Raw genomic sequence first — 57,671 nt, 5'->3', positions numbered from 1 at the left:
ACGACTTCCAGAAAGCTTCTAAAATCCCTTATCTGGAGTGTGCTGGCTACCGAACTCTCATTCGCCTGAAAAAGCGCCGTTTCAAGTGCAAAGACTGCGGAAAAATGGCTGTCGCTGAAACTCCTCTGGTCAAGAAGAACCACCAAATCGCAAACATCGTTCACCAGAAAATCGCTCAACTTCTCATTGAAAAACAGTCTATGACCGATATCGCTAAGCGCCTTGCCGTCTCTACCTCAACCGTCATTCGCAAGCTAAATGAGTTCCAATTTAAATCCGACTGGAATTGGTTGCCTGAGAATATGAGCTGGGATGAGTACGGCTTCAAGAAGGGAAAAATGAGTTTCATCGCTCAGGATTTCGACTCGCTAAAAGTCATCTCTATCCTCGATGGACGCACGCAAGCCACGATTAGAAACCACTTCCTACGCTATTCCAGACAGGCTAGAAACCGCGTTAAAGTTATCACTATGGACATGTTTAGTCCATACTACCAATTGGCTAAACAGCTTTTTCCGCATGCTAAAATCGTCCTTGACCGCTTTCATATCGTACAACACCTCAGCCGTGCTATGAACCGTGTCCGCATTCAAATCATGAATCAATTCGACAGAAAATCGCACGAATACCGAGCCTTGAAACGTTACTGGAAATTGATTCAACAAGATGGCCGTAAACTCAGCGATAAACGATTTTATCGCCCTATGTTTCGCATGCACTTGACTAACAAGGAAATTCTAGAAAAACTCCTATCCTACTCAGATGAACTCCGACAGCACTATGAACTCTATCAATTTCTCTTGTTCCATTTCCAAGAGAAAAACTCAGTTCATTTCTTTGACCTTATTGAACAGGAAATGGCCAATGTTAATCCTATTTTCCAGACGGTATTTAAGACATTTCTAAAGGATAAAGACAAGGTTTTAAACGCCCTGGAATTGCCTTATTCCAACGCCAAACTGGAAGCTACCAACAATCTCATCAAAGTCATTAAGAGAAATGCCTTTGGTTTTAGGAACTTTGAAAATTTTAAAAAACGCATTTTGATTGCTTTGAACATAAAGAAAGAGAGAACGAAGTTCGTCCTCTCTAGGTGTTAGCTTTTCATCTACCCACTACAGTTGACAAAGAGCCAAAAAAACAAGAGAGGAAAATCCTCTCTTGTTCATGTACACTAAGAACTACTCTTCTCTCCGAACTTTCACAACCATACCGAGTGTAGCTAGTAACAAGCTAATTCCTGCCATCAGGACAGTGTCTGAATGACTATCACCTGTATTCGGCAAAGTGCTTTGGCTTGTTTTTTCTGCTATCGGTTTACCGGACAGTCCTGATGAAGCTGGTACAGTAGGGGAAACTGGAGCCACAGGCTTCACTGGTTCCGCCGGTGGAGTTGGAAGAACTGGTGGAGTTGGTTGAGTTTGTTCTGGTACTACCGGTTTTTCTGCTACATAAGTAATCGGCACATCATTTGTTGGATCAGATGGGATAGGCGGCAACTTGTAACCCTTGCTTGGATCACTCGGATCAACTGGGGTCAACGGAGTGACACCGTCTGGTCCAACTGGGACATAGCCTGGAATATGCGGTAGAACTGGTAGGTCGGTACCTGGCTTACTTGGATCCGTTGGGTGGTTTGGATACGGAATTGGGGTCAGTGGCTGACCTGGGATGTTTGGTACCCAGTTTCCAAGTTTCTTGTAGACAACTTTCTCAGTAATATCTGCATCTTCTGCATTTACTGTTACTGCGTCTACAGTTACTGTTTCAGTATAGTAACCAGCAACAACTGGAGAATCTTGAGCTGGCAAGGTTTGAGCTGCTGTCCATTCACCGTAAGTGATTTCGCCAGTTACAAGGTTTACTTCCGCTGTACGTGTGAAGTTTACTTTCTGAACAACATCAGCCGAAACTGTTTCACCAGCCTCATTCACATAGGTGATGGTACGAACAACTTCTTGAGTTGTTACAAGACCCTTAACTGAATCTGGCCATACTGGTGAGTTTGGATCAGTTGGATCTACTGGCTCACCTAGTTTTGGTGGGTTCGTAGGATCTACTGGTTCAATGCGTTCTTTCAATGTCACCGTGTAGACTTGATCTACAGATGCATCCTTATCATAAGTCGCTCCTTCAGGGAATTCGTTGGTAACCAATTCATATCCCTTCTTGAGAAGATCTTCGATAGTTGGAGTTGTGCTGTAGTTAATTACCTCACCAGACTTACCAATCAAATCACCTGAAGTTACTAAGGCTTTGCCATCTTGATCTACATAGTTGACAATCGCTTTTTGATCGACTGCTACATAGTCAATAGGTGTATCTACACCAGGATTTGTTGGAACTGGTGGAATATAGTTTCCATTTGAATCCTTCGGCAATTCATTTCCGTCTGGTCCAACTGGTACATAACCTGGAACAACAGGTACTACTGGAGTAGTTGGAATACCTGGTTTAGATGGATCTGTTGGATGGTTTGGATACGGAATTGGTGGCACTTGTTCACCTGGAACATTTGGCACCCAGTTTCCAAGTTTCTTGTAGACAACTTTCTCAGTAATATCTGCATCTTCTGCATTTACTCTTGTAGCAGCTACTGTCACAGTTTCTGTGTAGTGACCCTTAACTACTGGAGAGGATACTGCTGACAACTCTTGAGCCGCTGTCCATTCACCGTAAGTGATTTCGCCAGTTACAAAGTTTACTTCTGCTGTTCGTGTGAAGCTTACTTTCTGAACAACATCAGCCGAAACTGTTTCACCAGCCTCATTCACATAGGTGATGGTACGTGTCACTGTTTGATTGAGGTCGCTTTCCTTCAAGCCATCTGGCCATTTCGATCCATCTGGGTTACCTGGATCAACTTCTGTACCTGGATCTTTCGGATCTTCAGGTGTGACAGTAACAGTTTTAGCTTTCACAACAACTGTGAAGGTTTGGTCTGTCGCTTTATCCATGTCGAAGACTTGTCCACCGTCTTTGGTGAAGTCATCACGAACCACTTCGTAGCCTTGGTTAATGAGGTCAGTAACGCGAGCTGTTGTGGTGTAGTTGATAGGCTCTCCTGACTTACCTGTGACTTCATCGACACTACCCAGTGTTTTTCCTTTGTCATCTTTGTATGTAATTGTCGCTTTTTGTGCGTCTTTGACATAGGTTACAACAACTTCAGTATCTGGGTCAGTTGCCGAAACATCTTGAACAGATTCAACACTTGCCTTGTCTGGTGTGTAGCCTGCGATTGCTGGTGTGTCTACCTTGTCGAAGGTCTTATCAGTTGAAGTCCATTCTCCATATGTTACTTCTTTTGTCGCTAGGTTGACTGTTGCTGTACGTTTGTAGGTTAGTGTTTCAACGACATCGTCCTTAGCCTTGCTTCCATCTTCGTATTGGTACTTGATGGTACGTGTAACAGCTTGGTTGAGGTCGCTTTCCTTCAAGCCATCTGGCCATTTCGGTCCGTCTGGGTTACCTGGGTCAACCTCAGTGCCTGGTTCTTTCGGATCTTCTGGTGTGACCGTTACAACACGTTCTTTCACAACAACGGTGAAGGCTTGGTCCGTAGCTTTATCCGTGTCGAAGACTTGACCACCGTCTTTAGTGAAGCCATCTGTTACTACTTCGTATCCTTCGTTTTTCAATTCAGTGATACGTGCTGTTGTTGTGTAGTTGATAGGCTCTCCTGACTTACCAGTCACCTCATCAATAGCTCCTAGCTGCTGACCACCTTCATCTTGGTAGGTGATGGTAGCTTTTTGAGCGTCTTTGACATATCTAACGATGACTTCGGTGTCTGGATCAGTTGCCGGAACATCCTGAACAGCTTCGACACTTGCCTTGTCTGAAGTGTAGCCTGCGATGGCTGGTGTGTCTACTTTGTCGAAGTCATCATCAGCTGAGGTCCAGTCGCCATAAGTCACTTCTTTAGTTACCAGGTTAACCGTTGCGGTACGTTTGTAGGTCAAGGTTTCTACGACATCTGGCTGAGCTTCTGAGCCATCTTCATATTGGTACTTGATGGTACGGGTCACAGTTTGATTGAGGTCACTTGCTTTCACGCCATCTGGATATTTCGGTCCGTCTGGGTTGCCTGGATCTACCTCAGTGCCTGGATCTTTCGGATCTTCTGGGGTGACTGTAACAGTTTTAGCTTTCACAACAACGGTGAAGCTTTGGTCTGTCGCTTTATCCATGTCGAAGACTTGTCCACCGTCTTTGGTGAAGTCATCACGAACCACTTCGTAGCCTTGGTTAGTGAGTTCAGTAATACGAGCTGCTGTTGTGTAGTCGATTTTTTCTCCTGACTTACCTGTTACTTCGTCTACTTTTCCTAGTGTTTGTCCTTTGTCATCTTTGTATGTAATTGTCGCTTTTTGTGCGTCTTTTACATAGGTTACGATGACTTCAGTGTCAGCTGCGGTTGCCAAGATATTTTCTTCAGCTGCCACACTTGCCTTGTCTGGAGTATAGCCTGCGATAGCTGGTGTCTCTACTTTGTCAAAGTCGTCATCTGTTGATGTCCAGTCTCCATATGTTACTTCTTTTGTCACTAGGTTGACTGTTGCTGTACGTTTGTAGGTCAGCGTTTCAACGACATCGTCCTTAGCCTGACTTCCATCTTCGTATTGGTACTTGATGGTACGTGTAACAGTTTGATTGAGGTCGCTTTCCTTCAAGCCATCTGGCCATTCTGGTCCGGCTGGATTTTTTGGATCTACTTCTGTTCCTGGATCTTTCGGATCGTCTGGTGTGACAGTAACTGTTTTTGCTCTTACTACTACTTCGAATTTTTGGTCTGTAGCTTTGTCTGTGTCGTATACTTGTCCACCGGCTTTTGTAAATCCGTCTGTTACTAATTCGTATCCTTGGTTTGTCAGTTCTGTGATACGTGCTGTTGTTGTGTAGTCGATTTTTTCTCCTGACTTACCTGTCACTTGGTCTACGTCACCCAACTGCTTACCTGCTTCATCTTGGTAGGTGATGGTTGCTTTTTGGGCGTCTTTGACATATCTTACGATGATTTCTTTGTCTGCTGCTGTTGCTGGCACGTCTAGTTCTGCTTCTACACTTGCTTTCTCTGCTGTGTATCCTGCAATAGCTGGGGTATCTACCTTATCGAAGTCGTCATCTGTTGATGTCCATTGTCCATATGTTACTTCTTTTGTCGCTAGGTTGACTGTTGCTGTACGTTTGTAGGTCAGTGTTTCAACGACATCTGGCTGGGCTTCAGAACCATCTTCGTATTGGTACTTGATGGTACGTTTTACTGTTTCGTTTAGGTCTGTAGCTTTGACGCCGTCTGGATATTTCGGTCCGGCTGGGTTACCTGGGTCAACCTCAGTGCCTGGATCTTTCGGATTGTCTGGTGTGACCGTTACAACACGTTCTTTCACAACAACGGTGAAGGCTTGGTCCGTAGCTTTATCCGTGTCGAAGACTTGTCCACCATCTTTAGTGAAGCCGTCACGAACTAATTCGTATCCTTGGTTTGTCAGTTTTGTAATTCGATCTGTTGTTCTGTAGTCGATTGGCTCGCCTGACTTACCTGTGACTTCATCGACACTACCCAGCGTTTTTCCTTTGTCATCTTTGTATGTGATGGTCGCTTTTTGAGCGTCTTTTACATATCTTACGATGACTTCTTTGTCTGCTGCAGTAGCTGGCACGTCTAGTTCAGCTTCGACACTTGCCTTGTCTGGAGTGTAACCTGCAATAGCTGGTGTGTCTACTTTGTCGAAGTCATCATCAGCTGAGGTCCATTCACCATAGGTCACTTCTTTAGTTACCAAGTTAACAGTTGCGGTACGTTTGTAGGTTAGTGTTTCTTCTACGTCTGGCTTAGCTGTTGACCCGTCTTCGTATTGGTACTTGATGGTACGTTTTACTGTTTCGTTTAGGTCACTTTCTTTGACACCGTCTGGCCACTCTGGTCCGTCTGGGTTGCCTGGATCTACCTCAGTGCCTGGATCTTTCGGATCTTCTGGTGTGACTGTTACCACTTTTTCTCTTACGACGACTTCAAATGGTTGGTCTGTAGTCTTATCTGTATCGAAGACTTGACCACCTTCTTTAGTGAAGCCATCTGTTACTACTTCGTATCCTTTGTTTTTCAATTCAGTGATACGAGCGGTTGTGCTGTAATTGATTGGCTCGCCTGACTTACCTGTGACTTCATCGACACTACCCAGCGTTTTTCCTTTGTCATCTTTGTATGTGATGGTCGCTTTTTGAGCGTCTTTTACATATCTTACGATGACTTCTTTGTCTGCTGCAGTAGCTGGCACGTCTAGTTCAGCTTCGACACTTGCCTTGTCTGGAGTGTAACCTGCAATAGCTGGTGTGTCTACTTTGTCGAAGTCATCATCAGCTGAGGTCCATTCACCATAGGTCACTTCTTTAGTTACCAAGTTAACAGTTGCGGTACGTTTGTAGGTTAGTGTTTCTTCTACGTCTGGCTTAGCTGTTGACCCGTCTTCGTATTGGTACTTGATGGTACGTTTTACTGTTTCGTTTAGGTCACTTTCTTTGACACCGTCTGGCCACTCTGGTCCGTCTGGGTTGCCTGGATCTACCTCAGTGCCTGGATCTTTCGGATCTTCTGGTGTGACTGTTACCACTTTTTCTCTTACGACGACTTCAAATGGTTGGTCTGTAGTCTTATCTGTATCGAAGACTTGACCACCTTCTTTAGTGAAGCCATCTGTTACTACTTCGTATCCTTTGTTTTTCAATTCAGTGATACGAGCGGTTGTGCTGTAATTGATTGGCTCGCCTGACTTACCTGTGACTTCATCGACACTACCCAGCGTTTTTCCTTTGTCATCTTTGTATGTGATGGTCGCTTTTTGAGCGTCTTTTACATATCTTACGATGACTTCTTTGTCTGCTGCAGTAGCTGGCACGTCTAGTTCAGCTTCGACACTTGCCTTGTCTGGAGTGTAACCTGCAATAGCTGGTGTGTCTACTTTGTCGAAGTCATCATCAGCTGAGGTCCATTCACCATAGGTCACTTCTTTAGTTACCAAGTTAACAGTTGCGGTACGTTTGTAGGTTAGTGTTTCTTCTACGTCTGGCTTAGCTGTTGACCCGTCTTCGTATTGGTACTTGATGGTACGTTTTACTGTTTCGTTTAGGTCACTTTCTTTGACACCGTCTGGCCACTCTGGTCCGTCTGGGTTGCCTGGATCTACCTCAGTGCCTGGATCTTTCGGATCTTCTGGTGTGACTGTTACCACTTTTTCTCTTACGACGACTTCAAATGGTTGGTCTGTAGTCTTATCTGTATCGAAGACTTGACCACCTTCTTTAGTGAAGCCATCTGTTACTACTTCGTATCCTTTGTTTTTCAATTCAGTGATACGAGCGGTTGTGCTGTAATTGATTGGCTCGCCTGACTTACCTGTGACTTCATCGACACTACCCAGCGTTTTTCCTTTGTCATCTTTGTATGTGATGGTCGCTTTTTGAGCGTCTTTTACATATCTTACGATGACTTCTTTGTCTGCTGCAGTAGCTGGCACGTCTAGTTCAGCTTCGACACTTGCCTTGTCTGGAGTGTAACCTGCAATAGCTGGTGTGTCTACTTTGTCGAAGTCATCATCAGCTGAGGTCCATTCACCATAGGTCACTTCTTTAGTTACCAAGTTAACAGTTGCGGTACGTTTGTAGGTTAGTGTTTCTTCTACGTCTGGCTTAGCTGTTGACCCGTCTTCGTATTGGTACTTGATGGTACGTTTTACTGTTTCGTTTAGGTCACTTTCTTTGACACCGTCTGGCCACTCTGGTCCGTCTGGGTTGCCTGGATCTACCTCAGTGCCTGGATCTTTCGGATCTTCTGGTGTGACTGTTACCACTTTTTCTCTTACGACGACTTCAAATGGTTGGTCTGTAGTCTTATCTGTATCGAAGACTTGACCACCTTCTTTAGTGAAGCCATCTGTTACTACTTCGTATCCTTTGTTTTTCAATTCAGTGATACGAGCGGTTGTGCTGTAATTGATTGGCTCGCCTGACTTACCTGTGACTTCATCGACACTACCCAGCGTTTTTCCTTTGTCATCTTTGTATGTGATGGTCGCTTTTTGAGCGTCTTTTACATATCTTACGATGACTTCTTTGTCTGCTGCAGTAGCTGGCACGTCTAGTTCAGCTTCGACACTTGCCTTGTCTGGAGTGTAACCTGCAATAGCTGGTGTGTCTACTTTGTCGAAGTCATCATCAGCTGAGGTCCATTCACCATAGGTCACTTCTTTAGTTACCAAGTTAACAGTTGCGGTACGTTTGTAGGTTAGTGTTTCTTCTACGTCTGGCTTAGCTGTTGACCCGTCTTCGTATTGGTACTTGATGGTACGTTTTACTGTTTCGTTTAGGTCACTTTCTTTGACACCGTCTGGCCACTCTGGTCCGTCTGGGTTGCCTGGATCTACCTCAGTGCCTGGATCTTTCGGATCTTCTGGTGTGACTGTTACCACTTTTTCTCTTACGACGACTTCAAATGGTTGGTCTGTAGTCTTATCTGTATCGAAGACTTGACCACCTTCTTTAGTGAAGCCATCTGTTACTACTTCGTATCCTTTGTTTTTCAATTCAGTGATACGAGCGGTTGTGCTGTAATTGATTGGCTCGCCTGACTTACCTGTGACTTCATCGACACTACCCAGCGTTTTTCCTTTGTCATCTTTGTATGTGATGGTCGCTTTTTGAGCGTCTTTTACATATCTTACGATGACTTCTTTGTCTGCTGCAGTAGCTGGCACGTCTAGTTCAGCTTCGACACTTGCCTTGTCTGGAGTGTAACCTGCAATAGCTGGTGTGTCTACTTTGTCGAAGTCATCATCAGCTGAGGTCCATTCACCATAGGTCACTTCTTTAGTTACCAAGTTAACAGTTGCGGTACGTTTGTAGGTTAGTGTTTCTTCTACGTCTGGCTTAGCTGTTGACCCGTCTTCGTATTGGTACTTGATGGTACGTTTTACTGTTTCGTTTAGGTCACTTTCTTTGACACCGTCTGGCCACTCTGGTCCGTCTGGGTTGCCTGGATCTACCTCAGTGCCTGGATCTTTCGGATCTTCTGGTGTGACTGTTACCACTTTTTCTCTTACGACGACTTCAAATGGTTGGTCTGTAGTCTTATCTGTATCGAAGACTTGACCACCTTCTTTAGTGAAGCCATCTGTTACTACTTCGTATCCTTTGTTTTTCAATTCAGTGATACGAGCGGTTGTGCTGTAATTGATTGGCTCGCCTGACTTACCTGTGACTTCATCGACACTACCCAGCGTTTTTCCTTTGTCATCTTTGTATGTGATGGTCGCTTTTTGAGCGTCTTTTACATATCTTACGATGACTTCTTTGTCTGCTGCAGTAGCTGGCACGTCTAGTTCAGCTTCGACACTTGCCTTGTCTGGAGTGTAACCTGCAATAGCTGGTGTGTCTACCTTATCGAAGTCGTCATCTGTTGATGTCCATGGGGTATAGGCAAGAGCTCCAGTAACGACATTTACCTTAGCGGTACGAGTAAATGTCAATGTTTCTTCAACTGTCGGGCTTGCCTCTGATCCGTTTTCGTATTGGTACTTGATTGTACGTTTTACTGTTTCGTTTAGGTCTGTTGCTTTTACTCCGTCTGGATATTTTGGTCCAGTTGGATTAGTTGGGTCTATCGGAGTATTTGGCTCTTTAGGAGCATCAGGAGTTACCGTCTTAATTTTTTCGCGCAAGATAATTTTATAAACTTGACTTGGTGCTACGGTTCCGACTCCATCCTCAATACTATCGAAGTAAGTCGTTTTATTAGAAAAACCATCACTAATTACTTCATACCCTTTATCTATATAGGTCTGTAGAATATCAAGCGTAATACGTTTTGAAATAATCGTTCCTTTTTCACCTTGTTCCCTTATAGTATGAGACAACTTATCAGGACCGGCTACATTCCCCGTTTCAACATCCACTGGTCTTAAATAGATCTCCATTAATGCTTTTGCTGCTTTTTCGTAGACATAAGTCAATTCTTTTAAAGTATCTCTTTCGACAACACCTGTTTCAGCATCAATTTTTACGATTCTTCTAAGCTCATTAGGATCTTCGGTAACTGGCCTTAGAGTAGAAGTTGATGGATCAATACGCCTTAAATAATATTGATCTATCGCATCACCTTCTCCTGTAAACACACTAAAATGCTTATAATTTTTTGTATCGTACTCTTCACCAGTTGCCCCATGTCCAACAAGGGTAGCACTACGCTTGATCGTTTCTCCTTTATCATTCACATAGTGAATGATAACACTACCTTTTTCGGCATAATAATAGGTCACATGTTGCTCATTTTTTACATTGTCATTGACCATCTTCATTTGAACGCCGCCGAACCCAAAAGGTTTACCATCTTTACCTTTCAAGCTGACAGCTTTGTGTTCTGGAATAAAGAAATTACCTTCAGGGAAGTTTTCATTATTTCTAGGAAAATTATTCGTTTCCCCTGTTATCACATTTGTAACAGTTTTAGGCTTAGTTTTATAACTCTCAAACTGATGTTTAGAAGTATAACTATGACTACCTTCTAAGGTATTTACTGCCCCAGGAACAATATCTTCTGACGTAAAGAATTTGATAAAGTTATCCGAAGTAAGATCTGCTTCAGTAATATCTCCCTTTCTATCAAGGGTTAACATCTTTGTTCCATCAGGATTCAAGAGGTAAATATGCACCTTGTGAGTACCATCTTTTTGGGTCACTTCCGATACACGCACCAAATTGTGCGTCATGATACTTTGAATCGTTTTAGCACCCACCTTGTAATCTGCCGCTAAATCTCCCTTAAGAACTGTCGGAACATCTTCGGCAATTAGCTCATATTTATCAAAATCTAGTGCACCAGCAATCGTGTAGCTATCACCGGTCAATGCTCCTTTTTGAATAAAGGTAGCAAGCGTTTCTTCCGGTCTCTTTTCTGTAGCTTTTACGACATATTTCGTTTCTTGTGTCGTACGAACCGGAACCAAAACATCATGAATATTTAATTCTGTCCCAACAGATTTTGGGCTTACCTTATCATAGATGACTGTATTGACATTGCCACCGTTAGGGTTATTGATTTTTAAGTTTTTACTTGTAGAATTACTTGGATCTGGAGTAAATTCGAAACGATAGTTAAAATTGTTGCCCGAAGTTCCTTCATATTGGGCTAGGCTAGCAAATTTCCCTGTAGAACCTTGAGCAATCTCTATAGATTCTAAAATTTTATTGTTTTGACGCTTATCAACTAGATCAGCATATACTTTATTTATTTCTCCTTCTTTAGCTGTAGAAAATTGGAAGAAATAGTCTTTGTTATATTTTTTATTAAAAGTCGTTGCCTTATTCGGATCTGTTTGTGAATCTAGGCTTAAGACCATAAAGACCTCTCGTCCTTCGGGTACAGTCGTCTTATAGGCAGTAGGAACAACTGTTGTCGTCGCAGTCACACTTGCATCGCCAGCTGCCTTGTCAAAATTTGCACCAACTGTTTTAGCCTCATCAGGAACAATCCACTCTGTCGTTACATAAGATACAGTATTTGCACTTCTTGTAGCATTTTCGATAGCCCTAAAACCACTTGTCCCATCCGCATCGCCACTAGCTGCAACGGTCGTTTCTGTCAGCGGATTATCCTTCTCATCTTTTTTCCGAGTTACAGCAAAGGAAAGTATGTTGGTTTCGTTTTCAGCAACAACCTTAGTTATGACATTCGCCTGCCCATCTGCTAGACGATAACCTGAACGAAGCTTATCAGCAGTGACAGTTACTTCCGTCTTTGCTACTTCATCAGTAGTCGTAACAGAAACATAGCCTACTTGACCAAGCTTTTTCTCTTCACCTGTTTCCACATCCGTTTGAACAACCTTATAAGGAATATTGACTGTACGTTCTATGACTGACTTAGCTTGAACTTCAGGAGCTTCTGCAAATGGTTGAGTATCTGAGATAGCGTTTTCATTTTCTGCCGCTGGAGAAGTACTTGAATCTTTTACGACTTCCTGACTAGAAGCCGATTCTGCATTTGGCTTAGCCTCATCACTTTCTATTTTCTCAATGCGGAAGGTTATAAGATTATCCACACCTTCAAGGATATTCACAGTCTGTTGAGCATCCTGGTCTACTACCAGACGATAGCCCTCTGGTACTGTAGATGCTACTACCAGACTGTAGCTAGCTTGCTGATCAACAGTTGTCAGCTCTATGGATAAGGTTTCTGATGAAATTACCTCATTCATCGGGTCAATATAGCGGACAGTATAAGTAAGCACAGCTTGTCTAGACAAAACCTCTTCTTCCACAAGGGGATCTGGTTCCGACTGGACTTCTTCACTTTGCAAAACGTCAGCTGGTTGAACTGGTTCTGTGACCACTTCTTCCTTTACATCTTCACTAACAGGCAAAAGTGTTGATGTTTCAGACGAAACTTCTTCTGAAAGTGGCAAACCATCTGCTCTTTCTTCACTAACAACAACTTCTTGCACAGGTGGAGAAACCGGTATTTCCTCGGTAGCACTTACCTTACTCCCCACACTCAAGACTAGCGATACTCCTAAAAGTACACTGGCAGCACCAAAATGAAATTTTCTGATTGAAAACCGCTGTCTTGCAGCGTACCAATCGAAACCTTTCTTGCCTTTTTTCATAAAAGGCCTCCTTTCTATATATCAATATCCGCCTTTAATAAACATATATATACTATCATTTTGTAAGGATTTTTTCAAGGGAATATGCGTAACTATAAGTAAGTCTAATAGACCATAAGCTGAGCTTATAGGATATATATATATATATATATATGCATAGGTATATTTTTTTATTTATTTACAGATGTTCAGATTTCTGTTTATTTCAATAAAAAACAATCACTAGAGCATTTTAATATTTGCTTATATTTTATACATTTTTAAAAAATCATGTTTTCAACAAATAAAAAAGGCTCTATAATATCTGTAGTGGGTAAATCCTCTATGGATATTATGGAGTCTTTTTGATTGTAGAAAAAAAGTCCCATATGGCCTATAATGAAAAGCAACCAAACTCACATTAGAAAGACTCATATGGAACAACTAAATCTTATCACAAATCTTCTCAGAATTAAAGACAAAAATATCACTATCTCTAATGAATATGATATGGGAACTCACTTAGAACTTCATGGTCATTTGGATTATACAGCCCCTAAATGTCCCTCCTGCAAGGGACAAATGGCAAAATACGACTTCCAAAAACCCTCCAAAATTCCCTACCTAGAAACTGCTGGTTATCCCTTGCTTATCCGACTTAGAAAGCGTCGCTTCAAGTGTAAAGATTGCAGAAAAATAGCGGTCGCTGAAACTCCTCTTGTCAAGAAGAACCACCAAATCTCCGTCGCTGTTAACCAGAAGATTGCTCAATTACTCATCGAAAATCAAGCAATGACACATATTGCACACAGGCTATCTATCTCAACCTCATCAGTTATGAGAAAGCTTAATGAGTTCAAGTTTGAAACAGATTGGAATACCTTACCTGAGGTGATGAGCTGGGATGAGTATGCCTTCAAAAAGGGGAAAATGAGCTTTATCGCTCAAGATTTCAACTCCCTAAATGTCATAACTATTCTAGACGGAAGAACACAAGCAACCATCCGAAACCACTTTCTACGCTATCCTAGAAAGGTTAGAAATCAAGTCAAAGTCATTACCATGGATATGTTTAGTCCTTACTACAAATTGGCTAGACAGCTATTTCCAAACACCAAGATTGTTCTGGACCGCTTTCACATTGTGCAGCACCTTAGCCGTGCTATGAACCGCGTTCGTATTCTAATTATGAATCAATTCGACAGAAAATCGCAGGAATACCGGTCCTTGAAACGCTACTGGAAATTGATACAACAAGATAGCCGTAAACTCAGCGATAAACGATTTTATCGCCCTATGTTTCGCATGCACTTGACTAACAAGGAAATCCTAGAAAAACTACTGTCTTTTTCAGAGGAACTACGACAGCACTATGAACTCTATCAGCTTCTCTTGTTCCATTTCCAAGAGAAAAACTCAGATCATTTCTTTGACCTTATCGAACAGGAAATAGCCAATGTTAATCCTATTTTCCAGACGGTATTTAAGACATTTCTAAAGGATAAAGAAAAGGTTTTAAACGCCATGGAATTGCCTTATTCGAACGCCAAACTGGAAGCTACCAACAATCTCATCAAAGTCATTAAAAGAAATGCCTTTGGTTTCAGGAACTTTGAAAATTTTAAAAAACGTATTTTGATTGCTTTGAACATAAAGAAAGAGAGAACGAACTTCGTCCTCTCTAGGTGTTAGCTTTTCATCTACCCACTACAGTTGACAAAGAGCCATAAAAAAGAGTATCCCCTTGAGGAAATACTCCTTGTATAAATATACTTTTTATCTCTCACCCTTATTGCGAATTACAAAGCCTGTTTTCTTTTCACTTGAGGTGCGTTGGTGTGGTTTTTTATTATCTTGACGGCGGTTGTCACGTTTGAACTTGTCATCGCGACGGTTGCGGTCATTGCGGTCACCACGACGTCCTCCACGATCTCGATTGCGGTCACCATCACGACGACCTCCACGATCACGGTCGCGACCAGCACGTCCACCCTTGCCCTTGGCTTGACCAGGCGCAAACTTGAATGGCAATGGTTTTTCACGCGCAATTTCTACCTCTGGCAAGCTATCTGGATCTTGTACAGTTAGGCTGAGTACGTAGAGAGCAAGCTCTTCAGGGGTAAATTCAGCTGCCAATTTAACAGCATCCTTCTTAAACTTATCAAAATTGCTACGGATAGTTTCATCAACCATATCACGCTCAATCTTCTTCAAAGCAACTTTTTTCTTGGCTTCAAAGGCCTCTTCAGCAGTTGCCGGCTTCAGTCCCTTCATACGTTTCTTGGTCAAATCTTCGATGATAGCCAAGTAGCCCATCTCATTTGGAGATACAAAGGTAATAGACTGACCGGATTGACCAGCACGACCTGTACGACCGATACGGTGCACATAGCTTTCTGGGTCTTGTGGAATATCGTAGTTGTAGACGTGTGTCACACCTGAGATATCCAAACCACGTGCTGCTACGTCTGTCGCAACCAAGACATCAATCTGGTCATTTTTAAAGTCACGGATGACACGAAGGCGCTTGTTTTGGTCCAAATCTCCATGGATACCTTCTGCACGGAAACCACGCAATTTCAAACCACGCGTCAATTCGTCAACACGGCGCTTAGTACGACCGAAGACGATAGACAATTCTGGCTGGTCAACGTCCATAAGGCGTGTCATGGTGTCAAATTTCTCATTTTCTTTGACACGGATATAGTATTGGTCCACGTTGACGTTGGTCAATTCCTTGGCCGCAATCTTAACGTGCTCAGGTTCTTTCATGAACTTAACACCGATACGCTTGATTGGATCAGGCATGGTCGCAGAAAATAGAAGAGTTTGACGGCTTTCTGGCACACGTTCGATGATGGCTTCAATATCATCCAAGAAGCCCATGTTAAGCATTTCATCCGCTTCATCAAGAATAAGGGTTTCAACACCGTCAAGCTTGAGAGCCTTGCGTTTAATCAAGTCCAAGAGACGACCAGGTGTACCAACTACGATGTGGGCACCCGAGCGAAGAGCCTTGATTTGTTTTTCAATGCTAGAACCGCCGTAAACAGAGCGAACTTTTACACCCTTTTCACGACCAAATTTGAAAAGCTCCTCTTGACTTTGCACCGCCAACTCACGCGTTGGGGCAATAATCAAGGCTTGAACAGCTTGATTGTCGATGTCAATCTTGTTGAGGGTTGGCAGACCAAAAGCTGCGGTTTTCCCTGTCCCCGTCTGGGCCTGACCAATCACATCCTTGCCTTCAAGAGCAAGCGGAATGGTCTGCTCCTGGATTGGTGACGGCGTTTCAAAACCAGCCTTCTCAACGGCAAGCAAAATGTCTTCTGACAACTGTAAATCTGTAAATTTCAATTATGATACCAAGTGCGTTAAGAAAACAAGGTGAAAATAGGAGACTGACGCAGTGTGGGCACACACTAGGAAGTCTATCTTTTTCACGAAGTTTTTAGCACGGGTTCGAATACTCTTCCCGAACTAGTTTCCTAACGCATTTCCTTTCTTTTACAAGGCAGTGCGAAGCTACCTTATCTCACTTTTTTTGTAACAATTATTTCCACTGGCAGCGAACTACTACTCAATGAAAATCAAAATTAGCCTAGCTCCAACAGTCTAGGAATAGACTGTTGGAGGTGGGAAATCCTACGAACATTGTTCGTGTCACAACAGTCTAGGAATAGACTGTTGGAGGTGGGAAATCCTACGAACATTGTTCGTGTCACAACAGTCAGAGTAGTGACTGTTGGAGGTGGGAAATCCTACGAACATTGTTCGTGTCACAACAGTCAGAGTAGTGACTGTTGGTGGTGGGAAATCCCACGAACATTGTTCGTGACAATTAGTCGAAGGTAGAACACTGTTACTTCCTTGTTTGTAGGTAACAGGCTGAAAAGTTCCACTGGAGCTTTTCACTCACCAAGACGAGTTGACAACGGATGGCTTTGATTTTCGCAGAGTAAACCAGTATCAGACTTGCAACTTACCTAGTATAACACATTCTCAGCATTAAGGTGAGGATTTACCTTGGAAATCAAAATAATACGTTTTCACAAAAAGCAACCTCTCTCGAGATTGCCTATTCTTACTTCAATTCCTTTTTTGAAAATAGCAGAGCACCGCAGATGAAGTAGCCCAAACTAAAGACCCGCGCCAAGATTGATGGCCAAGAAAGCAAGTTCTCCAAGTCAGCTGCCACAGATACTTGTGAAAACATCATAAAGTCCGCAAAAAAATCCGTTTTAAGAAGAATGCCTGTCGCCATCATGAACAACTGATCAAACAAGAAGGCAATCAATATATACACCATATATGCTTGATAGATTTTTGGAAAAATGACAAACAAGATTGTACAAAAACTAGCAATCACAATATAAAAGGGCAACTGATAAACAAAACCTTCTACAAGAACCCAATAATCTGCTGCCCCATTCATCATCTGACGAGCAAAACCAGTCAGCATATAAGCAAACAAGACATAGAATAAGCAAAGTCCGACACTAGACAACCACTTGTGAGTAAAAATCTTCAAACGGTTCTGGGTACGCACCAGACTATTATTGACTGTCCGAAACTGGAAATCATCCCCAAAGAAAATCTTGGCTGGCGCCACAAAAAAGAGAGGCAACAAGTTTGTCCAGTTAGACAGAATATCCTCAGCCCCTACAGAAGTCAACTCCTTACTACTGCTATAGGCCAAAATCAGACTGAGGACAATCAAGATTGCCAGACTAACCAAGGACAATCTTTCCTTACGAATACGATACCAATCTGCTTTCACCAAATTCATTTTCCACTTCCTCCTAGTTCAACAAACTCAAATAATACTCTTCCAAATGCTGGCCCTGACGGTAAATCTCCAGAATTTCAATCCCTGATTGACCCACCAAATCAATAAGAGATTGAACATGTTCATCCGCATCCAAGACCAAACCAGCCTCTTCCAAACTAACTTCCAGCCCCTTTTCTTCCAAATAAGCCTTCACAGCTGCATTGTCTGCCGTATCCAGATAGAGCTTTCTCGCCACGACCGCTGCCAAATCAGACCTGGTCAGATCACGAATGACCTTGCCCTTGTGCATGATGACAAAACGATCTGCCAACAACTCCAACTCCGACAAGATATGACTAGAAATCAAGACCGTCATTCCGTACTCATCCCGCAAGCGCAAGATAATGTCCCGCACCTCCTTGATCCCAGACGGATCCAAACCATTGATCGGCTCATCCAAAATCAAAAACTCTGGAAAATCAATAATCGCCAAGGCAATGGACATCCGCTGCCGCATCCCAAGCGAAAAATTTTTGACCTTCTTCTTCCGATCCACATCCCCCAGACCAACCAAGTCCAGCACCTGCTGGATACGCTCCTTGGGATTTTCCAGGGATAATTGCAGAGCCGCATACATGAGATTGTCCCAGGCAGACATGTTGGGATACAGAGTAGGCGACTCAATAATAGCCCCCATCTTCACTGGTTTTGGATAGACCAGTTGACCAGCCGAGGGAAAAATCAGCCCTGACAAGATTCGGATCAGAGTTGTTTTCCCCGCGCCATTTTGCCCAACCAAGCCACAAATCTCTCCACGCTGGATGGCGAAGGATATCTGATCTACCGCAGCCTGCTGACCATAGACCTTACTCATCCCCTCAATCCGCAACAAGACATTCTCTCTATTCATACAAGTCTCCTTTTTGTATCTTTGTTTTGATGTCTTAATTGTATCACACAAACAATACAGCGTCAAGCCAAAAAATAAAAAAGTTTGGAAAGAAGCCAATTCAAAAAATAAAACCTATACTCACCGTCCAGTACTGACTGGTGAATACAGGTTCTATCCTATTTCCATTTGGTCAAACACAAGTCTAAGGATTTACTGATAAGAAAGACCATAACCAGGGTCCAAAACGTTTTGGTCCAACCAATTTTAAAAGCCAAGGGTGTCACCACCAAAATATCAAAAATCAAAATAACCCTTGTAATCTTCCAATTGAAATATTTGTTACATAATAGGGCAACAATGTCACTGCCTGCTGTTGAGCCGTTTCCTTTAAGAACCAGGGCCATGGACAAACCAGTCGCTAGACCAGCTAAAATAGCAGAGGGAATAAGCGGAAGCCATTGGGCTTGTAGAAATCTTGTCACATACATGGTCACCGACATAGAACCCACTGCCAAAAAAGTATAGAAGACCCTTACTCTACTCAAAAAACGGTAGGCCAAAACAAGGAGAACGCCATTGAATATGAAACTTGTTACCCCTGCTTCCATGCCCATAGTGTAGTAAAAAAGCAAGGCAAGCCCTGTGACCCCACCTTCTCCAAACTCATGGGGAATGACCAACATATTCAAAACTAGGGCATACAAAATCCCACCCATAACAATCAGTAAACAATCTTTTAAACCTATCTTTGACATAAAAACACCTACTGGATTTGTCTATATTTAGTATATCAAAAAAAGTAGAAAGCGGATACACTTTCTACTCATTCTACACCGAGATTGTTAGGATTATTTCCCCAAAACAGCGGATGCCAAGGCTTTTTGGATAGCAATAACACTCTTATCACTCTTGAACTGAAGAGTTTCTGCTGGTTCTGCCGCAGAAGAAATCCAAATCTTCAATTCAGCATCCAAGTCAAAATGACCGGAGGTTTCGACCGTAAATCGTGAAATCGAACGATAGGGAATAGACTTGTAGGAAACCTTCTTACCTGACATTCCTTGTTTGTCCACCAAAATCAAACGGTGTTCTGTGAAAACAATCAAATCGCGAACCAAACTAAAGGCCATCTCCACCTGTTCCGCATCCAGAAGGATGTCTGCCAACTCTTGCTCTACCTTATCATTATTCATCTGCGAGGCATTGCCCATCAAACCTGAAAACAAACCCATTTGTTTACTCCTTTTTTACTTTTCCTTATTTTACCGAAAAATTTGGAATAAAAAAAGCAAAAACCCCAGAAGAGTTTTTGCTGCTGTCAAACTGATAGATGAACCTGCTCATCAAAGAGGGCTAAAAAACTTTCCTCCTGAGAGTGTGTCACAACAATCACCAGTTTGTCCCTTATTTTCTCGAGACTATCTGCAATCAATTGTTCGCTTTGAGAATCTAAGCCTGTTGTAGGTTCATCAAATAAAAAGACCTCTGCATCACGGTAAAGGGCACGCGCCAAATCAAACCGTCTCTCTTCCCCACCTGATAATTGCTGAGAAGAGGTCAAGAGAGTAGCAAATCCATCTCCCTGCCGATAGAACCAGTCCTCTAAACCAACTTGCCGCAAGCAACCCATTGCTTTATTCTCATCTAAAGGTGCAAACAAGGTCAAATTATCCCCGATGCTAGCTGTAAATAGATTGGTTTTCTGCGGTAGGTAGTAAATTTTCCGAAAGAGGGCAAGCTGATCCAGTTCTGCCAGATTCCTCTGGTTGACCAGGACTCTTCCAGCCTCTGGTTTCTGAATCCCCAGCAAGAGGCGGAGCAAGGTCGTCTTCCCACTCCCGCTCTTGCCCAAGATAGCATATTTTTTATTGGCCTGAAAAAGATAAGAAAAATTCTCCACAATCAGATGGTCTTGATAGCGACAATCAATCCCTTCCAGAGCAAGGCTCGTAATGGATTCCTTCAAAACTGGCTTGGCAGCTTGACCTTCTTCCTTCCTATTTAAGAGACCTGTCAACTCCTCCACAACCGTCCGACTAGAAAGATAATCCGTCAGCAAGCCTGACATGGTTTGGATAGGACCTGCTACAGTTCCCATCAGGGTTGTCATAGCAATCAAATCCGAAATGTTCAGCAGACCTTGGAAGACAAATATCCCTCCAATAATCCAGGAACCTGAATAGACTACGCTGCTCAAACTGTAGGAAACCGCATAGGTCTGGGATTGTTTTTGGGCAAAACGGTTAGCACGCCTAGTGTATTCCTGACTAGATACCGCCAGCTTTTCTTGAAAAACTGGCGTGATGGTGCTGATGCGGATAAAAGAGAGAGCTTCTACAAACTCACTAAACAAGGCGAGATAGGCATTCTTCTCCTCCTGACTGTCCTTTGTCACACGAGCTAAAATCCCCTTATTAATCACCGGAGCCAAAAATGGAATAAAGCAGAGCGCCAACATGATCATAGCCATGGTTCCTTGAAGGTAGAGAGCCCCTATCAAGGAAAAACTAAAGACTAATATGCTTGTCACCATGGATAGAAGCGGCGTTAGATAGGTAGTTTCTAAGATGTTCAGATGATGAACCAAGACATGGACCTTATCTGCCTGACTGTCTTTTGCTGCCTCTCCTAAGTCCTCACGCGCATAGACAGTCACTAATTGATTGCGCGTCTCTTCCATAATCTGATTGATTACCTTAAACTTGAAATAGCGCGGCAGGTAATCAAAATAGCCGTCACATAAAAAGAATACCACTGCAATCACCGAACTAGTCATAAATGCCTTTTGGTCACCAGATATGGCCGCTTCCGAAACTTGCGCATAAATAAAACCCGTTGCCGCTAAAATCAGAGCATAGACCACCGACACAGCAATATAAGCAACTATTGCCAACTTGCATTTTCTAAGGTAGTAAAACAAAGTTCAGACCTCCAATCCATTTCCGTTTATACTACTATAGCATATTATAATAATACTTTTTTTGCAATGATAACAAAATTAAAATAAGCCAGGGCTTGCCTGACTTATTATAGAGTTAATTGGGTTAGATGAAGATTGAACTAGAGGTTCATCGAAGCAACTTAACGAAGTTTTAGCTTGATTTTCAAAGCTGAATACTGACTTTAATACGCAAAGAAAATCAAGAATAAAACTAGGCAAGGAGCTGAAGATTGAACTTAAGGTTCATCGAAGCGACTTAACGAAGTTTTAACTTGATTTTCAAAGCGTATTACATCTTCTCTTCCAACTCCACATCCGGATATTTGTCCGCAAACCAGCGGAGGGCGAAGTCATTTTCAAAAAGGAAAACTGGTTGGTCAAAGCGGTCTTTAGCAAGAATATTACGGCTTGAAGACATGCGTTCATCCAGGTCTTCTGGCTTGATCCAACGGACTGTCTTTTTACCCATTGGTGTCATGACCACTTCTGCATTGTACTCGCCTTCCATGCGGTGTTTGAAAACTTCAAACTGGAGCTGACCAACAGCACCCAGCATATACTCGCCTGTCTGGTAGTTCTTGTAGAGCTGGATAGCTCCTTCTTGCACCAGTTGCTCAATTCCCTTGTGGAAGGATTTTTGTTTCATGACGTTTTTAGCAGACACTTTCATGAAAATTTCCGGAGTAAAGGTTGGTAGCGGTTCGAATTCAAACTTGTTCTTGCCTACGGTCAGGGTATCTCCTACCTGATAGGTTCCTGTATCGTAAACCCCGATAATGTCCCCCGCCACTGCATTTTCCACATTCTCACGGGACTCGGCCATGAACTGGGTCACGTTGGACAACTTAGCCCCCTTGCCTGTACGAGGCAGGTTGACCGCCATACCGCGTTCAAATTCACCCGAAACCACACGAACAAAGGCAATGCGGTCGCGGTGACGAGGATCCATGTTGGCTTGGATTTTGAAAACAAAGCCTGAAAAATCTTTATTGAGCGGGTCAATGACATCCCCTGTCGTTGTCTTGTGACCATGTGGCTCTGGAGCAAATTCCAAGAAGGTATCAAGGAAGGTCTGCACACCAAAGTTGGTCAGGGCTGAACCGAAGAAAACAGGGGTCAAATCGCCGTCCAAAATCGCCTGCTCTGAAAATTCATTTCCAGCTTCCGCCAAAAGTTCAATATCATCCAGAACTTGTGCATAAAATGGGTTGGAGCCAAATAACTTATCACCCTCATCCAAGCTTGCAAAACGCTCCTCGCTACGGTAGAGTTCCAAGCGTTTGTTATGGAGGTCATAGAGTCCCTCGAAGGATTTCCCCATACCAATCGGCCAGTTCATCGGATAGCTGGCAATGCCCAAGACTTCTTCCAACTCCTGCAATAAATCAAGCGGCTCACGACCATCACGGTCCAACTTGTTGATGAAGGTAAAGACTGGGATGTTGCGGTGCTTCACAACCTCAAAGAGTTTTTTAGTCTGGGCCTCGATACCCTTGGCAGAGTCCACCACCATGACAGCCGCATCCACCGCCATCAAGGTCCGATAGGTATCCTCAGAGAAGTCCTCGTGTCCTGGCGTATCCAAAATGTTAACCCGCTTGCCCGCATAGTCAAACTGCATAACAGATGAGGTAACAGAGATACCACGCTGTTTCTCGATATCCATCCAGTCAGACTTGGCAAAGTTACCAGTCTTTTTCCCCTTGACCGTACCTGCCTCACGAATTTCACCCCCAAAGTAGAGCAACTGCTCGGTAATAGTGGTCTTACCCGCGTCCGGGTGAGAGATGATCGCAAAAGTGCGTCGTTTCTTGATTTCTTCTTGTAGTGACATGATCGTTATTCCTTTTTCTTTGGTCCATAGCAGAGCTGACTTCTTCTTTTGCCTATCAAATCAAAAGAGTACAAAAAAAGAGAGCAACTACTGCAACTCTCTTATTATATCGGAAATAATGGAATTTTTCAAACACTTGGAAAATCAATCTTGGAGTAGATAGACTAATTTCTTTTTCCAATATAATTGGAACCCTACCTGAACAGAACTAATTAAACATGATATTATTAGTGAAAGTAGGACAAAATTGAACCAAGTCCCTTGGCTATTGACTATGGGTAAGCGAGTCAAATAACCATAATTACCTTTTGTCAACCAATTAACAAAAAGCATGACCAGATGAAGCATGACTGTCAGTGACAAACGCTCCCGTCTTGAAAGACTGAATTGATGTCCCTCTGTCAAAATATAAGACAAACACAACACTGCTAAAGCATAATGACCAACCACAAAGGTAAAGAAGGTCAGATGTGGAAAAGGAAAGGGATCGAAGACCGGGTAAATAAAAGCCACCAAGGAACCAATGAGACCAAGATAGGAAAAGTAGAGTTTCAAATCTCCCTTCCTAGCAAACAGTAAAAATAATATGGCTAGTCGACAATGATAAAAGGGTAAACTTTCAGAAAGGGACCAATCGGACCAAATATACCAAGTATATAGACTAACCACTTGAAAAAGTAAAATTGTCCAAAACAAACGATTAAACCAAGTTTTAGTATAATATCGCGTGGTCAAGTAAAGCAAGATAAAAAGCGGTAGCAACAAGCCAAGGTGAGTAAATAACCCTAGATGCGGGCCATGCGAAACTTGATTAGTAAAAAAATCATTCATACTTTCTCCCCCTAAATCCTTTCTAACCATTCAAATCAAATATAGTATATCAAATTGTATAAATGTTTACAAGGTTAACCAAGAAAATTGAATATCACTCAATTTAAAACTTGCAACAACAGACTACACATTTTAAAAACCACTTTTCTTCATCAATTTCAGAAATCGTTGCAACCAATCACGCTGCTCTTGCAAACCATCCAAACTATCCACAAATTCAATACATTTCTTAGCTCGTTCAGTATAGGGATAATATTTTTTCACCTGTCTTCTCAATTCTAAAACAACACATAACAACTCATCTTGTTGTCGTTGTTCCATCCGACGATGATGTACATAGTCTGAATGCCACTTTTCAAGCATGAACAGTTGATTATCGAGGCTTTCAATAGTCTGAACTGTTTTCAGGTCATCCAGTCGATTCTGCGAATGGAGCCAATCACACAAACTCTTCACACGAGCCTGTTTTCGCTCGAGTTCCGCGATAGCCAATCTTTCCTGTGCTTCTTTTCGTTCAAGAAATTTTTGATGGTCTTCTATTTTATGACAGATTTCTCTATCTTCCGTTTGGGAATCAAGCGAGTTCTTCAAAGCAATTGACTCTTCATCGAATTGTCCATCTAGCCAGGCTAGTAAATCCTGCTTTTTCTGAGCCCATCTCTTCAAGTCAAGTTGTCTTTGTCGCTCACGCTCTGCCTCTCTTTCCCTCTTAGCTAGCAATTTCTCTCGTTCAAGGGCATTTTTACGCAATGCAGCAGCAACTCGCTCGTGCAGTTTCCACCTTCTAAGCTTTTTTAAATAGACTTCTACATCAAAAACTTGATTCAATTCAGGTCGTAAATAATCATTAACCACATAGAGGATACGCTCCATCTTATGAAAGGCAAGCTGTCGTTCCGATTGTTTTCCACTCAAGGCCAGTTTAAATAGCTGGTAATCATTCCAAGGATTATAGCGATTGCCCCTATCTGCCTTAAAATAGCCCTTCTGATAGTATTCATCTAAACTATCCAAGTCCATTATTTCTTTGAGGCTTGAAAAGTCAGAGTTGGACCGCAAACGATATTCTCGCTCTGCCTTCTTCAAACTCTTTGTCAGTTCCTTATTTTGAAATTTTTTGATACAAGAGGATCCAATTGGTGATAGCTTTATATTACTAAGATCTGTACGAGAAACAGAATAGACTTTCTGCAAGTGAGCCTTACCACATAAACACTTGCTTTCCATGGCCTTATCAATTTTTTCTAGCTTTACCCTTGTCCATTCCTGCCTAGCTTCTTCCCAATTATTAGCTAGACTCAAGGAAATGACTATCGTTTGTAAATTTGAATCCTTCATCTCAACCTCTTTTTGTATATTGTTATTATATATTTTATAAAATATATACATACTTTTCAAGGTCTTGAACAAATAAAAATGATTGAACTTCTCCGCATTTTTGCAAAAGAAATTCAATCCTATTCTTACTATTTTGCTAATTCTTCCACCACTTTTCCAAGTTTCATGGAGTTGGAGCCTTTGAAGAGGATTTGGTCGTCTTTTCCTAGACACTCCCTAACCTGTTTAACCAGTTCTTCAAATTGGTCCTGCTCCGCATTTTTCCTAAAGAAATAGACTTTTCCAATCGGGAACATCTGACTAGCTAGCTGGGACAAGCCTTCAATGTCCTGACCGTAGAAAATGACGGTATCTAGCACATCTGGTGACAGGCTCAAAATCATCTGATTATGAAGCTCAACCGACTGACTGCCAAGTTCTTTCATGTCTGCTAACACAGCAATTTTCTTACCGCCTTCATTGGCTGGAATACTAGAGAAGGTTTCTAAAATCAAGCGCATGGCTGTTGGATTAGCATTGTAAACGTCGCTGAGAATATCTGCTCCATTTGCCGCCTTCTTCCACTCCGTACGGTTGCGGGTCAAGTTCAGACTGGCAAGGGCTGACTTGATTGCTTCATCAGGCACACCCAAGGTCTTGCCCACATAGCTCGCTACCATGGCATTGGTGGCATTGTACTTGCCCGTTACTGGTAGGAAAATGTCACCGTCCATAAAGTTGACGGTAAAAGTCAAGCTATCCTTGCTCTCGACCAGACTAGTCACCTGCAAGTCTGCCTGCTCGCCGAAGCGAACGAGCTCTACATGACTAGGTAAGAAGCTATCCGCAATCGGATCTGCAGGAATTAGAAGTTTACTACCATCTATCATACCGTCTGCAATCTGCAATTTGCCTTTGGCAATCTCTTCTCGTGAACCGAAAAATTCCAAATGCGCTTCCCCAAAAAGAGTAATAACTGACAGGCTTGGTTTGGCAATTTCAGACAAGAGATGAATATCTCCCAAGTGGTCTTGTCCCATTTCCAAAACCAGTTTTTCCGTATCATCTGGCATATGGAGAACTGTGTAAGGAAGTCCGATTTCGTTATTATAGTTCCCCTGAGTTTTGTAGGTCTTGTAGGTGGTTGCTAGGATATCGTGGATCATATCCTTGGTAGTCGTTTTACCATTTGAACCAGTTACCGCAATGACTTCTACTCCCGTTTTTTCTAGGTAGTAGGTCGCTAATTTTTGTAGGGCAGCCAGGCAGTCGTCCACTAGAATGTGGGGAAGATCAAGGCTGACTTCAGACAGGGTTACCGCGCAGCCATTTTCAAAAGCTACAGGGATAAAGTCATGACCGTCACGCGCTCCCTTGAGGGGAACAAAAAGATCCCCTTCTGTAATCAGGCGACTGTCGAACTCCACCTTGTTAAGGGCTCTATCGGGATAAAGACTAATATTATTTTTTGCACCCAAGACCTGAGCGACTTCGTGTAGGGTTAATTTCATTATTTTCTCCAATATAGTCTTTTAGTTTACTTTTAGTACTAGGCAACGAGCCGCAGGCATAACTGAAGTTAGGCAAGGTGAGTTAACGACGTAATAAAAGATAAACTAAATGACGATAAACTAAAAAAGAGCTTTCGCTCTCTCTATTATATCATTTTTTAGCTCATGTGAAAAAAAGTTCATCCTAGTCTAACAAATCAAACTCGACATGATAGCTGATATCTTCACGCAAGAGGGCTTTAACCCGACACTTTTGGTCAACATAGGCCAAGATTGCTGCCTGCTTTTCGGCTGAAACCTGCTCAGCCAAGGCAATTTTCAGATCAAATTTTCTGTCTTCCAACTGGCAAGCCACTTGAACAGGCATAGTTTTATTGCCCTCTTGGCTGGCATAATAGCCCTGCACACACATGGTCACACAGGCAGCCAAGCCGATATTGACTAGACTAACAGGCGTTTCTCCCTTATCAGTCACACCAAAAGTACGAACGGGGTCCCCGTAGCCTTGAGAAAGGGCCTGAAATAGACCTTCTCCTTTTACTGTCGTTTGATACATAAACACCTCCAGATACTTGTCCCCATTCTATTCCTATTTGACCCCCTTTGCAAGAAAAAGATTGGATTTTCTCCAACCTTTTTCAAACGAATTAAATCAAATGGCTTTCGCGTTTTTCAAACATTTCCTTAGCCAAGCTGACTAACTCTTCAATCAGGTCTGAATAAGCCAATCCCATGTTGTCCCAAAGAAGTGGGTACATAGACCACTGGGTAAAACCTGGCATAGTATTGAGCTCGTTGAGGAAGATGTCACCCTCTTCTGTCAGGAAGAAATCACAGCGAGAAAGACCGCAACCACCGATAGCACGGAAGGCCTTGGCAGCATTGTCACGCATGATATCCATAATCGCCTCGTCAATCTTAGCTGGGATTTCCATAGTAATCTTGTTGTCGATGTATTTGGCATCGTAGTCATAAAAAGCAACGTCTTTGACTACTTCGCCAGGGAGTGTCGTTTTCACGTCAGCATTTCCCAATAAACCAACCTCAATCTCACGCGCATTGACACCCTGCTCAACAAGAACACGACTGTCATACTTGAAGGCCAAGTCAAGCGCCGCTTGCAAACCTGCTAGGTCCTCCGCCTTAGAGATACCAACACTTGAGCCCATATTGGCCGGCTTAACAAAGACTGGGTAGGTCAATTTGTTTTCAATTTCAGCAATTTTTGCCTCAATATTCTCGCCCTCAATAACCGCCACATAAGGCACCTGGGCAATACCAGCAGATTCCAACACACGCTTGGTTGTAATCTTATCCATGGCAACGCTCGAAGACAAGATATTGGTACCAACGTAAGGCATACGAAGCACTTCCAAAAAGCCTTGGATAGAGCCATCTTCTCCCATAGGTCCATGGAGAACAGGGAAAACAACGGCATTTTCTTCGTAAATATCGCTTGGACGCACTTGCTGGTCTGCAAGGATAGTCGCATTGGTCATGAGTTTTTCATCAGCAGCTGGTGTTTGGCTAAATTCTTGTGTTTTGATGAAATCACCAGTCTGAGTGATGAAGTAAGTTTTTACAAAAAATTTATCATAATTGATGGCACGCATGACACTTTCTGCAGACAATACAGATACTTCACGCTCTGCCGAACGGCCACCATAAAGTAAAACAAGGGTTTCTTTTGACATAAACATTCCTCTTCTAACTTAGATAATCTACACTTAGTATAGCATATTTTTGAATTTGAAGCCTTTTCTGATGGATAAAAACTACAATTCTGTTCTATTTTGAATGGCTCTTAGCAGAGTCACTTCATCTGCATACTCAATATCGCTTCCGACAGCCAGACCACGTGCCAGGCGAGTAACCTTGATCCCTGCTGGTTTAAGCACACGGGAAATATACATGGCAGTCGCTTCTCCATCCGCTGTTGCATTGGTGGCCACAATCACCTCTGTCACCTCGTTATCCATCAAACGAGTAAGAAGGGTTTTGAGGTTAATATCGTCTGGTCCAATACCATTCATCGGGGAAATCAAGCCATGCAAGACATGGTAAAGACCGTGGTATTCTTGGATATTTTCCAAGGCTGTCACATCTCGACTGTCTTCTACAATTAAAATAGTCGACTGGTCACGACTGCTATCTTGACAAATACCGCAAGGGTCCTGGTCTGTCAGATTGCCACAAACCGAACAATAGGTCAAATCCCTCTTGGCAGCCAAGAGATTTTTTGCAAATTCATTGACCACATCATCTTCCATACCAATGGTATAGAAGGCCAGCCGCGTAGCTGTCTTAATACCGATTCCTGGTAATTTGGAGTAACTGTCAATCAACTTGGCAATGGGTGTAGGATATAGCATAATTCTCCTTAGTTCATTGGGTAAAGTGAATTGTATAAATTAATGATTTCTGTTGTAATTGCTTTTGTTGTAGAATTTTCGTTAGTCAAGTTTGGAAGTACGACTGCAACTGCGATTTGTGGATTATCACTAGGTGCATAGGCAACAACGTTGGTATTTACTGCAGTTACTACTTCACCTGAAGGAGTTGTAGTATAAGTTTCGGCAGTACCAGTCTTGGCACTGATGGTCACGGCCGCACCACGACCGATAGCACTACCTGTATTAAATCGTCCTCCACCATTTACAAGTTGATAAAATCCTTGACGAAGGAGAGCCATTTCATCAGCTGAAATATTGACTTGATTCATCTCTTTACCAGAAACTGTTTCAATCAAATCTCCCAATCCACCTTGGGGATTATTTCCATAGATACCTTCTACAAGATGAGGAGAAATCCTTTTTCCATTATTTGCTACTGTCGCTACATATTGAGCCATCTGCATCGGTGTATAGTTATCAAACTGTCCAAATGCATTCATAATAAAGTTTGCGGTGGAATATTCTTCTGGTAAGAAACCTGTTGATTCAAGTGGTAAGTCAATTCCTGTTGACGCACCTAAACCATACTCTGCAAAAGTCGAACGAAGCTTAGTCATGGCATTTGTCAATGTATCGCCATCATTCAAATACATGTTAGCTGAGTAGGTCTGACCAAGTAGTCCCAAAGCAATCTTAACCATGTAGACGTTAGAAGAATATTCCAGAGCCTCTGTCGCATCAATATTAAAACTACCATAGGCCCACCAAGATGTAATTGGTGCTGAACCTGCAAAATAAATCGGTTCATCTAATAATACCTGATTTCCTGAGATAATGCCATTCTCCCAACCAGATGAAATAGTTGCACCCTTGACAATAGAACCTGGTGTAAAGACGCTTGTGATGGTGCCAAGAGCATCTTCAGTAATCGTAGTCGTCCCTTTTTCATGACTATATCCTGACATAGCAAGCACTGCACCTGTAGAAGGATTTAATGCAACTGCATAAACACCTTCTGAATAAAGTGCACTTCCTGTTGACAACTCACTCTCAAAATATTTTTTTAGAATCGCATTGACACCATCTTGAAAGGCCAAATCAATGGTTAGTTTAATATTGTTTCCTTGCTGACCCTCTTGGATGGTCTTAATACTCTCCACATTACCATTTCGGTCCAGATTGATTTCCTTTTTCTCACGTTGTCCTTGTAGGACTTCTTCATACTGCTTTTCGAGGTAGGCAGTTCCCACTCGGTCATTTGGCGAATAGCCTTTAGACAAATAATACTCTGCATCTTCGGCTGGCAAACCTGCCTGTTCACTTGTTACCGTTCCAATAACCGAACTCAAGGAGGTCGGTAGGATATTCCGCTGCCAGTTATTGGTCGTAGAAATACCAGGCAGTTGAGATTCGTTGGCAACAATATGAGCCACCTGCTCTGCGGACAAGGAGTCTGTTACCAGGTTTACTGTTGCGAAGTAAGCAGCACCATTCATTTGCTTAAATAGTTCTATGGCCTGATTTTCCTGTTCCGAATAATTCAACACATCTTCAGACAAACTTTCAACAGCATTGGCATAGATAGTTGCTTCTTCCAGATAATTGCCATCCGAATCATAGAGTTTATCTTTTGGCAGCTTCTCTACAACCTGCTTATAGACCTCTGTATCTGCCAAATAATAATCTGCCTTGTCCCGTTCCGTTACCGAAACATCAGACACCTTGACCCATTGCAAGAGCTTATTTGCTACTTCCTTCATTTCCTGGGCTGACATCTTATTGGAACGGGTAAAGGAAACGACCTGTTGAATCTGATTTTCCACAAGCGGCTTACCTTGCGCATCATAAATCTGCCCACGAACCGATCCATTGCTGATAATCTTTTGGCTAGCAGTTGATAACTTATTGCTATAAAAATCATGATTGACAATCTGCATGTCTGCCAAACGCAAAATCAAGACCAAAAATAAGAAAATAACGATAGAAAATAAAATATTCAAGCGGATGGAAATAAAATTCCCATTATTCTCCACCAAATGTTCCTGTCTTTTTTTCAATTCACCGACCTCATTCTAGAAATATCCTTCTTATTATACCACAGGAAAAAAATATTTTTTAGACCTAGCTTCCTTTTGAGAAATTTTTTCTAGTCTATTAAGCTACCATCCTTTATCCACCACTTACTTGTTGCGACCTTATCCACAAAGTCTTGGTCATGAGAGATCACCAAGATACTTCCCTGGTATTCCTTCAAAAATCTTTCCAGGGCTTCAATAGCTGTCAGATCTAAAAAATTAGTCGGCTCATCTAAAATCAAGAGATTAGCATCAGTCAATAGTACTTTGGCCAAGGAAAGCCGAACACGTTCACCACCAGATAAATTTGCCACCTTCTGCTGGACCTTATCATAAGAAAGTCCCAACATGCCTAATAAATTGAGAACCGTTATCCTATCTTGAAGCGACGTCGAGCTAGCATTCACAAAGGCTGTTTCCTCTTCATTGAGACTGGTCAAATCCTGGGAGAAATAGGCAATTTTTAATTTTGGATTGTAATAGCCTTCTAATTCTTTTGAAATCAATTTCCGAACAAAACTGGTTTTCCCAGTACCATTTGACCCAACCAAAGCTAGTTTATCCCCAAAAGTCATGCCAAGTTGAGGAAAATCAAATAAATAGGTTTCCTCAATCCAGAGCTGACCAGCCTGCAAGCGAAAGAGACTGTGAAGACCCGTATCCAAGGCACCTTTCGCTTCCATCTTTACCCACCTTTCCTTTCTCGGTTGTTCAACCTTGTCCAAACGCTCTATCCGTTTTTCCAAATGCTTGGCAGTCTTGGCCATAGACTTGGCTTGACTATCATAGGAACCCATCATAGCATTAACCTTCCACTCAGACGATGAAACACCTTTCTTTTTCTTCCCCATCTTCTGAGCCTTGGCTTGACGTTCATGTTGAGCTTTTTTCAGTTGGGCAACTTTTTTCTGATAGGCTTCATAGGCCTCCTGCTGTCCTTCTCGTCTAGCCCGGCGACTTTCTACAAATGCCTCGTAATTCCCAGGATAAACCTGAACCTTTCCTTCTTCTAAATGCCAGATATGACTGGCTATTTGATTGAGAAAATACCGATCATGACTGACAAGCAGTAAACTGCCACGAAAACGTTTGATTTGCTTGATCAGCTTTTCCTGGTGTTCTTGATCCAGATTGGCTGTCGGTTCATCCATGATTAACAACTGTGGTCTTTGGGCAAATGCCTCTTGAATAGACTTCCAAACCTGTTCCCCACCTGAAAGCGAGCTCCTATCCTGTAACTGGGGTACATAGGCCCAGTCTGCTTTTACCTCAATCTGACCAGCAAAATCCCTATCCAGTCCTAGTAAGATTTTCAAAAAAGTAGACTTGCCAACACCATTATTTCCAACCAAACCAACCTTTTGACCAGCTTGAAGGCTTAACTGCTTGATTGTGAACAATCTACGTCCCGCAAATTCCTTCTCTAATTGAATACATTTTATCATTTCCATATAGACCTCTTTTCTTCACAAAAAGGGCTTCTATTCTTCAAAAAGTGCATACAAAAAAGCCATGCAAAACATGACCCTTTCCAATGGAAAAAGTCACACGAATACTAAGCCCTTATGAGCAGTCTTATCCCTTGTGTAGTCATTTAGTTTATCTTTTATTACTTCGACGTAAAAGGAAACATCGTTTCCTTATTTCCAACTTCAAACATTCCACTGGATTGTTTGAACTCGCTTTGCCGTACTATGTAGAAGTAACTTGCTTCGCAAGTGCTATCTCCAACCTTGTACAGTCACTCGACTGTACAAGCAGCCTGCAGCTTTTGGTGCGAACATCATTCGCTCTATTTACGACCTCCAACAGTCTATTCCTAGACTGTTGGAGCAAGTACTAAAAGACTAAATTATCAAATAATTGATTTTCAACAAGTTTTAAGAACGACTAATAAGCAGCTTAATTATTCATGCAACTTCACCTCACGTATTTTATATATTTATTCTAAATAAATTCTATGAATTTGTCAAATCTTGGTCAAGGGTGTCGCTGTATCTGGCGAGGTATCATAGACCTGAAAATCCACTCCAACTCCTAAATCAGCCTGCGCCAACTGATTAACCATGGTCATGTGAGCCAATTCCTTGATATTGTTTTCCTTTGATAAATGCCCAAGGTAAATCTTTTTAGTCCGATTTCCCAGCGAGCGAATCATGGCATCTGCACCATCCTCGTTACAAAGGTGGCCCTTATCCGACAAAATCCGTTGCTTGAGGTTCCAAGAGTAAGAACCCGCACGCAAGATTTCAACATCATGATTAGACTCAATCAAATAGGCATCTGCATTCGCCACAATCCCAGCCATTCGATCGCTGACATAGCCTGTATCCGTTAACATGACAAAGGACTTATCATCCTTCATAAAGCGGTAAAATTGAGGACAAGCCGCATCATGGCTAACACCAAACGACTCAATATCTAGGTCACCAAAGGTCTTCATAGCCCCCAATTCAAAGATATGTTTTTGAACCTGGTCAATCTTCCCCAATTTGCTTTCCATTGCCTGCCAGGTCAACTCATTGGCATAAATGTCCATGCCATATTTACGCGCCAGAACACCGATACCATGGATATGGTCACTATGTTCATGCGTTACTAAGATAGCATCAATATCTTCTGGCTTGCGGTCAATTTCTGCCAAAAGGCTGGTAATCTTTTTTCCTGATAAACCAGCATCTACCAAGATCTTCTTCTTATCCGTTTCCAAATAAAAGCAATTCCCACTTGATCCTGAAGCTAAAATACTGTAATTAAATCCTTTTCCGATCATATTCCCCTATTCTTCTCCATCTGAATCATCCCATTCATCCATTGTAATATCCTTACTGTATGGCAAGACGATGGTAAAGGTTGAGCCATGTCCATATTCACTCTTGGCCCAAATGAAGCCCTTGTGTTGCTTGACGATTTCCTTGGCAATGGCCAAACCTAGACCGGTACCACCCTGGGCACGCGAACGAGCCTTATCCACACGATAAAATCGGTCAAAGATCTTAGGTAGGTCAGCCTTTGGAATGCCTAACCCTTCATCAGAAATGGATACAATCAACTGACTATCCGTCGTTTTCATACCGAAGGTAATAGTACCACCATCAGGCGAATACTTGATAGCATTGTTCAATATATTGTCTAGCACCTGGGTCATCTTATCCGTATCTAGCTCCACCCAAATAGGACTGATTTGATAGTCACGCACAATGGTATAAACCTTATCTGACTCAGCATTTTTCATCTGGTCAAAACGGTTAAGGATAAAGGTCACAAAGGCTGTAAAGTTGATTAGTTCGACATCTATTTGACCAACCTGGTTATCAATCCTTGATAGACTGAGCAAGTCCGTGATCATCCGCATCATGCGATTGGTTTCATCAAGGGAGACCTTGACAAAACTAGGTGCAACTGATTCCGTCAAGGCTCCCTCATCTAGGGCTTCTAAATAGGATTTGACGGATGTCAAAGGTGTACGGAGTTCGTGACTGACATTAGATACAAATAGACGGCGTTCCCGTTCCTCCTTAGCCTGCTCGGTCATATCATGCAAGACAACAACAAGACCAGAAATCAAGCCACTCTCACTCCGGATAGTCGCAAAATTGGCTCGAAGTGTTAAAAACTCCTGGTTCTCATTGGCATGGTCCAAAACAATCTCAGGTGTCTGTGCCAACAAATCACGCAGACTATAGCGGTCCTTAATATCCAACACATCTAAAATCTGCAAGGTTTCTTGTTTCTTTCCAGCTAGCCCCAGTTGCTTTTGTGCCATATCATTGATCATGATAATCCGACCAACTCGGTCCGTCGCAATGACCCCATCACTCATATAAGAAAGGATAGAACTCAGACGGGTTTTCTCCTGTTCTAAGCTATCATGAGTTAGACGGATGACTTCCGACAGATCATTGAGCGAGTTGGCCATGTCCGTAATTTCCGGACTTCCCCTCATGTCCAAGACTTCTGAATAATCACCATCCATCAAGGCTTTCACACGCTGATTGAGCTGTTTGATTTGCTTATTATCCCTATGGTTTTCAATCAACAAGACCGTCAATGCAATCAAAAAACCAATGAGAATAACAACAAACCAAAACTCTGCTGTTGTCATTAAATAACGTAATTGATTAATCATTTCCCTTGATAAAGTATCCTACACCACGACGGGTCAAAATATATTCCGGTCGGCTTGGTGTATCTTCAATCTTTTCACGCAAGCGGCGAATAGTCACGTCCACCGTACGCACATCTCCAAAATAGTCATAGCCCCAAACCGTTTCTAGCAAATGCTCCCGGGTCATAACTTGCCCCAAATGCTTAGCTAAATGATGCAACAATTCAAACTCACGGTGGGTTAATTCCAATTCTTTGCCATGCTTCTTAGCAACAAAGGCATCTGGCAAAATGACCAAGTCCCCGATGACCAATTCAGGACTACCAGTATTCTCAACGGACATCTGTGTTTCTGACAATTCGCTTCTACGCAAGAGAGCCTTGACACGCGCCTGCAATTCACGATTAGAGAAAGGCTTGGTCACATAGTCATCTGCCCCAATCTCAAGTCCAATCACCTTGTCAAACTCACTATCCTTGGCAGACAGCATAATAATGGGAACATTGCTGGTCTTACGGATGGTCCGAGCAACTTCTAAACCATCCAACTCTGGTAGCATCAAATCCAAAATCACAATATCTGGAAATTCAGCTTCAAAAACCGCCAAGGCTTCCCGACCATCAAAAGCCGTCACGACTTCATAGCCCTCACGGGTCATATTAAATTTAATAATGTCTGAGATGGGTTTCTCATCATCTACAATCAAAATTTTTCTCATAATTTCTTACCTTAATTATCTTTATTTCTTCTATTATATCAAACTTACTTAAAAAATTCATAACCAGAGTTAACTAACACAGTTATGTTACATTTTCTTACACGTTCTATATTAAATTGTCTGAATTTGCTTGACTTTTAATATAGGGAGTGATATCATGCTATTATCTTACACCAAAAGGAGATTACTATGGCTTTAGTAGAATTTAAAGATGTAAACAAATACTATGGCGACTACCACGCCCTTCGCAATATTAACTTGGAATTCGAACCTGGACAGGTTGTTGTTCTCCTTGGACCATCCGGTTCTGGTAAATCAACTCTTATTCGGACTATCAATGGACTAGAAACTGTCGATCAAGGTAGCCTTGTTGTCAATGGGCATACCGTATCCGGCTCATCTGTCAAAGAATTGTTAGCTCTTCGCAAGGAAGTCGGCATGGTTTTCCAACACTTCAATCTCTATCCACATAAAACTGTGTTAGAAAATGTTACCTTGGCGCCGATTAAGGTTTTAGGCATTGATAAGGCTACTGCTGAGAAGACCGCCAAGAAATACCTTGAATTCGTAAACCTCTGGGACCGTAAAGATTCCTACCCTGCCATGCTATCGGGTGGTCAAAAGCAACGTGTTGCCATCGCCCGCGGACTAGCTATGCACCCAGAATTGCTCCTATTTGACGAACCAACTTCTGCCCTTGACCCAGAAACAATCGGCGATGTTCTTGCAGTTATGCAAAAATTGGCTCGCGATGGAATGAATATGATTGTCGTAACCCACGAAATGGGCTTTGCTCGTGAAGTTGCTGACCGAATCATCTTCATGGCTGAGGGGGAAGTATTGGTTGATACAACCGATGTCAATGGCTTCTTTGACAATCCTACTGAACCTCGTGCTAAACAGTTCCTCAGCAAGATTATCAACCACGAATCAGACAAGGTCAAACTCTAGGAGGTTGCTTATGACAGATAAAAAAGTCAATCTATTTTTAGCCGTCAGGCTTGCTATCATCAGCATCTTAACGCTGTTCTTTATCCATATCAATCAAACCGTTGTCCAAACAGAAACACCTGCCCCTATTACTAATAGCGATCAGGTTCAAGCCATCATTGACAGAGGCGTGCTCCGTGTCGGAGTGAAACAGGACGTCCCTAACTTTGGCTTTAAAAATCCGGATACTTATGAATTTGAGGGTATGGAAATCGACATCGCTCGTAAAATTGCTGATGAGTTGGGAGTGGATATTGAATTCACCCCTGTAACAGCCCAAACTCGAGGACCGCTCTTGGATAATGGTCAAGTAGACATGGTCATCGCAACCTTCACTATTACCGATGAGCGGAAGTTGCTTTACAACTTTACAAACCCTTACTACACAGATGCTGTAGGTTTATTAGTCAACAAAGATAGCGGCATTGAAACCTTCACCGACTTAGACGGAAAGACTGTTGGGGTTGCACAAGGCTCTATCACCCGTAAATTGATTACTGACTTAGCTGATAAATATGGTATCTCTGTTTCATTTGCGGAATTAGGTTCCTATCCTGAACTTTCTGTATCGCTTCGTGCCCATCGTATTGATAGCTTCTCCGTAGACCAATCCATCCTATCAGGCTACATTGGTTCTAAGTCTAAATTACTGGACTTCAGCTTCTCTGCATCTGACTATGGTATCGCCACTAAACTGTCAAACAAAGATTTGAATGCCTATCTAAATTCTCTTATTGAAACTTGGCATAATGATGGCAGTTTACAGGCTATCTATGATGCCAATGGCTTGAAGCCTGTAACAGAAACCGACGAATAGAAAGGGAAAATTTTATGACTATCTTGACTACAAGTCCCTATGCTTGGGAAAACTGGGTTAGTTATTTCAATGACTTCCCTCTCTTCTTCCAAGGCTTCCTCTTCACCCTAGCCATTGCTATTGGGGCTTTTATCACAGCCATGTTACTAGGCATACTTTTTGGCAGCCTATCTTCTAGCAAGAACAAGCTTTTAAAGGTGCTAGCTCGTGTCTATGTAGAATACTTCCAAAACACTCCGCTCTTGGTTCAGTTCATGATTGTTTATTATGGCTTGCCCTTGATTTCTAACTACATCCTCATGCCATCCATCTACTGGACAGCTGTTATCTGTGTGGGACTTTACCACGGTGCCTATATCGCAGAGGTCATCCGTGCAGGGATTGAGGCTGTGCCGACTGGCCAGACTGAAGCCGCACTCTCACAAGGTTTTACCCAGTCTGAAACCATGCGAATCATCATCTTGCCACAGGCTATTCCAACAATCCTACCTCCATTAACTAACCAAGTGGTAAACTTGATTAAGAATACGGCAACAGTTGCTATTATATCTGGTGCTGACATCATGTTTATGACAAAATCATGGTCTGCCATGAATGCCAACTACATCCCAGCCTTTGCAGGAGCTGCTTTCCTCTATTTCTGTATGTGTTTCCCAGTTGCAAGCTGGGGCCGCCATATCGAAGAGAAAAACAAGGCTACCTTTTCACACTAAGGAGGTTGAACAATGAATTATGTTTTAGAATTACTCAAGCCTTCAACCTTCCAACTCTTGTGGAGTGGTTTGAAGTTAACCCTTTATATCTCTAGTATTTCGGTGGTTCTTTCAGTTCTCTTCGGAATGATTTTAGCCATCATGCGAAATGGAAAAAATCCACTCTTCAAGTGGATTGCAACGATTTATATTGAATTTGTGCGAAATGTACCCAACTTGCTCTGGATTTTCACAGTCTTCTTGGTCTTCCAAATGAAGTCAACGCCTGCCGGTATTACTGCCTTTACTATTTTTACCACGGCAGCTATGGCCGAGATTATCCGTGGTGGTCTAAACGCCATCGGACCGGGCCAGACTGAAGCTGGTTTGTCACAGGGTTTTACCCCAGTACAAATCATGGTCTATATCATCATGCCTCAGGCCATTCGTAAGATGCTACCAGCTATCATCTCGCAGATTGTGACGGTTATCAAGGATACCAGTTTCCTCTACTCCGTTATCGCTTTGCAAGAGCTTTTCGGTGCTAGCCAAATCCTCATGGGACGCCATTTTGAAGCTGAACAAGTCTTTGCCCTCTATCTCATGGTTGCTCTCATCTACTTTGTCATCAACTTTGCTATCTCAAGCCTGTCACGTTATGTGGCCAAGTCTTGGGCGAGCAGTATTGAATAATACTCTTCGAAAATCAAACTCAGTCGTTGTTGACTTGATTTTGATTTTCATTGAGTACTACCAAAACTCCCAGCCACTTGGTTGGGAGTTTTTGTGTTTGTAACAACTATTTTAAGAATGAATGACGATGATCTTTTACCTTGATTGTTACGAAAAAACTTGTCGACTGCACTCCAGGTCTACGAAAACCAATTCTGTAGGTTCCGTCTTCCACATTAGAATAGTCAAATGTTTCGACTTTCTGTTTTAAATCAGCTAGTAATTTATCTTCCTCCAGTAAGTCATTTTCTAAACCAAGGTCCTTCTTATTAAAAAATTCAACTTCAATTACCGCCATTTCTTCCTCCATGAGCCAGTCCAAATTTATATCATAAAAACCTGCAAAAGCCCGACCATTATAGCGATTTTCCTCTACCTTTTTATAAAACTTTATCAGTTTTTCATCCTGAGTTTCAAGCCTACCATCCACTTCAAACAAAGTGAAATCTTTTTCTTCCATCAATTTAAATATCTGCTGTGCCTGATTCAGCAAATATTTACCTCTCGGCTGATGCCACATAGCTTGGTCAACGATACCATCAAATTGATACAACATTCCGCTTGGACTATCATTAAAATAGACTGTCATATTTAGTAATCCATTTAACGCCTCCTGTCCTTCAATTCGGTTATTGACCAAAGTATCAGAGGATTGAAGTGTAATTGACTGACCATCTATAACCTCAGTATAATCATACTCTAGAACATCCCATGGGTTACCAATGGTTATAGGACGAAATTTTGTCAACTCCACCTTACCAGTGAAACCATATGACTCCATACCCTGTTCAAGCATCGTCTGATACGATATCAATTCCTCTCGAGTAGCCACTTTGGGACTAAAGAGCAACAATAGACAAAGCAACAAAATGCCAAAGAAACCAATAATTCCTAATATAAGACCTACAATAAACTTCATTATCCTTTTCATTTAAGCACCTCTTTCCTTGACTATTATACCAAAAAAGAAGCCCTTTCGGACTTCTCCTTATAATTATTATGGCTCTATAATTTCTGTAGTGGGTAAATCCACCATGGAAATTATGGAGCTTTTTTGAGTATAGAAAAAAAGTCCCATATGACCTATAATGAAAAGCGACTAAACAACTCATTAGAAAGACTCATATGGAACAACTAAATCTTATCACAAATTTTCTCGGAATAAAAGACAAAAATATTATTATCACTGATGAATACAATATGGGAACGCACAAAGAACTTCATGGTTACTTGGATTACGAGCCTCCTAAATGTCCTGCCTGCAAGGGACAGATGGACAAATACGACTTCCAGAAAGCTTCTAAAATCCCTTATCTGGAGTGTGCTGGCTACCGAACTCTCATTCGCCTGAAAAAGCGCCGTTTCAAGTGCAAAGACTGCGGAAAAATGGCTGTCGCTGAAACTCCTCTGGTCAAGAAGAACCACCAAATCGCAAACATCGTTCACCAGAAAATCGCTCAACTTCTCATTGAAAAACAGTCTATGACCGATATCGCTAAGCGCCTTGCCGTCTCTACCTCAACCGTCATTCGCAAGCTAAATGAGTTCCAATTTAAATCCGACTGGAATTGGTTGCCTGAGAATATGAGCTGGGATGAGTACGGCTTCAAGAAGGGAAAAATGAGTTTCATCGCTCAGGATTTCGACTCGCTAAAAGTCATCTCTATCCTCGATGGACGCACGCAAGCCACGATTAGAAACCACTTCCTACGCTATTCCAGACAGGCTAGAAACCGCGTTAAAGTTATCACTATGGACATGTTTAGTCCATACTACCAATTGGCTAAACAGCTTTTTCCGCATGCTAAAATCGTCCTTGACCGCTTTCATATCGTACAACACCTCAGCCGTGCTATGAACCGTGTCCGCATTCAAATCATGAATCAATTCGACAGAAAATCGCACGAATACCGAGCCTTGAAACGTTACTGGAAATTGATTCAACAAGATGGCCGTAAACTCAGCGATAAACGATTTTATCGCCCTATGTTTCGCATGCACTTGACTAACAAGGAAATTCTAGAAAAACTCCTATCCTACTCAGATGAACTCCGACAGCACTATGAACTCTATCAATTTCTCTTGTTCCATTTCCAAGAGAAAAACTCAGTTCATTTCTTTGACCTTATTGAACAGGAAATGGCCAATGTTAATCCTATTTTCCAGACGGTATTTAAGACATTTCTAAAGGATAAAGACAAGGTTTTAAACGCCCTGGAATTGCCTTATTCCAACGCCAAACTGGAAGCTACCAACAATCTCATCAAAGTCATTAAGAGAAATGCCTTTGGTTTTAGGAACTTTGAAAATTTTAAAAAACGCATTTTGATTGCTTTGAACATAAAGAAAGAGAGAACGAAGTTCGTCCTCTCTAGGTGTTAGCTTTTCATCTACCCACTACAGTTGACAAAGAGCCATTATTATTCAGCTGCTTCAGCAGGTCTTGACTTACGGGCAATATCTGCTAGGATATGGTCCACAAATTCTGCCACAGACTGGGTCTGTGTTGCCTTGCTTCCGTAGCGACGAACGTTGACAGCATTGTCTTCCATTTCCTTGTCACCGACGATGAGCTGGTATGGAATCTTGCTGGTCTGGCTCTGACGGATCTTGTACTGCATCTTCTCGTTCCGCTCATCTACGTGTACGCGAACGCCACGGTCTTGCAATTCTTTAGCAACCTTCCAAGCGTAATCCAAATGAGCTTCCACAGAGATTGGAATCATGGTCACTTGGGTTGGGGCCAACCAGGTTGGGAAGGCACCTTTGTAGGTTTCAATCAAGATAGCTGTGAAGCGTTCCATAGTTGAAATCACACCACGGTGAATCATGACTGGGCGGTGCTCCTCACCATCAGCACCGATATAAGTCAAACCAAAGCGTTCTGGCAAGAGGAAGTCTAACTGAATAGTTGACAGGGTTTCTTCGTTACCAAGGGCAGTTTTCACCTGGATATCCAATTTCGGACCGTAGAAGGCTGCTTCACCCTCTGCTTCAAAGTAATCCACACCCATTTCATCCATGGCACCTTTCAGCATACGCTGGGCATTTTCCCACATCTCATCGTTATCGTAGTACTTCTCTTTGTCCTCTGGATCACGATAAGACAGGCGGAAACGGTAGTCGTTTAGGTTGAAATCTGCGTACACATCAATAATCAACTGGAGAGCTTTTTTAAACTCTTCTTGGATTTGCTCAGGTGTCACGAAAATATGACCGTCGTTAAGAGTCATCTCACGCACCCGTTGCAAGCCAGTCAATGCACCAGATTTTTCATAGCGGTGCATCATACCAAGCTCAGCGATACGTACTGGCAACTCACGGTATGAACGCACATGGTTTTTGTAAACTTGAATGTGGTGCGGACAGTTCATCGGACGAAGCACGAACTCTTCACCGTCACCCATGTCCATAGTTGGGAACATATCTTCTGAGTAATGCTCCCAGTGACCTGAAGTCTTATAGAGTTCAACAGAAGCCAATGGTGGCGTATAAACGTGCTGGTAACCTGAAGCCAACTCTTTATCTGTAATGTAACGCTCCAAGGTACGACGGATAGTCGCTCCGTTTGGCAACCAGAATGGTAAACCTTGGCCAACTTCTTGGCTGATCATGAAGAGATCCAATTCCTTACCAAGTTTACGGTGGTCACGCTCTTTGGCTTCCTCACGCATTTGAAGGTAAGCCTTGAGGTCTTTCTTATCAAACCAAGCCGTACCATAGACCCGTTGCATCATTGGATTTTCGCTCTTACCACGCCAGTAAGCACCAGCCACGTTGAGCAATTCAAAAATCTGGATACGGCCTGTTGACGGAACGTGTGGGCCACGGCAGAGGTCCACGTATTCGCCTTGGGTATAGATGGTCAAACCGCCTTCATCATCAGAATGTTCTTGAATGAGTTCCAGCTTGTATGGATCATTTTTGAAAATTTCAAGAGCTTCTTCCTTAGTCACCTCACGGCGTTCAGAAGGGAAGTTTTCCTTGACAATTTTAGCCATTTCTTCCTGAATACGTGGCAGGTCTTCATTTGAAATCTGACCAGCAGCATTGTCCGTATCATAGTAGAAACCGTCCTGAATGGCTGGACCAACCCCCAACTTGATGTCTGGGAAAAGGCGACGAGCCGCTTGGGCAAACAAGTGGGCTGCTGAATGACGCAAGATAGGCAAAGCATCCTCATGATCAGGCGTTACGATTTCAAGCGTACCGTCCTCTTCAATAGCACGAGTGGTGTCAATCAATTTACCATTGAACTTACCAGCAAGCGCCTTTTTCGCCAAAGACTTGCTGATACTCTCCGCAATTTCAAAAGTTGTCACACCAGCTTGGTACTCACGAACAGCACCATCTGGGAAAGTAATTTTAATCATAATATAAGATATAAAGGGCGTTAAGCGGACACAGACAAAATAGGAAACAGAACGACGACGCAAGCGTCTAGTTCTCGTTTATCTTTTTGGCCTAGTCCGTAGCCCGTATTCAGTTCAACCAAATACGGATGCCCTAGTCCTTTCTATTTTTTTATTTATTTTTTAATCCCCAATAACTCTTCTTTCTGAGTTAAAAAGGTTTCCATTTCTTTTTGAATATCAATATCCAGGCGGTCGGCCAATTCAATCAACCACCAGATATTTTCAGCCAATTTATGCTCCAAAGTATAGGGCGTTTCGTCATAGTAACGACCCTGCTTGGTCATAATGAGACGGTTCATGTTGCCAATATCATTGGTCAGAGCCAAGAGGTCCTCCTCGACGGACCACTCTTTCTCATGGTGCTTGACTTCCAACTCTCTGTAAGCACGACGCACATCTTGACACCGTCTTAATAAATCATCAGGTAGCATCAGTCCTCCTCCAACAGAAAATACGACGCCCTCGCAAAAGGACGTCGTAACGTGGTTCCACCTTCATTCGCAGTCACACCGAAAAGCCTGACTACCTCAGATTGGCGATAAGGGAACCACCCTTTTATGTTTGCATAAAATCATACCGAGTAGTGTCAATCCTATCCTCTATGTGCTTGCACCCACCGCACACTCTCTCAAAGATTTCCTAGAATTGATAAGTCTCTAAGTGGTATTATACCACCTTTTTCCATTTTTTCAAAGACTTTTATTTTTTATGTGGCATAGCAGAGCGCCTAACAACCATCCGACCACCGCACACAGACTATAGATGACCTGATAGTACCAGATCCACTCTCCAAAATTAAAAATAGTAAGAGGAAAGAGGAGAAAGGCTAGGACAGGAACCCTTACGGAAAAACCATAACCATGACCATCAATCAGGCCTAAGATGAATAAGCCTAGTGGAGTATAAAAAAGAATATTGTTGACAATCAAGGCCTTGGCAAGATAAGTATCTAAAAAAGAAGCAAGACCATAGATACCAACATAAAAGAATAAAATAATCAAAGTATAAAGCAAGCCTATTTTCATCTTTTTATTCATAAGAAACCTCTTTTTGACTAGCAAATGAAGGATGGAACTACCCAAGTAATATCTTTAGAATAAACTATTCCAAGCATCCACTCAGTCAAAGAAATTCCGAATGGATTTGACCTGCTCAACAGATTTTTTCAAAATCTTCACAGTCGTATCCGTTGACTTGACAACAATTTTTTGGGGTAAGTAAATGGTTTCCTTCAAAATTGCTTCTGCTACCGTATCCTGATTGGTGTGTTCCCTACGGAAATCATAGGAAATTTTCAAATCTAAGTAATATTCGTAGACACGACGACCAAAATTTGTTGAAGAAATTTCATATAACTTCTTATTCAAAACATGCGCATTCATTGGCGGTGTTGCAACAATGGCTTCTACTACTGCATCAGCCAATTCCTGCTCACGAATAAAGAGGGTTCCAAACATCTTATCCGTTACCACATTCTTCAAATAGGGATTGACATGGGCTAAAATCGGAGTTCCTGAAGCCAGGCTTTCTAAGAAGGTCAAGCCCTGTGTTTCACTAGTCGAGGCGGAGATAAAGAAATCTGCAGCCTTGTAGTAAAGGGCAGTATCACTTGGCGCAATCATCCCTGTTAACTGAACATGTTCTTCCAAAGCCAGTTCAGCAATCAAGTCCTCCAAAGCAGCTGCATAGGGCCCACCACCAACAATGACCAATTTGACCTTGGGATTTTCCGAAAGAATTTTCGGCATGGCCTTAATAATGGCCTGAATATTTTTTTCATGGGAAATCCGTGACAGACTGAGCAACATAGTTTCATCGGTTTCAATTCCCAGTTGTGACCGCAATTCAGCCGTATCCTCTCCCGAAATCTCTGGTCGTTCAAACTTAGCCAAATCAATGCCAGTAGGAATGACCCGTTTGGAAATCGGAATATCGTAGCCGGTCAACAAATCTTCCACAATTTCGCTAGGACAGATAACCCCATCTAAATCACGCAAATAGGCCCGAACAAAATACTTAATCATGCCTGGACGAATAATCCGCCCCTTAGCAATATAATGCACATAATCTTCATACTGGGTATGGTAGGTATGGACAACTGGAATGCCTAGTTCTCTAGCCACCATCTTACCCAAAATCCCCAAGGCGAACTCTGTATGGGTATGAATAATATCTAGCTTGTACCGGCTAGCAATCTTCAAGGCGTCTGTAAAGCCTGCATAGGCCACTCGCCTATCTTTAAAGGCAAAAAATGGAACACTGGGAATACGAATAATATCCCAATCTTCATAGCGATTGACATCCTCATCTGTTGTTGTAAAAATAAATACCGTATGACCTAGCTTCTCCAACTCTGTTTTTAAGGTACGAATAGAGGTCGCAACCCCTGAAACCTGTGGAAAATAGGTATCCGTAAACAGTCCAATCCTCATCTACATCTCCAATACTTGACGATAGGCCTCTACCAATTGATGACCAACTTGATCAATTGATCGACTAACGGCGACTTGATAGCCCGCTTCTCGTTTATCTACTTGCTTATCTAAAATCTTTTGAATAGAGGCAACGAAATCATCCACCGTTTGCCCCAACTCTGCACTGGTTTCATCAATCCAGCCTTCATAGACAGGAATATCTCGCAGTACGACATGCTGGCGGCTGGCAAGAGCTTCCAGAACTACAATCCCTTCCGTTTCTTCGTGAGAAGGAAAGAAAAAGGCATCCGCTCCGCTCATTGCACCCTGAAAAACTGCCCCCTTAAAATAACCAGGAAACTCAACATTAGCCGGATGGTCACCTTCTACAATCTTGCGAATATAGGACGGAATCATCCATTTATTGATAGAACCCAGCCAAATAAAGCGGACATGAGGCATCTTCTCTGCAACCTTGACAAAGTCCTCAATTCCTTTCCGGCGGAAGTAAAGACCTGCGCAGACAACAACTGGCTGACCTTCCTCAATGCCAAAATGCTCCCTAAACACAGCTTCCTTATGGGGATCTTTCTTATACTTATCCAAATCAATTCCATTTGATACTGCAACAATCGGAGTAGTCACTCCATAAGACTGGATTAGCTTTTTTGAATAGGCGGAGGGAGTAATAATAAAGTCAGCTTTCTGGTACATACTGGTCAAATACTTCCCAACCAAGGGAGCTAGAAAATTGGAGCCAATAAAGGAATTTTGGAAATCTTCCTTGGTCGAATGTCCGTGTAAAATGACCTTTTTCCCACGACGCTTGGCTGCATGAAGCAAGAACCAGGAGCGAGGACCGTAGGTATTGATATGAACCACATCATAGTCCCCCAATAAATCGGTCGTATAGGGAATACCAGCCATATCCAAGGCTTCCATCTGATGATGAAGAGCCCGACCGATACCCGATTTTTCTAAAACTGTTTTTCCTTCAAGATACAATAAAACCTTCATACTCTATATTATATCCCTTTTTGACCATTTTTCCTATCCAAAACCAAGGATTTATAAAAAGACCATCAGCTTAGATGCCTTGGACTTGGCCTCAACATCAAGCATGATGGTCTCTCTTTGTAGCTATTACTTGGTAGACTTACGGATTTTAAGACCGTGGTTAAGAATAACTTCGCGGTTATCCAAGTCTTCCTTGTGCATGATTTTGGTCAACATCCGCATAGCAATGGCACCAATATCATAGAGTGGCTGGTTGATAGAGGTTAGATTTGGACTGGTGAATTTTGTAACCAAAGAATCATCACTAGTCACAATTTCAAATTCCTCTGGTACCTTAATTCCCTTGTCGCTAATACCATTTAACAAACCTGCTGCAATCTCATCTTCAGCAACATAGGCTGCTGTTGCTCCTGCATTTAGAATACGTTCTGCCAGGGCGTAGCCTTCTTCATACTTGTACTTAGACTCGAAAACAAGACCTTCGTTGAAGTCAATACCATTGTCCTTCAATCCTTGCTTGTAGCCTGCTAGACGAACCTTACCATTGATGTCGTCCACAAGCGGACCTGATACAAAGGCAATTTTCTTGTTGTTTTTAGCAAGGAGATGGACAGCATCCGCACTCGCCGCTGCATAGTCAATGTTGACACTTGGCAACTGGTGTTCTAAATCCACTGTACCTGCTAAAACGATCGGTGTCCGAGAACGTGAAAACTCAGCACGAATCTTGTCTGTCAAATGATAGCCCATGAAAATGATACCATCCACCTGTTTAGAGAAGAGGGTATTGACTACGTTAATCTCCTTCTCATCATTTTCATCGCTATTGGCAAGGACAATATTGTACTTATACATATCCGCAATATCATCAATCCCTTTAGCCAAGGTCGCAAAATAAGCATTAGCAATATTTGGAATGACAACCCCCACTGTTGTCGTTTTCTTACTTGCTAATCCCCTAGCTACCGCATTTGGACGATAGTCCAAGCGGTCAATCACTTCCAATACTTTCTTACGAGTATTTTCCTTGACATTTTTATTCCCATTCACAACACGCGATACTGTTGCCATGGATACGCCTGCTTCACGGGCCACGTCATAAATCGTTACCGTATCATCAGTATTCATCATCGACGTTACTTCCTTTCTTTTTCTTTTCTATTTTATGAAAATTACGCTTTCACCCAATTCTAGTGTATCACTTTTTGAAACCACTTTCAAGAGAAAAAGGGGATTTTTTTGATAATACTTGCAATTTTTTTCATTTTTTGAAACAATAGTCTATATAATAAACGAAAATTTCAACACAATTTCCCAAAAATAGAAAGGTGCCCACATGTCAAAACTTAATCATGTAACATCCTACCTTGAAACCAACAAATTGGACCTGGCTATCTTTTCAGATCCAGTCAGTATCTACTACCTGACTGGCTACCACAGTGATCCACACGAACGCCACATGATGCTCTTTGTCATGCCCGACCACGACCCCCTCCTCTTCCTTCCAGCCTTGGATGTGGAGCGTGCAGTAGCGACCGTTGACTTCCCTGTGGCTGGCTATATGGATTCTGAAAATCCGTGGCAGGTTATCAAGAGCAAGCTACCGCAGAAAACATTCTCTGCCATCGGTGCTGAGTTTGACAATTTGAACCTGACCCGTTACCACGGTTTGCAGTCCATTTTCAATCAAGCCTTTACGGACATTACTCCGCTTATCAATACCATGAAATTGATCAAGTCCCGTGATGAGATTGAAAAAATGTTGGTGGCTGGTGAGTTTGCGGACAAGGCTATGCAGGTTGGTTTTGACAATATCTCCCTCGATGTGACGGAAACAGACATCATTGCTCAGATTGAATTTGAGATGAAAAAACAGGGCATTTCCAAGATGAGTTTTGATACCATGGTCTTGACAGGTAACAATGCTGCAAACCCACACGGTATTCCATCGACAAATAAAATCGAAAATAACGCTCTGCTATTGTTCGACCTAGGTGTCGAAACCCTGGGCTATACCTCTGATATGACACGGACAGTAGCTGTCGGCAAGCCAGACCAGTTCAAAAAAGACATCTATAACCTGACCCTTGAGGCCCACATGGCTGCGGTGGAGATGATCAAGCCGGGCGTGACTGCTGGGGAGATTGACTACGCTGCTCGCTCTGTCATTGAAAAAGCAGGTTATGGTGACTACTTCAACCACCGTCTTGGACATGGTTTGGGCATGAGTGTCCACGAGTTCCCATCTATTATGGAAGGAAATGACTTGGTTATCGAAGAAGGCATGTGCTTCTCTGTTGAGCCTGGTATCTACATTCCTGGAAAAGTCGGTGTACGCATTGAAGACTGTGGCTATGTGACTAAAAACGGCTTTGAAGTCTTTACCAAGACGCCGAAAGAACTCTTGTATTTTGATGTATAAAAAGAGAACCTCCCACTATTTTGTAGGAGGTCATTTTTATTTAAAAGTTTCTACCATTCTTGCCATAACCATATTTTTCCATAAAGTCTTGACGGAACTCCAACAGGTTATCATCCATAATGGCCTGACGGACATTTTTCATCAGGTTGATTAGGAAGAAGAGGTTGTGGTAGCTGGTCAAGCGGATACCAAAGGTTTCATCTGCCTTGAGCAAGTGACGAAGGTAGGCACGGGTATAGTTTTTACATGTGTAGCAATCACAATCTGGATCAAGCGGGGTGAAATCTTCAGCAAACTGGGCATTTTTTACCACCAAGCGACCTTGGCTGGTCATACAGGTACCGTTACGAGCGATACGGGTTGGCAACACGCAGTCAAACATATCGACACCACGGATGACCGCATCAATCAAACTGTCTGGTGCTCCAACTCCCATGAGGTAGCGTGGCTTGTTCTCAGGTAACAATGGCGTCGTGAAGTCCAATACCGCATTCATTTCGTCATGGGTTTCACCAACAGCTAGACCGCCGATTGAATAACCTGGGAAATCCATGCTGACCAGATCCTGAGCAGACTGACGACGGAGGTCTTCAAATCCAGCCCCTTGCACGATTCCAAATAATCCCTGGTCATGCGGACGTCGGTGGGCCTTGAGGCCACGTTCTGCCCAACGGCTGGTTCTTTCAATAGATTTTTTTACATAATCATAAGGCTGGTAAAACTGCGGACACTCATCAAAGCTCATCATGATGTCTGAGCCAAGATTGTTTTGAATGGAAATAGCCTTTTCAGGTGACAGGAACATCTTGCTGCCGTTGAGGTGGTTCTTGAAGGTCACCCCTTCTTCTGAGATATTGCGGCTATCGGCCAAAGAATAGACCTGAAACCCACCTGAGTCAGTCAGGATAGGCTGGTCCCAGTTCATAAACTTATGCAAGCCACCTGCCTGAGCAATCAGCTCGTCACCTGGACGGAGCCAGAGGTGATAGGTGTTGGACAGGATAATGCCTGAGCCCATTTCCTTCAATTCTTCAGGCGACATAGTTTTAACCGTTGCCTGTGTCCCTACGGGCATAAACATAGGGGTCGGAAAGGTCCCGTGGGGGGTGATAATCTCCCCTAAACGAGCACCTGTGTGCTTTTCTTTCTTAATCAAGCGGTACTTGATTGGTAGATCTGTCATGCTTACCTCCAACTAGGAAAAACAGTCCTAGGAATTTAATCTTGTATGGTCAATTAGTCAATTTTACAAAAAACAACCAATTTCCACAGCATATTCCAGTCTATCAAAAAAATACTTTCTTGTCACTTAGAATTATGTTACAATGTTGAGTAAGGAGGTTATGTAGATGTTTACAATTTTTGAGATTAGGGAAAAAGCTCGCCAGACCATTCATCATACAGATGGTATCTATCAAGTAGCAGCTATTCCCGTTATTCTATCTGTTATCGTTCAATTATTCTCTGCTTCTCGCAATAGTCTTGTTGGCCTGACACCCGAAGACATTGCTAGTCCGGGCTACCTCTTTTCTACCTCCTTGTTTCCATTTTTCTACGGCTTGCTTTTAGGCTTGCTTCAGCTATCTGTCCTTTGGACCTTATTTCAAGTCACAAAGAATATCAAACAGGCCACCTCATTTAAGGACTGCATCAGCATTTTTTCACATAAGGATTTTGGAAAGGTGTTCAAGACCTATATTTTGAAGAGTTTCCTTCTCTTCCTGTGGGGCTTGATCTTCTATCTTGGGCTTGGTTTAATTATTGGTAGCACCACCGTCACCGCTACAATCATTCTATCAACAGGTTCGACCGACCCAAATCTCCTTCCTCAAGATCTTCTAGCCTTACTGGGGATTTTACTTATTAGCGGTATCTTCCTGACCATCATTGGACTTGCTATCTATATTCCGCAAATTTATGCCTACTCTCAAGTTGAATTTATCCTATTCGAACAGTTGGAGCGGGAGGAATACACTGGAGCCTTTTCCATTATCAAGGCCAGTAGAAAATTGATGAAAGGATACAAATTCAAGCGTTTTGTATTGGATTTGTCCTTTATCGGTTGGTTTGCGCTTATCGTCATCACCTTTGGCCTAGCCGGTCTATATGTCTGGCCTTACCACTATTTAGCCCAATCTTACTTCCACGAAGGAATTTTAGATGATCAGGCCCAAAAAATGAACTACGTTTATGAATAATCTAACGATAACACAACCTATTTTTTATAAAATATGCATTTCTTTTGTAGGGATACAAGTATAAAGTTCCCTAAAGAAATAGTTTATAAACAGGGATAGAAAAGAAGTTGACCACCATCAACTTCTTTTCTATTATTCAAAATATGCATAAAATAGGCTTTTCATGAATTTGTGTCGATAATTAAAAAAAAAAGGGGGTAAAAATATTGGAATTCTATATAGTTTTATGTTATACTATCAACTGAGGAATGGTAAGTGTATATTCTTACATCTTTAGAATTGAAATAGGTTTCTTCCTTTCTATTTTTTACGCCATGTGTAGTAGCTTATTCCAATTCTAACATTCCTCTTTCATAGAATTTCCTAGGTCCAGCCTCTCAGGCAGGGCTTTTTTCTACCATTTGTCAAGCCTATCAAGGTATTTGATGAAAAATATTTTGAGTTCAATAGTCAAAATAAGGAAATTGTTTTCTTTTGGACTAAAGTTTCGTGTAAAAAAGAGTACACGAAATTAACACCTTATGTTGAAAATTTTTGATAAGGTGTTACAATAATATTGCATAAACAATCTTACTGATTTTGAGTTAAAGTGTAATCGTAAAGTTTGTTATGCGTTATGAGGTAATACATTGTCCGAATGAGACGATGTATGGAGGCAATCGTGTGCGGCTTTGTAGAAGTCGTTTGCGATTGTCTTTTTCGTTTCTCATAAAAGTCGGCGATATGGCAAGGATTGGTGTGACTAGCTGAAGCGATATTGTGAATACATTTGAACAGAATCTTTCTAGCGTAGGGATTGCCACGCTTGGTAATGTGTTCCTTAGCTAAAAAGTTACCCGATTCATAGTGTCTCAGGTCAATACCGATAAAGGCATTGATTTGATTGGCAGACTGAAAACGGCGAATATCTCCCAGTTCACCAATAATACTTGTTGCAGTAGTCTCAGCTATTCCAGGAATAGAGAGCAGAATGTCATATTCAGGTAATGGCTGAGCTAGTTCCACCATTTGGTCTAGGACAGCTTGTCTCTGTTCAGAAAGCCGAAGCAATTCTTTTGCATAGTAACGCACCTCTTCTAGTATTGGAGAGGTTTTCTTGACGGCACAGTAAGATTGATTAGCTAGTGCTATCAACTTCTCAGCTAAATACGCCACACGCTTGTCCGAAATCCGTTTTGAGGTGGACTGACGAATGATTTCTGAGAGTTTATCCTTGCTTAACTCAAGAACGAAGTCCTTGCAAGGAAAAGCTATGACCAGGTTCCAGTATTGCTCGCCAGATGGTGTTGATAAGATAGTTTCCAATTCAGGAAAAGTGACTTGTAAGACCTTGTGCAGACGGTTTTTAGCTCGAACAATATCCTCGGTCAGATTCTGATAGAAACGGCTGAGATCCCGCAAGTTTTGGTAGACTTCTTCTTGGACATAAGTGGGTTTACGATTCAGTACAAATTGAGATTGAGCCAGTTTTTCGGCGTCAATTTGATCTGTTTTCCGCACACGCAAGCTATCCAGTTGCTTCTTAGCTTCTAAGGGATTAAGCCGTGTATAAGCGTAGCTATGTTCATCCAGAAAAGCTTGAAGACGACGAGAGTAGACACCTGTTGCTTCAAAGATGATTTCTGGCTTATGGACGGTTTTCAAATCGCCAAGTAGCCGAGCAAAGCCGATGGCGTCATTGGACATGGTATAGCCATGAACTTTCTCACCATTGACTAGAATGGTCACTTCTGAACTTGCCTTACTCACATCAATCCCAAAAACTGCACGCATGATATTACCTCTTTGTCTTGAATGATTCCTTGTTTTAGTGATGTCATTTTCAATACTCGACGTCTGGCGTCCCACATACTTTGATAACATTCTTTCTAAAACAGGTGTCTTGCCAGTTTTTGTTGCGACGTCTAGCGTCAAAAAGCCCTACGACTTAACAAGACACCTCTACTTTATCATAAAGAAAAAGTAGTGAGTACTTTCTCCCGTCGGAGATTTCCTCACTACTAATCTTAGTATGTTTGTGTGCATTAAAAAAGTCAGTTCCCTTGAGAAACCGACTTTACAATATATAAGACTTTCTAATGAGAAGGCAAGATAAACTTACCAACCAAATTCCTCATAGAAAATTTGAGTTTTAGGGACCCCATTTTTTGCCAAGGTCTTGATCCAGTAACGAGCCATAACAGGAGGTCCTGAAACCAAGACTGTCAATTCATCAAAGTCATGAGGCAATGCGGACAAAACTTCTGCTTCTTCAAAGGCACCGATTTTTCGGACTGCCTTGAAATTCTCTCTCTCAGCTTCCCAAGATTTGAATTTTTCTTCGTAAATCAGGGCTGCCTCAGTAGTTGCACCATGAAAGACTGTTGTATCAATTGTTGGGAACTTATCAATTAGCGACAACAAAGGTGTAATACCAATACCACCTGAAATCATGATGATATTTTTTGGCTGCTGATCTTCAACTACCGTTTGGAACATACCGTAGCCACCGTCCACTCGAATACGAGCTGGAGCTGCAACAGTTTGTAAGGTACGGGTAAAGTCCCCATCTCCACGAATAGCCAGTGTAATCTGATCATTTGCATCAGGGGCATTTACAAGGGAGAAGGGATGGGGCTCAGCCAAGCCCTTAAGACCTGGGAAGGAGATAAAGACGAAGTCACCCGCTCTCAATTTAGTAGCCTTGCCTTTAGGTAATTGAATTTGTAATTCGTGAATATTGTCAGCAATTTCACGATTTTCGACTAATTTAGCCGTGTAGCCTTTTGCATTTGGCTTGAATTTGGCCCAGAGATATGACAGGAATACAAAGCCAGAAGCTAAGTAGAAGACTGCCATAAAGCTGGTATTTGCACGGATATAATCAATTAACTGGACATGGACAAAAATCAAAAAGGTTGCCAACAAGTTCAAGCGATGGAGCCATACAGAAACTTCGTGTTTGAAGGTAGTTTCCAGTTTGCGTTTTAGGTTAGCAAGGAAACGAATTCTAGATGTTAACCATCCTGCCATGAAGACCATTGAATAAATGGCTAAGGACAGGAAGATGAGAAAGGCGATATTACCAGTCTGCTCAATCAAGCCATAAGATGGTAAGAGGTTCTTATGCATAAAGGAGAAGTAAATGGCCACCAGGCTGAGAATGCCGTGAATCATATAGGCTGCTGGCAGGCCAATCAACCGATCCAGCCACTTAGGTTTGGTTCCAATGTAAAGCGCTAAGAGCATCCAGACATAAGCCACGATACCCAAGGCGATGCTGACCTTCATTTGACCAAAACCTGCCGGTAGACCACTTACAAAGGTATAGATAAAGGGAAAGGGCAGGATGAATAAAGCCACCATCCAGGCCAATCCTAAAGCATAGTTATTTTTCTTAATCACGCACTAATTCTCCTTTTTGAAAAAATTGTAATTGCTGGGACTTGATATACAAGCCACTAAGTTGGTGGCGGGCGATGGCTTGGACCAATTTGTTTTCTGGCATACTTAATCCAGCTGTGGCCCAGACATCTGCTCTTGTCAGACTGGTATCCATAAAGGTTATTTGTTGGATATCATTTTGAGATGGGATATGCTGTCCTCGCTTGCTGTAGCCAGATGTGGCAATGGCTCCATTCTTGGCTGTAAATACAGCAAGGATTTCCTGTAGATTATCAGGATTTTCAATGCCAATCTTCCAGACGAAACTACTTACTTCCTTGGTAGAGAACTGCATATCTCCTCCTCCATTTAAGCAAACTGCTTCAACATCGGGGTGTTGGAGGTAGGGTAGGAGTTTATTTTGAAAGATTTTTTCAACCACCCAGCCCTTGACCAGACCAGTTGGATCATAGCTCCCTTTATAGTAGGTGTCAAAGGCACCGTCTGTTTCTTGATGAGCCATTTCTGCTAGGGAAAAGACTTCCTGAAATTCCTGGTCTAACAAAACTGACCTATCTCCGTCTTGAAAACGACATACCAAGGAACTTGGACGAAAGGCTGAAAATTTTTCTTCCAAACGTTCTAGCTCAGCCAGTATTTCCAAACTTAGTCTGTCCAACTCCTCTTCTAGTTGGCTTTCCTGTACAGTTGCCAGACTAATGGTAAAGGGCAGGGTCATCGCCTCAACTGTCTTGTTGATGATTTTTATCATGAGGCTTGGTTAATGGCATCTTGCAAGGAGCCTGTAAAACCATTATAGGCTTCAGTTGCTCCTGAAATCTGATTGACTTGAGCTGATTGATTGGAAATAGCTTCTGCAATATAGGTCGGTAGGGCACCGTCATTGATTTCTTGCGATTCAGGGTTATCATTTGGATACTGCAAGATAGTTACGTCGCTGATATTTCCGCCTGAAACAGTTAATTGCACCTGGTAGTCACCGCGGTTGGTTGATGTTACTGCACCTGTATAGGTACCATCTGTCAAGCCTGTGGATTGGCTAGAGCTTGCTTCACTTGTCCCTGCTGCTTGACTGCTTGAGCTGACTTGACTAGAGCTACTTGCAACCTGACTGGAGCTGCTGGTAGTGGTTTCTGTTGCTGTATCCGTCTGGAAAAAGAGCAAGAAAGCGTTATAGGTTGCTGCGGCTAAGGCTAGAAGGGCGATAAGAGCTGCTGTTAATTTTTTCTTCATGATTTCCTCAATTCTATGTAAGAATACTATTTTCAATAAATTTTCAAATAGTGATTTCCAATTATAGCATGCTAAAAGTTGGAAAGGCAAGAAAAAAATCTCCAATTATGGCTATTTTAAAAATGTTTTAAGAAAGCTTTAAGAAAAGGCCCAGAAAATTCTGGAGCCTGATTTTATTATTGTAACAATTGCCAAGTCAAAACATCTTGAATAGCCCTACTTCTTTCTGGCAAAAATTCTGGTCCATCAGAAGTAACTTGACCCGTATGAGCATTTAAGCGAAAAGTGCCAACAGTATAGACCTGACTGCCATCAGTAGCCAAGCGATAGATTGTTCCGTTGCTTTCTGGTCGATAGCCGTCTAAAAAGAAGCTACTGATTAGACCATTATCAAAAATATCTACATATACTCGAACATTTTCGGAAGAAACCAAGCGAGTTGGGTAGGTTTCATTTCCCCAGATAGAAAAGACAAACATCTGCTCTCCACCAGTCGCAAGTAAGAGTTCTAACTGACCATTTCCATCAATATCGTGTAAGGCATAATAAAATGCAACATTGGGGTCGATATTTTTTAGGTAGCCCTCTTCCACCGTCGGATCATCAAAGGTCCCACCACTTCTCAACACTCTTATCCACTTGCTATAGGTATTTAAGATTGCTTGATAATTGGGGTGAAGAGTGGATTGGCTAGGAGGAGCTACTTGACTACTGTCCTCAGATTGACTGGTTTGGGTTTGACTAGAACTTTCAGTAACTAAGCTGCTACTAGGACTGGTGCTTGTCGCTGAACTTGTAGTTGATGAGCTGGTCGAGTTCGTTGAAGTGCTGGTTGAAGAACTGATTTTAGTAGAACTGCCAGTAGTTGAAGAGGTAGTATCTACAGACCTAGTCTGGCTAGAACAGGCTAGTAAGCTGACCAACATGAAGGTAGATAATCCCAAACATCTTACAAATTTCATAAGCGATTTCATCACAGAACCTCCAACTTTCTTCTCTTACACTTCTTGCATCTCCAGATATTCAATCTTGATACACTTGTTCATGACAATGTCATTGCGACCTGCTTGACGGAGAAAGTCTTCTGCTTCTTGGCTTTCTAAACCGAGTTGAGCCCAAAAGATTTTCGCATCTGTTTGAACAAATTCACGCGCCACATCTGCCAGAAACTCACTCCGACGAAAAACATTGACAATATCTACCGGCTGGTCAATTTCCAAGAGGCTAGCATAGACCTGCTCTCCTAGGATGGTTTCGCCTACTGCCCTTGGATTGACAGGAATAATCTTGTATCCTGCTTCTTGCATAAGCTTGGATACCCGATA

42 protein-coding genes (2 of these 42 running past the window's edge) are annotated in these 57,671 nt (G+C 42.3%); 9 read left to right on the top strand and 33 right to left on the bottom strand.

Going from position 1 to position 57,671, the window contains the following annotated elements; translation table 11 throughout:
- Positions 1-1,100, top strand: the 3' portion of a protein-coding gene (locus PW252_RS04075) for an ISL3 family transposase (protein WP_248043812.1). It extends 157 nt beyond the left edge of the window; 1,100 of the gene's 1,257 nt are visible here — the last part of the coding sequence; its start codon lies beyond the left edge, outside the window; the stop codon is at positions 1,098-1,100.
- An 81-nt stretch (positions 1,101-1,181) separates the two neighbouring features.
- Here the strand turns inward: PW252_RS04075 and PW252_RS04070 are convergent, their stop codons facing one another.
- Positions 1,182-12,662, bottom strand: coding sequence for a mucin-binding protein (locus PW252_RS04070; RefSeq protein ID WP_316716845.1), 11,481 nt, complete (start codon positions 12,660-12,662; stop codon positions 1,182-1,184).
- 414 nt (positions 12,663-13,076) lie between these two features.
- Between PW252_RS04070 and PW252_RS04065 the strand changes: the two genes are divergently transcribed.
- The gene (locus tag PW252_RS04065; RefSeq protein WP_316716633.1) at positions 13,077-14,333 is read left to right on the top strand and encodes an ISL3 family transposase; all 1,257 of its coding nucleotides are present in this window, start codon (positions 13,077-13,079) and stop codon (positions 14,331-14,333) included.
- An 84-nt stretch (positions 14,334-14,417) separates the two neighbouring features.
- Here the strand turns inward: PW252_RS04065 and PW252_RS04060 are convergent, their stop codons facing one another.
- The 18 genes from PW252_RS04060 to yycF all read right to left on the bottom strand — a co-directional run bounded on the left by PW252_RS04060 (position 14,418) and on the right by yycF (position 36,032).
- A complete protein-coding gene (locus PW252_RS04060; RefSeq protein ID WP_248051412.1) occupies positions 14,418-15,998 on the bottom strand; it encodes a DEAD/DEAH box helicase in 1,581 nt (526 codons plus the stop codon).
- Between the two features lie 727 nt (positions 15,999-16,725).
- Complete coding sequence (locus PW252_RS04055; RefSeq protein ID WP_248051410.1) at positions 16,726-17,430, bottom strand: hypothetical protein; 705 nt, start codon at positions 17,428-17,430, stop codon at positions 16,726-16,728.
- Positions 17,431-17,443: 13 nt separating this feature from the next.
- Positions 17,444-18,322 (bottom strand): ATP-binding cassette domain-containing protein, encoded by an 879-nt coding sequence (locus PW252_RS04050; RefSeq protein ID WP_248051407.1) that lies wholly within the window; start codon positions 18,320-18,322, stop codon positions 17,444-17,446.
- 158 nt (positions 18,323-18,480) lie between these two features.
- Positions 18,481-19,059, bottom strand: coding sequence for a YitT family protein (locus PW252_RS04045; RefSeq protein ID WP_248051405.1), 579 nt, complete (start codon positions 19,057-19,059; stop codon positions 18,481-18,483).
- A 93-nt stretch (positions 19,060-19,152) separates the two neighbouring features.
- Positions 19,153-19,536 (bottom strand): PH domain-containing protein, encoded by a 384-nt coding sequence (locus PW252_RS04040; protein WP_105118781.1) that lies wholly within the window; start codon positions 19,534-19,536, stop codon positions 19,153-19,155.
- A gap of 86 nt (positions 19,537-19,622) precedes the next feature.
- Positions 19,623-21,224: an ATP-binding cassette domain-containing protein gene (locus PW252_RS04035; protein ID WP_248051403.1), complete on the bottom strand. Its 1,602-nt coding sequence runs from the start codon at positions 21,222-21,224 to the stop codon at positions 19,623-19,625.
- Between the two features lie 310 nt (positions 21,225-21,534).
- Entirely contained in the window at positions 21,535-23,079 is a 1,545-nt protein-coding gene (locus PW252_RS04030) for a peptide chain release factor 3 (protein WP_029186246.1), read from the bottom strand.
- A 144-nt stretch (positions 23,080-23,223) separates the two neighbouring features.
- Positions 23,224-23,910, bottom strand: coding sequence for a YwaF family protein (locus PW252_RS04025; protein ID WP_172091630.1), 687 nt, complete (start codon positions 23,908-23,910; stop codon positions 23,224-23,226).
- Between the two features lie 132 nt (positions 23,911-24,042).
- Positions 24,043-25,248: a hypothetical protein gene (locus tag PW252_RS04020; protein WP_248051401.1), complete on the bottom strand. Its 1,206-nt coding sequence runs from the start codon at positions 25,246-25,248 to the stop codon at positions 24,043-24,045.
- Positions 25,249-25,376: 128 nt separating this feature from the next.
- The gene (locus PW252_RS04015; RefSeq protein WP_248051399.1) at positions 25,377-26,738 is read right to left on the bottom strand and encodes a UDP-N-acetylmuramoyl-tripeptide--D-alanyl-D-alanine ligase; all 1,362 of its coding nucleotides are present in this window, start codon (positions 26,736-26,738) and stop codon (positions 25,377-25,379) included.
- Positions 26,739-26,922: 184 nt separating this feature from the next.
- The gene (locus PW252_RS04010; RefSeq protein WP_248045021.1) at positions 26,923-27,294 is read right to left on the bottom strand and encodes an OsmC family protein; all 372 of its coding nucleotides are present in this window, start codon (positions 27,292-27,294) and stop codon (positions 26,923-26,925) included.
- Positions 27,295-27,385: 91 nt separating this feature from the next.
- A complete protein-coding gene (locus tag PW252_RS04005; protein ID WP_248051396.1) occupies positions 27,386-28,432 on the bottom strand; it encodes a D-alanine--D-alanine ligase in 1,047 nt (348 codons plus the stop codon).
- Positions 28,433-28,513: 81 nt separating this feature from the next.
- Positions 28,514-29,110, bottom strand: a complete 597-nt coding sequence (recR, locus tag PW252_RS04000) for a recombination mediator RecR (protein WP_248051394.1) — start codon at positions 29,108-29,110, stop codon at positions 28,514-28,516.
- Between the two features lie 8 nt (positions 29,111-29,118).
- Complete coding sequence (gene pbp2b / locus PW252_RS03995) at positions 29,119-31,164, bottom strand: penicillin-binding protein PBP2B (protein WP_398582953.1); 2,046 nt, start codon at positions 31,162-31,164, stop codon at positions 29,119-29,121.
- A 113-nt stretch (positions 31,165-31,277) separates the two neighbouring features.
- On the bottom strand, positions 31,278-32,657 hold the full coding sequence (gene vga(F) / locus PW252_RS03990) for an ABC-F type ribosomal protection protein Vga(F) (RefSeq protein WP_248051391.1): 1,380 nt from the start codon (positions 32,655-32,657) through the stop codon (positions 31,278-31,280).
- Positions 32,658-33,175: 518 nt separating this feature from the next.
- On the bottom strand, positions 33,176-33,979 hold the full coding sequence (locus PW252_RS03985) for an MBL fold metallo-hydrolase (RefSeq protein WP_248045053.1): 804 nt from the start codon (positions 33,977-33,979) through the stop codon (positions 33,176-33,178).
- A gap of 6 nt (positions 33,980-33,985) precedes the next feature.
- Positions 33,986-35,335: a cell wall metabolism sensor histidine kinase VicK gene (gene vicK, locus PW252_RS03980; RefSeq protein ID WP_172049898.1), complete on the bottom strand. Its 1,350-nt coding sequence runs from the start codon at positions 35,333-35,335 to the stop codon at positions 33,986-33,988.
- Positions 35,328-36,032, bottom strand: coding sequence for a response regulator YycF (yycF, locus tag PW252_RS03975; protein WP_105114647.1), 705 nt, complete (start codon positions 36,030-36,032; stop codon positions 35,328-35,330). The genes vicK and yycF overlap by 8 nt, the downstream gene beginning before the upstream one ends.
- A 189-nt stretch (positions 36,033-36,221) precedes the next feature.
- On the opposite strand from yycF, the gene PW252_RS03970 reads away from it, so the two are divergent.
- From PW252_RS03970 to PW252_RS03955, 4 genes are read left to right on the top strand one after another with little or no spacing between them, the layout of a single operon-like run.
- Positions 36,222-36,983 (top strand): amino acid ABC transporter ATP-binding protein, encoded by a 762-nt coding sequence (locus PW252_RS03970; RefSeq protein WP_248051388.1) that lies wholly within the window; start codon positions 36,222-36,224, stop codon positions 36,981-36,983.
- Positions 36,984-36,993: 10 nt separating this feature from the next.
- Positions 36,994-37,839, top strand: a complete 846-nt coding sequence (locus PW252_RS03965; protein WP_248051386.1) for a transporter substrate-binding domain-containing protein — start codon at positions 36,994-36,996, stop codon at positions 37,837-37,839.
- Between the two features lie 14 nt (positions 37,840-37,853).
- Positions 37,854-38,552 carry an amino acid ABC transporter permease gene (locus tag PW252_RS03960; protein ID WP_248051384.1) on the top strand — a complete coding sequence of 233 codons (699 nt, stop codon included), beginning with the start codon at positions 37,854-37,856 and terminating at the stop codon, positions 38,550-38,552.
- Positions 38,553-38,564: 12 nt separating this feature from the next.
- Entirely contained in the window at positions 38,565-39,224 is a 660-nt protein-coding gene (locus PW252_RS03955; protein ID WP_105125585.1) for an amino acid ABC transporter permease, read from the top strand.
- Between the two features lie 106 nt (positions 39,225-39,330).
- Here the strand turns inward: PW252_RS03955 and PW252_RS03950 are convergent, their stop codons facing one another.
- Entirely contained in the window at positions 39,331-40,194 is an 864-nt protein-coding gene (locus PW252_RS03950; protein WP_248051382.1) for a hypothetical protein, read from the bottom strand.
- Between the two features lie 194 nt (positions 40,195-40,388).
- Between PW252_RS03950 and PW252_RS03945 the strand changes: the two genes are divergently transcribed.
- Entirely contained in the window at positions 40,389-41,645 is a 1,257-nt protein-coding gene (locus PW252_RS03945) for an ISL3 family transposase (RefSeq protein ID WP_248043812.1), read from the top strand.
- A 38-nt stretch (positions 41,646-41,683) separates the two neighbouring features.
- Here PW252_RS03945 and thrS read toward each other — a convergent pair whose 3' ends face one another.
- The 6 genes from thrS to ccpA form a co-directional block, all read right to left on the bottom strand.
- Entirely contained in the window at positions 41,684-43,636 is a 1,953-nt protein-coding gene (gene thrS / locus PW252_RS03940; protein ID WP_248051557.1) for a threonine--tRNA ligase, read from the bottom strand.
- Between the two features lie 155 nt (positions 43,637-43,791).
- Positions 43,792-44,109 carry a nucleoside triphosphate pyrophosphohydrolase family protein gene (locus PW252_RS03935; RefSeq protein WP_248051555.1) on the bottom strand — a complete coding sequence of 106 codons (318 nt, stop codon included), beginning with the start codon at positions 44,107-44,109 and terminating at the stop codon, positions 43,792-43,794.
- 258 nt (positions 44,110-44,367) lie between these two features.
- Positions 44,368-44,715, bottom strand: a complete 348-nt coding sequence (locus PW252_RS03930; RefSeq protein WP_248051553.1) for a hypothetical protein — start codon at positions 44,713-44,715, stop codon at positions 44,368-44,370.
- An 81-nt stretch (positions 44,716-44,796) separates the two neighbouring features.
- On the bottom strand, positions 44,797-46,110 hold the full coding sequence (locus PW252_RS03925) for a glycosyltransferase family 4 protein (RefSeq protein ID WP_248051551.1): 1,314 nt from the start codon (positions 46,108-46,110) through the stop codon (positions 44,797-44,799).
- The gene (locus PW252_RS03920; protein WP_248051548.1) at positions 46,111-47,109 is read right to left on the bottom strand and encodes an LTA glycolipid anchor biosynthesis glycosyltransferase, IagA/BgsA family; all 999 of its coding nucleotides are present in this window, start codon (positions 47,107-47,109) and stop codon (positions 46,111-46,113) included. It lies immediately after the preceding gene.
- Between the two features lie 126 nt (positions 47,110-47,235).
- On the bottom strand, positions 47,236-48,237 hold the full coding sequence (ccpA, locus tag PW252_RS03915) for a catabolite control protein A (protein WP_248051560.1): 1,002 nt from the start codon (positions 48,235-48,237) through the stop codon (positions 47,236-47,238).
- 208 nt (positions 48,238-48,445) lie between these two features.
- Between ccpA and PW252_RS03910 the strand changes: the two genes are divergently transcribed.
- The gene (locus PW252_RS03910) at positions 48,446-49,531 is read left to right on the top strand and encodes a M24 family metallopeptidase (RefSeq protein WP_248051546.1); all 1,086 of its coding nucleotides are present in this window, start codon (positions 48,446-48,448) and stop codon (positions 49,529-49,531) included.
- A gap of 40 nt (positions 49,532-49,571) precedes the next feature.
- Here the strand turns inward: PW252_RS03910 and tgt are convergent, their stop codons facing one another.
- Positions 49,572-50,714 (bottom strand): tRNA guanosine(34) transglycosylase Tgt, encoded by a 1,143-nt coding sequence (gene tgt / locus PW252_RS03905; protein ID WP_172028712.1) that lies wholly within the window; start codon positions 50,712-50,714, stop codon positions 49,572-49,574.
- A 166-nt stretch (positions 50,715-50,880) separates the two neighbouring features.
- Between tgt and PW252_RS03900 the strand changes: the two genes are divergently transcribed.
- The gene (locus PW252_RS03900) at positions 50,881-51,729 is read left to right on the top strand and encodes a DUF975 family protein (RefSeq protein WP_248051544.1); all 849 of its coding nucleotides are present in this window, start codon (positions 50,881-50,883) and stop codon (positions 51,727-51,729) included.
- Positions 51,730-52,299: 570 nt separating this feature from the next.
- On the opposite strand, the gene PW252_RS03895 is transcribed toward PW252_RS03900, so the two are convergent.
- The 6 genes from PW252_RS03895 to PW252_RS03870 all read right to left on the bottom strand — a co-directional run.
- A complete protein-coding gene (locus PW252_RS03895) occupies positions 52,300-53,502 on the bottom strand; it encodes an IS110 family RNA-guided transposase (protein ID WP_316716844.1) in 1,203 nt (400 codons plus the stop codon).
- Positions 53,503-53,826: 324 nt separating this feature from the next.
- Positions 53,827-55,113, bottom strand: a complete 1,287-nt coding sequence (locus tag PW252_RS03890; RefSeq protein ID WP_248050814.1) for an FAD-binding oxidoreductase — start codon at positions 55,111-55,113, stop codon at positions 53,827-53,829.
- Positions 55,106-55,864: an FAD:protein FMN transferase gene (locus PW252_RS03885; RefSeq protein ID WP_248050812.1), complete on the bottom strand. Its 759-nt coding sequence runs from the start codon at positions 55,862-55,864 to the stop codon at positions 55,106-55,108. The genes PW252_RS03890 and PW252_RS03885 overlap by 8 nt, the downstream gene beginning before the upstream one ends.
- Positions 55,861-56,346 carry an FMN-binding protein gene (locus tag PW252_RS03880; RefSeq protein ID WP_248050809.1) on the bottom strand — a complete coding sequence of 162 codons (486 nt, stop codon included), beginning with the start codon at positions 56,344-56,346 and terminating at the stop codon, positions 55,861-55,863. Before PW252_RS03880 ends, PW252_RS03885 begins: the two co-directional genes overlap by 4 nt.
- Before the next feature lie 176 nt (positions 56,347-56,522).
- On the bottom strand, positions 56,523-57,308 hold the full coding sequence (locus PW252_RS03875) for a hypothetical protein (protein ID WP_248050808.1): 786 nt from the start codon (positions 57,306-57,308) through the stop codon (positions 56,523-56,525).
- Positions 57,309-57,344: 36 nt separating this feature from the next.
- On the bottom strand, positions 57,345-57,671 hold the 3' portion of the coding sequence (locus PW252_RS03870) for a CoA-binding protein (RefSeq protein WP_248050807.1). The gene runs 108 nt beyond the window's last position; the window shows 327 of its 435 coding nt (coding positions 109-435); its start codon lies off the right edge, out of view; the stop codon is at positions 57,345-57,347.

The sequence above is a fragment of the Streptococcus sp. 29887 genome (assembly GCF_032595075.1).
Lineage (GTDB): Bacteria > Bacillota > Bacilli > Lactobacillales > Streptococcaceae > Streptococcus > Streptococcus iners.
The sequence above is the reverse complement of the archived record's forward strand: the minus strand, read 5'-3'. Positions and strand labels throughout refer to the sequence as shown.

Excerpts from the sequence above, each read along its gene's own strand:
- yycF (WP_105114647.1), bottom strand. The coding sequence starts at position 36,032 with ATGAGAAAAATTTTGATTGTAGATGATGAGAAACCCATCTCAGACATT.
- PW252_RS03970 (WP_248051388.1), top strand. The coding sequence starts at position 36,222 with ATGGCTTTAGTAGAATTTAAAGATGTAAACAAATACTATGGCGACTAC.
- PW252_RS03930 (WP_248051553.1), bottom strand. The coding sequence starts at position 44,715 with ATGAATAAAAAGATGAAAATAGGCTTGCTTTATACTTTGATTATTTTA.
- PW252_RS03950 (WP_248051382.1), bottom strand. The coding sequence starts at position 40,194 with ATGAAAAGGATAATGAAGTTTATTGTAGGTCTTATATTAGGAATTATT.
- PW252_RS03900 (WP_248051544.1), top strand. The coding sequence starts at position 50,881 with ATGTTTACAATTTTTGAGATTAGGGAAAAAGCTCGCCAGACCATTCAT.
- PW252_RS03880 (WP_248050809.1), bottom strand. The coding sequence starts at position 56,346 with ATGAAGAAAAAATTAACAGCAGCTCTTATCGCCCTTCTAGCCTTAGCC.
- tgt (WP_172028712.1), bottom strand. The coding sequence starts at position 50,714 with ATGACAGATCTACCAATCAAGTACCGCTTGATTAAGAAAGAAAAGCAC.
- thrS (WP_248051557.1), bottom strand. The coding sequence starts at position 43,636 with ATGATTAAAATTACTTTCCCAGATGGTGCTGTTCGTGAGTACCAAGCT.
- PW252_RS04005 (WP_248051396.1), bottom strand. The coding sequence starts at position 28,432 with ATGTCAAAAGAAACCCTTGTTTTACTTTATGGTGGCCGTTCGGCAGAG.
- PW252_RS03875 (WP_248050808.1), bottom strand. The coding sequence starts at position 57,308 with ATGAAATTTGTAAGATGTTTGGGATTATCTACCTTCATGTTGGTCAGC.
- PW252_RS03920 (WP_248051548.1), bottom strand. The coding sequence starts at position 47,109 with ATGAAGGTTTTATTGTATCTTGAAGGAAAAACAGTTTTAGAAAAATCG.
- PW252_RS03955 (WP_105125585.1), top strand. The coding sequence starts at position 38,565 with ATGAATTATGTTTTAGAATTACTCAAGCCTTCAACCTTCCAACTCTTG.
- ccpA (WP_248051560.1), bottom strand. The coding sequence starts at position 48,237 with ATGAATACTGATGATACGGTAACGATTTATGACGTGGCCCGTGAAGCA.
- PW252_RS04020 (WP_248051401.1), bottom strand. The coding sequence starts at position 25,248 with ATGAAGGATTCAAATTTACAAACGATAGTCATTTCCTTGAGTCTAGCT.
- PW252_RS04045 (WP_248051405.1), bottom strand. The coding sequence starts at position 19,059 with ATGTCAAAGATAGGTTTAAAAGATTGTTTACTGATTGTTATGGGTGGG.
- vicK (WP_172049898.1), bottom strand. The coding sequence starts at position 35,335 with ATGATTAATCAATTACGTTATTTAATGACAACAGCAGAGTTTTGGTTT.
- PW252_RS03965 (WP_248051386.1), top strand. The coding sequence starts at position 36,994 with ATGACAGATAAAAAAGTCAATCTATTTTTAGCCGTCAGGCTTGCTATC.
- PW252_RS04050 (WP_248051407.1), bottom strand. The coding sequence starts at position 18,322 with ATGAATAGAGAGAATGTCTTGTTGCGGATTGAGGGGATGAGTAAGGTC.
- PW252_RS04055 (WP_248051410.1), bottom strand. The coding sequence starts at position 17,430 with ATGAATTTGGTGAAAGCAGATTGGTATCGTATTCGTAAGGAAAGATTG.
- PW252_RS04010 (WP_248045021.1), bottom strand. The coding sequence starts at position 27,294 with ATGTATCAAACGACAGTAAAAGGAGAAGGTCTATTTCAGGCCCTTTCT.
- PW252_RS03895 (WP_316716844.1), bottom strand. The coding sequence starts at position 53,502 with ATGCGTGCAGTTTTTGGGATTGATGTGAGTAAGGCAAGTTCAGAAGTG.
- PW252_RS04030 (WP_029186246.1), bottom strand. The coding sequence starts at position 23,079 with ATGTCACTACAAGAAGAAATCAAGAAACGACGCACTTTTGCGATCATC.
- PW252_RS04015 (WP_248051399.1), bottom strand. The coding sequence starts at position 26,738 with ATGAAATTAACCCTACACGAAGTCGCTCAGGTCTTGGGTGCAAAAAAT.
- PW252_RS03885 (WP_248050812.1), bottom strand. The coding sequence starts at position 55,864 with ATGATAAAAATCATCAACAAGACAGTTGAGGCGATGACCCTGCCCTTT.
- PW252_RS03985 (WP_248045053.1), bottom strand. The coding sequence starts at position 33,979 with ATGATCGGAAAAGGATTTAATTACAGTATTTTAGCTTCAGGATCAAGT.
- PW252_RS03960 (WP_248051384.1), top strand. The coding sequence starts at position 37,854 with ATGACTATCTTGACTACAAGTCCCTATGCTTGGGAAAACTGGGTTAGT.
- PW252_RS04025 (WP_172091630.1), bottom strand. The coding sequence starts at position 23,910 with ATGAATGATTTTTTTACTAATCAAGTTTCGCATGGCCCGCATCTAGGG.
- PW252_RS03935 (WP_248051555.1), bottom strand. The coding sequence starts at position 44,109 with ATGCTACCTGATGATTTATTAAGACGGTGTCAAGATGTGCGTCGTGCT.
- recR (WP_248051394.1), bottom strand. The coding sequence starts at position 29,110 with ATGCTATATCCTACACCCATTGCCAAGTTGATTGACAGTTACTCCAAA.
- PW252_RS04040 (WP_105118781.1), bottom strand. The coding sequence starts at position 19,536 with ATGGGTTTGTTTTCAGGTTTGATGGGCAATGCCTCGCAGATGAATAAT.
- PW252_RS03910 (WP_248051546.1), top strand. The coding sequence starts at position 48,446 with ATGTCAAAACTTAATCATGTAACATCCTACCTTGAAACCAACAAATTG.
- PW252_RS04070 (WP_316716845.1), bottom strand. The coding sequence starts at position 12,662 with ATGAAAAAAGGCAAGAAAGGTTTCGATTGGTACGCTGCAAGACAGCGG.
- PW252_RS04065 (WP_316716633.1), top strand. The coding sequence starts at position 13,077 with ATGGAACAACTAAATCTTATCACAAATCTTCTCAGAATTAAAGACAAA.
- PW252_RS03925 (WP_248051551.1), bottom strand. The coding sequence starts at position 46,110 with ATGAGGATTGGACTGTTTACGGATACCTATTTTCCACAGGTTTCAGGG.
- PW252_RS03945 (WP_248043812.1), top strand. The coding sequence starts at position 40,389 with ATGGAACAACTAAATCTTATCACAAATTTTCTCGGAATAAAAGACAAA.